A 48,615-nucleotide genomic window follows, 5' to 3' on the forward strand; every position below is an offset into this window, starting at 1 on the left:
ATATAACGGCAGCAGGAACGACAACTACAAACATATTGCATTCTACGGGAGACACAAATATTGGGGTAAATCTGAATGTTGGAGGTAATGCTCAAGTAAATGGAGTAATTAATTCAAATAACACTGTTTCAGGTACAACAATCACGTCTCGTGGTGAAACCTACACGCAGAACTGGTTCAGAACAATGGGAGATGGTGGTGTATATTTCCAGAAATGGGGTGGTGGATGGAATATGACAGATGCAAACACTATACAGGCATATGGAGGTAAAAATATTCAAACATCTGCAGCTATATATGGTGGTTATTTAAAGTCAACCGGAAATATAGATGCTAATGGCACGTTAAACACAGTATATGTATGGGCATCAGGAAACCTTAATTCCAACTACGTACACTCTAATGGCAATATTGATGCAGTTGGACAAGTTTATGGTGCTGGTGGAGTTGTATCAGGTGGTAGAACAACAGTTGGAGAATATCTTCAACTAAATGGAGTGGCCTATGCTGGAAATGGATGTTCTCCTAATGGTTTACAAGGTCGGGCAGTTGATGGTTCTATATTATCTTGTACTAATGGTGTGTGGAAAGAAGGGGGCGGAAGTGTAAATAGGATGTTTATTGTTGTTGAGGGAAAGTGTTATGTTCCAAATAAAGATACCGGAGGTTGTTCTTGTCCAAACGACCCTAATCGTCTAAAACAAATAGAAGTGTCAAGATATCGAGGAAATGAATGTAATAATGGTGGAAGTAACTGTAGAGAGCCGGATAGAAGACTATACACATGTAATTAGGTGACTGGCGGGATTCCGAACAGTTCATTTTGCCATGATGACGAATCACCTATGAATGGTAATTTAAACATGGATAATCAGGGCGTAAATAATTTCAGAAATATAACAAAACAGATTGCAACAATTTCATGGGTATTACATTTGACTGTTAGGTTAATGGAGTAATCAATTCAAATAACGCTGTTTCAGGTGCAACGATAACATCTCAGCGGGAATCATTAAGTGCTGGTGAATATTTTTATATTGGAGATATTATTACAAACTTCGAATATTAATAAGGAGGCTACAGCAAGAATTGAATTTAGAAGGAAAAGATTACATGAGGATATGGTAGGTCGACAGGTGTAATGGCTCAAAAGCAATAACATTATGATAATGATAGTTTTTATATGTTCATGGACAATTAAGTACTTAGTTTTGTAGAGGAAATTGTTCAAAAAGTGTTCGTTTTTGGGATCGTGTTCAAGAAATTCACAGTGCTCTATGGTGTAGTTTAGCTTAAGCGTCTTTTAAAAAGAGTATTGTGGAGAAAGGCTTTTGAATTTTGGCTTTCCATGAAACCACAATCTTTATTATGAGGTGAGGTGGATGTTATGGATGAGGTCAACGTTGCTCAGTATCTTAGGATGTCTACGGACCATCAGCAATATTCATTATTTAATCAGTCCCAATTTATAAGAAAATATGCATCGGAACATGGTATGAATATCATTCATACCTACGATGACTCAGGTAAAAGTGGAGTAACTACGAGCGGCAGAGAAGCATTCAAGAAACTTATTGATGATGTTATTCTAAAAAAAATTAGCATCAGAGCCGTCTTAGTTTATGATATCAGCCGTTTTGGTAGATTTCCCCATAATGATGAGTTTGGTTATTATACACATCAACTCAGATTAAATAATGTTGAAATAATATATTGTGCTAATCCAATTTCAGATTCGGATGGTGATTATGCTGATTTTCAGTTGTTTGTCAGCCGAAAAGAGGCATCTTCGTTTAGCAAGAATCTTTCGCAAAAAGTTTTTTTGGGACAAATTAATTTAGCCAGTCGTGGATATCATCAAGGTGGTCCTGCTGGTTATGGTTTACGTAGAATGCTGATAGATGAAAATCGAAAAATTAAAGGTATTCTTAAATATAAAGAGTGGAAAAGCATCCAGACTGATCGAATAATTTTAGTATTAGGGCCGGAAGATGAGGTCATAACGGTTAGATGGATATACGACCAATTCGTGAATAACTCTAAGCCAGAGAGGGTTATTGCCTCTGAGTTGAATAGAAGAGGGATTACTGCAGAGCGTGGCACTAAATGGACCAGAGGAAAGATCCACGAGATTTTAACTAACGAAAAGTATATTGGTCATAATGTCTATAACCGAACATCTTCTCGTTTAAAGCAGCGGCTTATCCACAACCCACAGCATGAATGGATAAGATGTGAAAATGCTTTTGAAGCTATTATTTCTCCTGAGTTATTTTTACAAGCGCAGGCTATTATTAGTAATAGAAGCATTCATCTTAGTAATGAAGATTTACTTGGTAAACTCTCCGAGCTTTTTAAAACAAAAGGGAAACTTTCCGGTATAATTATAGATGAAGATGATGATACACCATCCTCATCTGTTTATAGGAAACGTTTTGGTGGCCTATTACAGGCTTATAAATTAATTGACTATAAACCAAAGCATGATTATGACTATCTGCGTATTAATTCCTTGCTAAGAGAGAAATACCATAGCTTAGTTGAAAAACTCATTTTTGATATTGCAGAACAAGGCTGTTACGTTGAATATGATGAGGAGTCTAAATTATTTACTATTAATGATGAAGTTAAAATGTCTGTAGTTATCTCCCGTTGTTTTATGAATAACACGAGAAAACGCTGGAGAATCCGGTTTGAGCGAAGGTTTAGCTATGATATTTGTATCGTTGTTAGACTTGATAGTCAAAACGTTAACTCCAAAGATTACTATATATTCCCTTCAATAGAGTTATTAGATAATCAGTTTGTTTTTGAAGAGTTAAATCCTTTCCAGTTAGAGTTTTATCGATATGATGACTTGATACCTTTTTTACAAATCCTTAAACGTGATGTTTTTTAAAAGGAATTCACTGATGAATGAATACGAAGAAATAAAGTTTATAGATATCTCCGAGATCAGAATCGTTAATCCACGTTCAAGAAGCAAATCTATTCACGATGAACTTGTTGAAAGTATAAAAAACATAGGGCTAAAAAAACCTATTACGGTTAGGTTATCTGATTCAACCTGTAAGACGTATGTGTACGATTTAATTTGTGGTCAAGGGCGGATTGAGGCTTATCAAATATTAGGTGAAAACCAAATCCCAGCAATAGTAAAGTCAGTAGATCATGAAGATGGTCATATCATGAGTCTTGCAGAAAATATTGCTCGAAGAAAACCACGTTCGACTGAGCTTCTCAACAGCATTATGGAATTAAAGAATAAAGGTTTTTCGGAGTTAGAGATTGCTAATAAAATTGGACGTTCTAAGAATTGGGTAGCTTCTATTGTATCATTAAAAGAAAATGGTGAAGATAAATTACTTTCTGCTGTTGAGTCTGGTAGAATTCCGATATATATAGCGGTGGAAATATCAAGAGCTAAAGGAGTTGATATACAACACCTTCTTTTAGAAGGTTTTAATTCTGGTGATCTTAACTCAAAGCAGATCGGTGCAATTAAAAGGATCTTAGCTCAGAGAGAAACATCAGGCAAGGGAAGTGATAATAATTCTTTTGTTCAGGGAATAAAAAAGAAGCGGATTACTTCTGATGAGTTAAAAGAACTTTATCAAGAAAATGTCAAAAGGCATAAAATTATTCATACAAGATCTGAGTTTACAATATCTAGCCTAATGGTTGTTAAAGAGATAATGATTAATTTACTGAGAAATCGAGAGTTTTCCAAACTCCTATCTGTTGAGAGCCTAAATTCTGTCCCTGCATTTATTTTAGATAATGTTGACCCTGAGCGAGGCCTTGAAAATGAATAAACCTAACTTCGGTAATAAGTGTTATATTATTAATATTTCTGACCTGTTATATGGGAAAGATTTACCTATCAATGTGAAATTAAGCGTTAAATATCTTCAAATACTTTCAACTGTGAAAACTGTTGGTATCATAGAACCTATAGTAATTTATATTAATAAAATGTCAGAAAAGATCATACTCGATGGTCATTTAAGAGTTGAAGCATCAAAGGATATTGGACTATCCACTGTGCCTTGTTTGATTTCTGAGGATGAAGAATCTTACAGTTATAATAAGTATGTCAATCGATTACCAGTTATTCAGGAGTATCGTATGATCTTACAGGCAGTGGATGCTGGTGTCTCAGAAGAAAAAATTAGTCAATCTCTTAATATATCAGTAGAAACACTCAGGGCAAAGTTCAGATTACTTGATGGGATTAGTCCGGAAACTACTGCATTATTAGCAAATCAACATGTACCTCAAGCGATATTTGCTATTTTACGTAAAATGAAACCAGAAAGACAGCTGGAAGCGGTATCCACGATGATGAGTATAAACAATTTTAGTCGTAAATTTGTTTTATCATTATTACATTATACTCCTGATGACATGTTAATAAATCCTAAAGATTCGAAGCTCAAGCAACAAGACATAGCAAAAAACTTTGCCAGAATGGAGCGCGAAATGGCTGCTATGGAAATGGAGACTAAACAACTCGAAAATATATATGGTACAAATAATTTAAAGTTGGCAGTGATTATTGGCCATATTAAAAAATTACTTTCTAATTATTCTGTATTAAATTGGTTGGTAGATAACAATTCGGATTATCTAGCTCAACTAAAGAAAATTGCTGCTATTGACTCATTGCCAGTGTGCGAAGACGAAGAGTTGCGTTGAATACCATACGGACCACTATGGACAATGCATTTTATGTTGTAGTGTGTTGTTCATAGTTGTGCTATACGATTATTTTTAAACCTGAAAGTTTCAGAGAAATAAATTTGACAATAGATGTTTTTAATAAGTGTTCCTTGTGAATATTCACTTTATCAAGTGTCTGATTGCCCCATATATGGGGATATGTATATTCTCTCCAATGGAGAGTTCCCTTTAAGGGAAAATGAAAGGGCCGAAAGGCCCTTTAAAATATATTACATGTTCTCAAATTTTTTCTTCCGGTCTTCTTCTTTTTTTCTCAGTTTTTTAGCAAGCTTAGGATAATATATTTCGCGGTTATCCTCTTTAGGCCAGCAAACTGCTACGGCATAGAATAGTAATGCTAACGAAACTAAAAGACCAATAAGGTAATGCGGAGTTATTGGATCGCGATGTTTAGATTGTTCCCATAACCAGTCAATAAACATCTTACTGGAACCGTCTGATGCAGATAGATACCACTCTATGAAGAAAACAAAGAAAGTCCCGACAGAAACTATTTCAATCAACCTTCCTTCTTTGAGATTTTTCTCGCTTTTATTTTGTTCTTCCTTATATAATTTAAATGACATATCGTCTCCGTTATCTAAGGCATCATCTCGCAGCTCAGAAATAAAAACTTCAGTTGAAGAACGTGAATAGTTCCTCTCGTCTTTACTCTGTAAATAATCGCTATATTTTATTCTTGATAAGAACATGTAAAAAAACAATGTCATTACTTCTAATATTACTGATGAGAAAATACCTAAAGCTATAATCATTCCGGCCAGATCCGCTAATGATAAATCGAATTCTTTACCCAGCTTAATACCAAAGAGACCATATCCTTTTAAATAGAAAAAAAGTACATCGAAGCAAAGGGTAAAATAAATCACTTTTGCTACTTTGGTTAAATCCCATAGTCCATCTGCAAAACTTAATACAGAAAATGTCGAACTACTATTGCTATTACTGGATGACATATATTGCCTCTTTCATTCTTTACTAAACTTCTTATATTAACGACTTAAAGAAGTGATGCAAGCCATTCTTGGATTTCAGGTTAATGAGAAAATTTTAATTACTTTCATAAATTCAAAGTACACAACATGATAAAGATGTTGTGCATTTTGATTTTATATTAAAGCGAATTTTTAGTGTAATCTAGCTTTTGTTCTCTTGATCAACAATGTTTCATTTTGAGTGCCTAAAAGTTTTGATTTTATTTTATCGATGCTTTGTGAGCTAATATCGTTGGAGTTTAACATTCCAGATATTATTTTAAAAAAAGCAAATCCCAATGGGATATAAGGGTTGTCATGATAAACACCAATTGCAGATGCTATCAATCCACATAGATCTAACGAAGATAGCTTACTTTCTTTATTTTCTATTTTTCTTATTTCTTTATTTAGTTCGTAAATTTTCATATCAAGTTCTTCACTTGATAAATTTGAAAGTTTTTTTGAAAAGTTTTTTATTCTTGGTATATCACCCCTGAGTATCGCATCGTCTAATTCTAGTGCTGATATGTCATTATCTAATGATAATATTTTTGTGGCTATTTCACCGATTTTTGACTGCACAATTGCATCTTTATCTATCCTGAATCCATTGTATCCATATAAACAGCACGCCGAAGCATTATATTGTGAATGCTCATTGCCTTGATATGGATAAAAATCAGCATTTAATGCCATAGCCCATTCTAGTGGCATTGCGGAAAATAATAACTCAAGATAAAGATCACGACCTTTTTTATTGAATAGTTCGGACATGACTGGAGCTATGCCAATATTTGCTACCCCCATGGCTCCGCGTTCATGGATATTCATTTCCATTGAGTGCCAATTTTTAGATAATGCGGAAACAAATAAATTGAATATTTCACTATCTAATTTTTTCAATGTTTTTAGAATGTTTAATTTTTCTTCAAAAGAAAAGGTTGTAGCAAGAAAACCTGTTTTTTTTCGGATGTCAACGATTGATGATGATGCTAAACGTCTGGATAAAATAATACATTCAGGATGAGTATTTAGGCACTCTTCTAAAAAAGATACGTTATATCTTGTTATGTTTTGCGGTAACGCAAATTGAATTCTTCCTCTTGATATTAACTCTAATAGGTGATGCTTTGGTATCTTTAAATGGCTTAAAAAGTCATTATCTTGTCCTATGAGAGGGTATGATATTATCACTCGTTCATAAATTGATAAATAGTTTCTTATATTGTCAGGCCTCAGAACTTGTGCGTCAACAAAACAACTGCTGTATTTATTATTGAAACTCGTTGGGAGAACCTTGTCCTTTTCTAAATCATAAGATGTAAGAATTCGACTTCGGTTATCAAGCCAAAAATCCTCATCTTCCTCATGTAGATTTCTTAGCTTTGTTGGGATGTTATTAGGTAATATTTTGTTTGGTATTAAAGCTAAAGGATCTGAGTGTTTTGTTTCAGACTTGCTGATATTTAGTAAATTGTAGTCTGTTATATATTTGATCTTGTATTTAATGCCGATGCTATATAATGTTGTTTCTATTTCTGCTTTTTCATCTTCGGTTAATTGTTTGGAGAAAGACAGTTCTAAATATAATGATGGGAGTTTAAGATTATACCTAAATGGGTGTAATTTTTTGTTTATATATTGAAAAAGTAAATTTTCTAATTCGGAATTTGTATATGGTGCGCCAAAAGAAAGAGCAACTTCGTAGTTTTCTCTTCCTCTGATTTTTATTGCACTATTAGGAATGGTTTGTGTTAGTAATAATTTAGGGCTACCAATAATTCGATGCTCTTCTTGTATTTTTTCAAATTTCTCTAAATCAGATTCAGTGAGCATTCCATCTTTTTCAATCAACACATAATATTTTGAATCACAATACCATAATCCCTTTATATCCATTTCAGGATGGGCTAGTGCAAGCGATTCAAAACCATATCGTGAGTAGTTAATATCATATTCATCTATATCGCTCATGATTTTTTCCTTAAAATATAAAACTTTTAGTCAAACATGATTAGAAATTTTTAGTATCTAAATACCTTTCCGGATAGTAAAGTAATTTATGATTTTTTTTAATCCGTAGGCGTGTCTAAGAAAGGCAATACTTCTCCCAATCATCCATCAACGCCACACGCTTAGGCCATAACGTCCCACGTTGATACGCAGCCTCAGCCTTATCAGCTAACTGGTGAGCCAGCGCATGTTCAATTACCTCACGTTGATGGTCTGTGGTTTCACCAGCCCAATCACGAAATGTTGAACGGAAGCCATGTTGTGTTAAACCACTATGTCCCATTCGTTTCAAGACTGCCAGCAATGACATATCAGAAAGCATTCCACCTCTTGGGGCAGGGAATACAAGATTATTTTCTTTGAAGCGGGGTAAATCCTTTAACAGGGCAATGGCAGCCTCAGGCAGTGGAACCTTATGCTCTTTGCTGGCTTTCATTCTGTTGGCTGGGATGGTCCAAGTTTTGTTCTTCAGATCTATTTCTGACCATTCAGCGCCACGGACTTCACCAGAGCGCGAAACTGTCAGTATTGAAAACTCAAGTGCTCGCGCTGAAATGCCTGCTCGTTTACGTAGTTCGGTCATGAACGAACCGATCTTGTTGTAGGGTAATGCAGCATGATGCTTTTGGGTCTGAACCTTGCTTGGCATTGGCAGGAGGGGCTAAAGCATACCTTTCCATGAAGCAGGGTTATCGCCCTCAAAGTATTCTTTCGCTTTTGCGTAATCAATGATCGCTTCAATGCGACCACGCAGACGGCTGGCAGTTTCGTTTTTTGTTAACCAGATTGGTTCAAGTATCGCTAATAGGTCAGTCTTTGTAATCTCAGCGATGGGTTTTTGACCAATAACAGGATAAGTATACGTTTCCAGCGTGGACCGCCATTGGGCAATGTGTTTCTGGTTCTTTAGCTCTTTGGTCTTAATTGCGATAACGTCTTCAGCACAGCTAGCAAAGGATTTGTTCTTGTGGGCCAGACGTTCCTGATGCGCTTTATGGGCGTGCTTTTCTGCAAGAGGGTCAATGCCATTACGGATTTGTTTACGCAGCTCACGAGCTTTATCACGCGCTTCTGCTAATGAAACTTCAGGGTAGGGGCCTAGACCCATGTTTAAACGTCTCGGAACGGTTCTTCCTAGAGCATTTACTCTTACCCCCATAGCAACGCAAAGCACCCATGAACGCGACTGGCCTCTGTTTCGAAGATACAGGCCGTCAACGCCACCGACGGCAAAAGAACCTTCTTTTTTCAACTTAGCGACTGCGAGTCCGGTGAGTTCTTTTGCTTTTTTCGGCATAGTAAAACCTGTCATACAAACCGCCATGCATAAGGTACTGCATAAAATGTCAGATTTTTCCGTATGTAGCAAGACGTCCTCGAACAATGTATTTTGACAACATATTGTTTATTAATAGTAAAAATGGACTATTTCTGACATTCCCGGACATTAATTTGGCGGACTACGCTTCCGCCAAACATAAACCCCAAGCTATCAAATAGCTTGGGGTTTTTTCGTTTTGCTCGGTTTATATTTTGTCTTCCTTTACTCGTCTTAGTCGCGCAAGAGCAACAGTGCTGCTGACCGGTTGAATGCTGGTGAACTGAGTAATCACCCCGCCTCGCAAAAGCTACATGAGCGAACGTCTCTTCATTCGTCGTAATATCCATAGCAGCCCCAGCATAATAGCCAGATAGCCCATAACGTAATTCCCTTGCTGTTTTCGTTCAGAGAGCGCCGGATCGGCTGCCCATGCCAGAAAGGCGGTAACATCCCTGGCGTATTGCTCCTCAGTTTCAGCTTTCTGCGACGCCGGACTCCATTGGATCTCTCCGCTATTCAGCGGTTTCGGCATGTTAATCACGCCGCCCGGAAAATAGCGGTTAGCCTTCAGTTCGGGATCGTCAGGCAGATAGCCGGTGAGTAGCGCGTAGACGTAATCAGCTCCCTGGTCCGTGTAGGGCAGAAAAGCATCTAACAGGAATTGCGGAAATCCACGATCGTATGAGCGGGCGCGGACGATATAGCTCAGGTCAACAGGTTCTGCGCCATTATTAAGGTATCGAGCTTCCCGCTCGTTTAAATATGGCGATATAAAGCTGTCATTTAGCGTCCCGTCCCGCTCACCCATCTGGCCGTCATCCTGAATCTCAGGAAACTGATAGCCGTTAGCGATACTTCTTGCTTCTTCTTCCGTGAGTTCCGGGCCGCCGGGTCTGGTCAAGGTTCGAAAGGTAAGGTGCTTCATGCCGTGACAAGCGCGACACTTCTCTTCATAAACCTGCAGACCACGCCGAAGCTGCTCTTTATCATACTGGCCATTGATGCCGCTGAAACTCCATTCCTGTCGTTCAGGCGTGGCTTCTTGCGCATAGGTGGAGCCCAGTCCCAATAGAGAAAAACACAGAACACTGAATTTCAATAGTCGTTTCATTATCAGTCCTGTTTTTCCAGAAAACGACGGCAAGGTAATACGATTAAAAACCAGGCAAACCAAATCAGCGTCGAAAGCTGGGACGCGGCACGTATCCAACCTTCTTCGTTACGAAAACCGTCAAGAAGGTCGGGGCCAACCAGCGCTTTCGATCCTAACCAGCCTAAAAAGCAGGCATTGATGACCCACAGCCAGAATCCGCATTTGACCAGCTTGCTGTAATGGCGAAAACGAGCCCGGGAGGTATCAAGCCAGGGAAGAAAATAGAAAATCAGTATCGAACCGCACATCGCGGCTAGTCCTACGAATTCATTCGGGAAGCAGCGCAAGATGGAGAAGAAGGGAAGGAAATACCATTCTGGCGCAACAATTGCCGGTGTAATCGTTGGGTCTGCGGGAATAAAGTTATCGGCGCTGCTCAGATAGTGCGGAGCAAAGAATAAAAACCAGGCGAAGAGCATCAAAAAAAGGGTGATTTTGATGGCATCGAGATCGGTAATTTTGTAATCGAACAACAGGCTCCTGGACTCTTTCTCGCTGAACTTCTTTTTCATCGCTTGGGCAAACGCTGACTGTACGGTTCGTATATGAAAAACCGTTGCCACGACAATCATAAAAGGAAGAATAAAGTGGATAACAAAAAAGCGGCCAAGCATCGGTGTTCCCGGCGTATGGCTACCGACTAAATATGCGTATAACGTATCACCCACTAGCGGAATGGCCTGGGCAAAGCGAGTAATGACCGTTGCCGCCCAGTAGCTTTTTTGCCCCCAGATAAGACTATAACCAAGAAATGCGGTTATCATCAGGAGGATATACAGCGTGACGCTAATCAACCACATTGTTGTCCAGGGCTTGCGGTACACGTTGTAGTACATACCGCGAAAAATATGCAGATAACAGGCAAAGAAAAAGAGCGATGCGCCAATAGCATGCATATTGCGTATCAGTTCTCCGTGGCGAACCGCACGCATAATATGAATAATGGAGTCAAATGCCAGCCCGGCTGTCGGCACGTAAAACATCGCCAGTACGATACCTGTCAGGATCTGCACGCCGAGCATAACCAGCAGGATTGCGCCGATAGCGAACAGCCAGAGTCCGGCAATCGAACGAGGAAAAGGAATTCGCCAGCGAAGCGAATAGACGCGCTCACTCATCATGTCAGGCTTCCTTAGTGCCGATACGCACGATCTGACCATCAGAATGAAAGGCGTAATCCGGGATTGCCAGGTTGGCCGTTGCGGGGCCGCGCGTCACGCGCCCGGAGGTATCAAATTCCGAGCCGTGGCACGGACAAATCCAGCCCAGCCCTCCCGGCTGGGCGTTGGGGACACATCCGGCATGTGGACAGTACCCTTGAACCACCAGCCATTGGGGATGAACCGCAGAGACCCTCTCGCTGTCAGACTGTGGATCAATAAGCGTATGCCAGTTGGTATTTCTGGCGGCGACAATCTCTTCCTGCGTGCGGTGGTGAATAAGAATCAGCTTTCCCTGCCATATGCGCCTGATGGTTTGTCCAGCAGCAACACCCGCAAGAGAAACATCAATCGGTTCATTTTCCCCTAGCGTTTTCTCATCCGGGCTCAAGGCCGAAACCAGCGGCCACACGGCAGCCGCGACGCCCGCCGCGCCGACGAATTTCGTCAGTTTACACAGGCATTCCCGACGCTGTTCCTGGATTTCTCCATCTGCAAGTTTTTTATCTGCCACCTTGTATTTCTCCCAGAGTAATGCGGATTATTGTTTGTCGATACGCGCGTAAATTTCCTGAAAGCGCTTATCAGCAATACCTGGCGCTTTGAATGCCCGATAGCTGTCCGGTAACGTGGTATCGCCAACCTTAATCATCATCACCATGCCCTGAGCGTAATGCGGTGAACATTTGATGCCGTAAAATCCGGGATTGTCATAAGTCACCTCGATCTCTTCATCTATTTTTCCCATGAAACCGGGATAGTCAGCTGGAGACAATTCAGCAATTGAAGCCGCGTTGTGGCTCTTATGCTTACGGATAAACTTCACCGTATCACCGGGTTGGATCTCCAGATAATCCGGCTCGTAGGCCATCGGCCCCGCAGACCCACGATTCTTCATCAACACTTCGTGAGTTTGCGCGAAGGCTGAAGAGGCGAGGGCGAGTAAACACAAAACTTTCAGACTCTGTTTGAGGTATTTCATCGATTCTTCCTTAAAATTCATCAGGTCTTTGATAACGAATAAAACAGTTTTCACTACCCGCTTCATGTTCGACAACGGCGTCGATACCAAACCAGGCATGGAGATTTTCGCGGGTAAAAACGGTGCAAGGTTTACCCTGCATCGCCATTTGTCCGGAGGTCATTACGATTATGCGATCGCAGAACATTGCGGCATGATTAAGGTCGTGCAGAGCAGCAATCACCGTGAGCTTTTCACGTTTAACCAGACTCAGCAGGCCAATCTGATGTTGAATGTCGAGATGGTTGGTGGGTTCATCCATCAGCAACAATTGCGGCTGCTGCGCCAGCGCCCGTGCAATATGCAGGCGCTGTTTTTCTCCCCCGGAAAAGGTATGCCAGCAGCGGTGCTGTAATTCACTGAGATCGACCTTCTCCAGCATCGTTTGTACGATATCGTCATCTTTGGCAGACCAGGGGGTGAGCAGGCTAAGCCAGGGGGTCCGTCCCAGAGAAACGGCTTGTAAAGCGGTAAGCCGCTCGCTGGTTTCAGCCTGTTGTTCGACCAGCGCCACCTGTTGCGCAAGATGACGCCGCGAATAGTGCTGGAGCGCTTTTTGCCGCAGAGTGATGTGCCCGGAAGTCGGCTTCAGCAAACCGGCCAGCAGTGAAATCAGTGACGTTTTGCCCGAGCCGTTGGGACCGATGATACCGACAAACTCGCCGGGAGTTACGCGGAGAGAAATATCATCAACAATCGTCTTACCCTTTACCTTCCAACGCAGATTGCAGGCTTCAATAACGGCTTGCGCAGAGGCAACAAGTGGCTGTACGAGGTTTACCGTCATTTGTTCTGGTTTCCTCTTATCAGAATGATTGAAAACGCAGGCGCGCCGACCAAAGCCGTGATTACCCCAATGGGCAGTACCTGGCCGGGTAGTAACGTGCGGGAAATAACATCGGCGACAATGAGGAAGATGGCGCCGGTAAGCGCACTAACCGGCAGCAGTCGATGATGCTGGTTGCCGACCAGCAAACGAGCGGCATGAGGGATCACCAGACCGACAAAGCCGATCGCACCAACAATGGAGACCATAATCGCTGTCATACCGGTGACAGCAGCAATTAGTACTGCGCGAGTACGTTTGACTGGAATGCCCAACGATGCCGCGGATTCAGCGCCAAAGGAGAACGCATCAAGGTGGCGGACATAACAGAAGCACAGCGCAATACCGACCAGAGCGGTAGGAATAGCTAAGACAACATCGGGCCAGCGTACACCGCTCAAATTGCCTAACAACCAGAACATAATTCCGCGTGCTTGCTCGGCGTTTGCTGAGCGGGTGATGATAAGCGACGTAATCGCATTGAACAGTTGCGAACTGGCGATCCCGGCAAGAATGATTTGGGTTGTAATCCCGCCGCCTTGTTTACCGCCAGCGGCCATCGCCAATAGCGCAACGAACAGAAATGCCGTCAGCGCACCAATGAACGCCCCTAAAGACATACTGATGATGCCAGCCCCCAGTCCCGTGAGCGCAATCAGCACCGCACCGGTAGATGCTCCGGCAGAAATCCCCAGTAGATAAGGTTCGGCGAGCGCATTGCGTAGCAACGACTGCAACACTACGCCGGAAACAGCCAGGCAGGCGCCGCAGCTGGCTGAGACCAGTGCTCGGGTCAGTCGGTAGTTCCAGACGATCCCGGCATCCAGTGCATCGACAGGATAGTGGGTATCGAAAAGATGATTTGCCAACGTGCTGAGTACGTGCCGCCAGGGGATAAACGTTTCGCCGATGGAAATCCCCGCCAGCAGTACGCAACACATCAGCGCACTGACCCAAACGGCATGACCACCGACTCTCACCGCAAGCTGACCAACAGCGCGACGCATCCTGCGAGAATCACTCATGATTATCTGCGTTCCTGAGTAACGGAGATGCGCTATACCGTGCCGTGATATAGCGCAAAATGTAGATTAATGAGCAGCCTGCGGATGCGCTAAGCCATATTCAACCAGAGCGTCAGCCAGTTTTTCCACCCCATCAATAGTTCTGATCCCGGCATTCATTGTCTGTACGTCAATGGCCGGCAGATGGTTTTCTTTGACGGCAGGAATCAGTTTGGTGACAGGATCGGACTGGAGGTATTCCATCTTGATCTTCCAGTCATCTGCCGGGAAGCGTCGGCGGCTCATCTCACCGAGCACAATGACAGAAGGGTTAGCTTTAGCGATGGTTTCCCAGCCCACCGTTGGCCACTCTTCAGCAGAATCAATGACATTTTTCACACCCAGCGTTTGGGCTATCCATGCTGCTGGGCCAAACTTCCCGGCAACGTAAGGATCGAGCTGTAAATCGGCGCTTGAGAACCAGAACACGGCAGAAACATTCTTATCCATGCCGGTAATTTTATTTTTTGCTGCTGATTCACGCGCTTTAAGGCTGGCAATCAGCGCTTCGCCTTTATCCTGAACATCAAAAATTTTTGCCAGATCGGCGACTTCCTGATACACCATAGCAATATCAAACATGCCCTTACGAACACCATCACCCCCATCTTCGTTATCCTTAGCACAGTCAGCTGGCGCGGTGTAAACGGGCACCTTCAGTTCACTAAACTGTTCGTATGATGCAACTGTGCCAGCAGGGCCGATTTGCCATTCAAACTGGCTGGCGACCAGATCTGGTTTTTTAGCCACAATTCCTTCAAAGCTGGGAATATTTTGCGCAATGACGGCAACTTTTTCATTTGCTGCTTTGTAAGCATCCAGTACCGGGCCAAACCACAACGAAGTACCCACGACGCGATCGGCCAGCCCCAGTGAATAGAGAATCTCGGTACTGTTCTGACCCACGGTTGCCACGCGCGTTGGTGCCTGATTAAAGGTAATATCGCGTCCACAGTTTTTAATCGTCAGAGGATATTCGGTTTTTGCCGCGTTAGAAAAACCGGAAGTCAACAGTACAGTGGTTCCAACAATAGCCAGAAGCGTTTTTTTAGAAGAGAAAAATGTAGAATTAGCGTGCATTATCATCGTCCCGTTGATGCCAGAATCTTAAAGTCTGGTCATGGCTCATTTCATTCCATATATCGGGAGGAGACATGAAGATAGATGACATTAAATTGTGAATTTTAAGAATGAAGATATGCAACAAATGCAAATAAGCCTTACTTAGCCAAAATCTTATTCATAAATACACTACTGCTTACGTCAAATAATTCATCCCATGGACCATCCCGTCCACTTAATGGTATACATCGTTGACAGCAGGTCTCCTGACTCACGGTAATCAGAATATCAGCCTTCCCATAAAGACGAGCTTTACAGTGACCTGTGGCTTATTAACCACACAAGGATATTCTGCATCCGCCTACAGTTGCGGGGGCAGTTATGGAATTGAATTGAATAATTCTCACCATATTCCTATTCATATACAAAAATGTAATGAAATGCTGTCAAAAGCGACTCTAACGGCAATTGTTAACGAGGTCAACCGTATGAATAAATAGGGAAAACCTCACACCTCTGTTAAAATTGTTATATTTTACAGTTGGTTATGCTTAAATCCTTTATCTCGGAGGTCTACATGAAAATAACAATAAAAAGCTAAATGAGAATTGATTGATATTGATCAAACTATAAACACAGTTTTATTTTTTCAATTTAATCATATTGATCGTTATCAATAACGCAGTTAATTAGCGTTGGGTTAATTTAATAATGTGATCTCTGCATATGTACCAATTGCCATTCATCCTGCATATCCATAACGACGCTAAAATCTTTACGCAACCAAAAATGATACCCTCCAGGCAAGAAATGATGAGTATGAAGATATAAGGTTTTATATTTTTGCTGCTGGCAGAACATTTGAGCTAAAGCAAACAACCGGCTTCCGATTCCCTGTCTGCGGTAGCGCGCATCCACGTAGCAACGACAAATTTCTGCCGTTTCAGGCAAATTATAGTGCCCACGTAGCTCAGTGATACGATCATCATATTGACATACAGCAAGTGTAGCGATGAGCTCTTGTTTTTCACTCCATGCGCAAAGTAATAGATTTCTTTCTTGCAAAATATACTGCTGCTTGAGATCGAAGATATCTTCTTCAGCAGCAGGCATGACTCTCCCGGCATTGAAGAACAAATTAAGATGCTTAATAAGGAACGACTGAACAGCAGGTATATCGGCGTGAGTCATCTCACTAAACCTTAATCGGGTCATGGCAGGCATCCAAGCTTAGAGTGGAATACGATAATAACAATAAGACCACTTTCAAAACAATATTGACGCTGCTATGGCTACTCGCGCCAACGCGGTAGTCACCAGCGATTTGGGGGCTAATCTGTTCTTTTATTGTCCTGGGTCTTGCTTTTCCTAACTGTTGCCGAGGCATAGTTTTCCTCTGCATCCTAAGCCTGCAACTCTAACTCTCAGAAATGAGAGGCCGATCCTTTGAGCAGGACTTTTGTCCTCAATCCTCTGCAAACGTCTGGTTACAATCCCTGCATATCTCCAATACCCATAATTCAGGAATTGTTATGACTGCACATATTAATGCTAAAGCGGGTGATTTTGCGCCAACTGTGATTATGCCGGGCGATCCGCTGCGCGCAAAATTTATTGCCGAAAATTATCTCATGGATTACCGCGAAGTTACCAACGTGCGTAATATGCTGGGCTATACCGGTCTTTATTTTGGTCAACCTGTTTCGGTGATGGGACACGGTATGGGTATTCCGTCTATGACGCTATACGCCCATGAGCTGGTACATGATTTTAATGTGAAGAGAATTATTCGCGTCGGTAGTCTGGGGGCAACACAACCGCATGTCAAAATGCGCGACATTATTCTGGCTCTCGCTGCCGGTACTGACTCTGTCACAAATTTAAAACGTAGCGCGGGCTACACGATGGCGACGTCCGCTCACTTCCCATTACTACAACAGGCGTGGATGCTGGCACAGAAGGCCGGAATCGACATTAAGGTCGGTAATGTTTTCAGTGGCGATCTTTATTACGATCCTGACGAAAACCTCATTCCTGCACTGGAAAAGTTTGGTGTACTGGGTGTGGATATGGAGGTGGCCGGCTTATACGCCTTAGCACACCAATTTAATATTGAAGCACTGGCTATTTTAACGGTGTCCGATCATTGCCTGACAGGCGAAGAAACCACGGCAGAGGAACGACAATTAACTTTTAAAAATATGATTGAGCTGGCGCTAAATACAGCCGTTACGGCTTAGCATTGGCTTTTAATTGAACCAATCAGGGATGTCATTATATGAAGAATAAAATAGCACTTACACTGATTAGTTTTCTGGCAAATTTTATTATGGCGGGGTTTGCCAGTCAGTTTGGAATGCTGATTGAACCGATTGCGGTACGTTACAGTGCTGATGTGAATACCGTTGCCTCGATATTTTCGCTGCTTAACGGTGGGGCATTAGCGGGGACCATCGCCGCCTTTTTCCTGATAGAAAAAATTGGCGTCAAGCGAATGACGTTTATTATCTATTCGATAGTGTTCCTCTGTTCGCTGGCAATGCACTTAAGCCCCGGCTTATGGCCAGTGATGGTTGCCATGACTTTGGTGGGCTTTTGCGGTGGGATTGGCCTGTGTGTGGCAGGAACGATTGTCGTTTCGGTATGGCAGGATCGCATTCAAAGTACAATGTTGGTGGTACAAGACGCCACCTTTAACGTCGCAGGCGTGGTTTTCCCGCTGATCACCACCTACGCCCTGACGCACAATATGTCATGGAGTTACAGCTATCTAAGTGTTGGCATGGTGGCCTTACTTACGTTAGGTGTGGTGGCGCTCACTCGTTTTACTGCCTGTGAAACCGCGTCTGCGGAGGAGCGGACAGACGCGGTGAAGTCTGAGTGGAACCCAGGGATTATTAGCGGAGGTATTGGTCTGTTCTTAGGTATGCTGGCGCTGTATACCTTCCTGACCTGGGCACCATTATTTGTGAAGAACAAATTTGGCATTCCTTTTGAAGAAGCCGGTAATATTATTACGCAATACTGGGGAGCGGCGTTGGTTGGGGCGCTAGTATCAACTGTTATTGTTTCTCGAGTGAGGATACATTATTTCCTGTTGAGTATTATTTTGCTCGCTTGCGTTATTACGACCATTATTGTAACGAAAGAAAACATCTCGGGGCTTGATTATCTGGCTTATAGTTACGGATTCGTCTGTGCGGCGCTGTATAACTCCTTTATTGCCTACGGAGTTTCATTTGTGAAGCGCGCAAGTAGTCAGAATGTTTCATATATTTTAATTAGCGGTAGCGCCGGGGCTATGTTTAGTCCAGCGATCAGTGCGCTAATGGAAAAAACAATGGGCTTGCAGAAAATTATGTACGCAATACCAGTATTATATTTAATAATCTTTATCATGTTGATGGGTACATTAAAACTTAAACGTAACAAAGCACAGTAATAACACTTACCTCTCTAATTAGATAGTCAGTCGCCACACCATTTATTTGGTGAGGCGACACTCAACCTTGCTCAAAGGAATTGAAAATGATGAAGAATAAATCAATGATTAAAAAAACAGTTCTGGGCGCAATCGTTGCAATGAGCTGTACGCAAGCGCTTGCTGCTGATTATACCGATGGCAACGTCCGTAAAAATGATTTTAACTGGATGCAGATGAACTTAATGCAAAGTGTGGATGCGAAAGTGCCTTATGGTATTCGTAATGACACTTATCTGGAACTGGAGTTTGGGGCGCGTTCCGGAATTATCGATCTGTATGGTTATGTCGATTTCTTTGATATTTTTGACCGCAAGCAGGATGACCGCCATGGTGGCGATAACTTTTTCGCCAAGATATCCCCACGGTTTTCCCTGGATGCTATTTTAAATAAAGATTTATCCGTTGGGCCATTTAACGAATTCTATATCGCAACGGTAAATAACATTGGCGACCGGGAATTATTTGAACATTATGTCGGTCTGGGCACAGATGTTAAGGTTCCGTGGTTTGGTCTGGTGGGAATGAACATCTATGCGCATTATGTGCGTGAAAACTACGGTGCGGATAACGAAGGCAAGTGGGATGGCTACATGTTCTCGACCAACTGGTCGACGCCGTTCTATACCTTTGCCAACGGCAGCTACCTGAACTATCAGGGTTACTTTGACTATCAGTTCGCCGCTAACAAGATTGCTAATCAACCGTTATACAGCAATAACGCGATTGAATGGTATAACGGTATCTACTGGCATTCAGAGCATTATGCGGTGGGTTATGGCCTGAAGTATTTCCGCAATATGGCATTGATGGAAAATCACGGCGGAGCAGGGCGCACCACCGGACTCGGTCACTACTTCAACCTTACCTATAAATTCTGATTGCGCTGAACTGACACACCAACCTTCTCTACGGAGATGGTTGGTGTGTCAGTCAATGATGTCATTGCCGAGGAATTTACGCAGCCCATCCAGATCCTTAATTTCCAGTCCTTGCTTCGTGCGCGTTACCAGTCCGGCATCCGTCAGGGCTTTAACCGCCCGCCGATAGACCCGATCGGTGGTGCCGAACCGTTCTGCTTCCTGGTATTTTTTATGGAAACCATCCATCGGCTGTTTGTTCTGATGCTGGCGATACAAATCATACGCCACGTTATGAACGATAGGGTAGAGCATCCGGTGCAGGAAGATTTCCAGCATATCCTGATAATCAATCGCCATCGCACTGGCAAAAAATATCGCCAGTCTCGGGTGCTGGTTTAGCGCTTCTTCAAGACGATCACAGCTGCACACCGCCACGGTCAACGGCTCTTCGGCCACGATATCAAGCTGGCAGCGATACCCGGTAAAAAACTCCATTTCACCAAATAGTTGCTCATCACATTCCATTGCGCCCAACTGAAAACGGCGACCATTTTCCGCGCTGTAACGCAGGGAAATTCTGCCTGATTGCACCATGATAAGTCGATCGACTACCTGTCCCTGGCGATAGAGATACTCATCTTCGTGGATCATCTGCGTTTCAGAGAGCAGTTCCTGGAATATCTTCTCAATTAAGGCATCATCTTGCTGCCAGATATTGTGAAAACGACCTTTTGTGAGGGGCTTAAGCTGCATGGCTCAACGTCTTATTGTTTGAGATAATTCTTATCTCTGACTGTATGCTATCTACTGCTTAATGTCATTAAGAGCGCGGGGCGGACAATAAAAGGGCCAGCACCATGCTGGCCCTGACGCACTAAGGATGGCTGATAAAACGGGACAATCGCTGGCGCAGCAGGCGATTTTCCTGACGTAACTGAGCGTTCTCTTCCAGCAACGTCAATGCAACGGCAATCCCTGGCCAGTCAAGTTCCAGCTCCTGACGCAGGCGCATCGCGCGACGCATTACGGTCAGCGCATGATCGTCAAACGTCTCGTCTTCATGGGGTTCTATCACCCCTAAGCCGACAACCTCATGCAGTTCTTCTTCTGACACACCGGTGTACAGACAAAATTCGGTAATGGTAAAAGTGACGGTAACGTTAGCCATTATGCTTTCCCCCACTCTTTGCGCGGATCAAAGGTCTTTTGTGCATCCGCCAGTTGTTGCCACAGGGCGGCACTGGTGTCGTCAGGTTTCGGTGGCATGACGATCTTGATCACCGCATACAAATCGCCGGTATGTTTTTTACTTACCAGACCCTTGCCTTTAATGCGTAGCCGCTGACCGGCCTGGCTGCCTGCAGGAATGGTCAGCAGGATGCTCTCTTTCAGCGTCGGAACGGTTACTTTCGCACCCAGCGCAGCTTCCCACGGCGCCAGAGGAACGACAACTTCCAGATCCTGATTAACGATATCGAACAGCGGATGCGGCGCAATATGAATCACCAGCCACAAATCACCGTTCGGCCCACCGTTTTCGCCGGGCGTGCCCTGACCTTTCAGGCGGATACGCTGACCGTTACCGACGCCAGCTGGGATTTTCACGTTCAGTGTTTTAGGAATTTCTCGTTCTACCATGCCAAACGCATTGTAGACTGGCAGGTTGTAACTGATAGTGCGGCTGTGCTCAGTAAGCGTTTCTTCGAGGAAGACGGCAACTTCTATTTCGATGTCATGCCCGCGGCTGGCAGGGCGCTGGCGCGACTGGTGCGCACGCTGACCAAAAATAGAGGAGAAGATATCGTCGAAATCTTCGGCGCTGTAGCTTTGCCCCTCTCCTTGCTGGAATTGACGGCTGAACTGAGGGTCGTTGCGATGCTGCCACAGTTGGTCGTACTCGGCACGTCGCTGTTCATCACTCAGGACTTCCCAGGCTTCAGCAACCTCTTTAAACCGGGCCTCAGCGTCAGTCTCTTTGCTGACATCAGGATGGTATTTACGGGCGAGTCGACGATAGGCGGTCTTGATTGTCTTGAGATCGTCTGTCGGTTTCACGCCCATAATGGCGTAATAATCCTTTAATTCCATAGCGTTCTCTCGTGTAAATTAACACTTGAAGAAGGTGTACCCCGACAACAGGTAACACCGCTAAGTTTAGGGTAATCCTGATAACGGCGAATGCCAACCGGGAAGAAAGGATATTGGTCTAAATGATGTGATTGCGCACCACCAACAGCGCTTTTGACTGTTGTGTGGTGCGAAAAGTGAGATTAGCGAAATGTCAGGATTTGGTGATCAGATAGCGAACCGCATCCGCGTAGCTCTTCACAAAAGAGTTTAGGTCGTCAGATTTCAGTCCTTTTGGATTGATCATATATTTACCGTTGATAAAAATGGCGGGCACACCGGTTAAATCTACCGCTTTAGCCATTTCTTGTTGTTTTGCGGTCAGGGATTTCACGGCAAAACTGTTCCAGGCGGCATCATAATCACTGGCGCTGACGCCCGCGCTGATAAATACGTTACGAATATCATCCGCTGTTTTAACGGTTTGTTTTTTCTGAACGGCATCAAAAAGCAACGGTTTAACTTTATCTTGTACGTTTAACAGCATGGCGACGGACCAGGCGTGCGTCATGTCTTGCCCCAGCGGACCTAAAAAGTCGACGTGGTATTCGGTGAGTTTGACATCAGCAGGCAGTACTTTTTTCACGTTATCCGTGATTTCAAAAACTTCATCGTACTGATAACAGGAAGGACAGTAAAATGAGAAAAACTTCAGCGCAGCTGGGGCGGAAGCGACGGGTTTTTCCAGGGTGATATACTCTTTACCGTCGGTAAATGATGCTGCCTGAGCGCTAACTGTAAAAAGTAACCCAATCAGGGGTAATAAATGTTTTTTCATTTTCATATACTCTAAATAACATTTGATAAACAAATTATCTGCTAATGAATACGTTATTCATTGCGTCTGGATATAATAAGGAAATCCCCTGAAAATGCGCTGACCCTTACTTTCATTTACGCATCAGTACGTAGCGGGCATTATTTGTGTGCTGACATTGAAATATTCTCTGGCATTCTTCGTAAATAGTGAATGATAACTTCCGTGATATTTTCAGGGGTGTTTTTAGCAATGTTATAGTGTAATAAACAAAGACGAAAATATGATTAATTATCATTTCGCCTTAAAGCGTGAATGGCAAGGTATTGCGCTAAGTATTTGCAAATACCCCTGTAGATTGTCTTTTTCTTGTCGCGCGTGAATGAATAGGGTAAGTGTCAGAGATGAGCAACCCAAATGGATATCACTATGATCGACCACCTGGATCACCTGGTACTAACCACCAATCATGAAGAGGCTTGCGTTCGTTTTTATGTCGAGCTTTTAGGCATGAGGTTGGAAACTTTCGCACAAGGTCGGAAAGCCTTCGTCTTTGGCAATCAGAAAATCAATCTCCATATTCGGGGAAAAGAGTTTGAACCTAAAGCCTACGCGCCAACGCCGGGGGCGCTGGATTTGTGTTTTATCACCACGCGTACACTGGAAGAGGTGACAGAGACGTTTCAAACCCACGGAGTCGAGATTATTGAAGGGCCCGTTGCACGAACCGGTGCGACAGGACCGATTCGCTCGGTTTATGTCAGGGATCCCGATCTCAATCTGATTGAAATCGCGGTATATCCAGCAGATGGAAGGACATAACTTTACAGCGTAAAGGTTGCCAAAAACCGGCGAGTGGTTAAGATAACTCGCATCAATGAGTGAGGGTATAATGGCGAAACGTCAACGGATGGGATGGTTGTTCCTCTGTCTGGCATGTGTTGTGGTGATGGTTTGCACCGCACAACGCATGGCGGGCCTGCACGCGTTGCAGATGGATACCGCCGTTACAAGCGTTGTCGCCAGCGCACAAGTGCAGACCGATGAAACCTCACCCGTTACCCCTTGTGAACTGAGCGCGAAGTCATTACTGGCTGCGCCACCCGTACTGTTTGAAGGTGCTATTCTGGTGCTGTGCCTGCTGCTGTCGTTGCTGGCGCCAGTGCGGGTGTTTCGTCTACCTTTTTTCCCACCGCGAGCCATCTCGCCGCCCACTCTCCGGGTGCATCTCCGATTTTGCGTCTTCCGTGAATGACAGAACAGCCGTTGCTGACTGTTAGATAATTATTCACGGAGAAAAACTATGATGACTGTTTTCAGGCAGACACTGTTCTGTCTGTTATTGCTATGGCTGCCCGTATCCTGGGCGGCTGAACCCGGCTGGCTGCGTTCACCCGATAACGATCACGCCAGCGTGCGGTTACGCGCTGATACGTCCGCTGGCGGTGAAACCCGTCTGTTGTTGGATGTCAAACTGGAGGACGGCTGGAAAACCTACTGGCGTTCTCCGGGCGAGGGGGGCGTTGCGCCTGCTATCGCCTGGAAAGAGGAAATGCCTGCGGTCGACTGGTTCTGGCCAACCCCTGCTCGTTTTGAGGTCGCCAATATCACTACCCAGGGGTATCACGATAAGGTGACGTTCCCGATGGTGGTGCGCGGTAGAGCGCCCGCCACGCTCAGCGGCGTTTTGACGCTATCCACCTGTAGCAACGTTTGCCTGTTGACGGATTTTCCTTTTTCCGTGACGCCCACAGCCCAGGACCCGACTTTTGCACATGACTATGCTCAGGCGATGGGACAGATCCCACTTGCCAGCGGCCTGACCGATGCTCTGAGCGCCGGCGCACGGGCGGGAGAGTTAGTCGTCGAGGCTCACCGTGCGGGAGGCTGGACTGCACCAGGGCTGTATCTGGATGCTGTTGATGATGCGGATTTTGGCATGCCGCAAATCCATGTTGAGGGGGAGACATTACGCGCCACGGTACCTGTACATGACGGTTGGGGAGAAGGCGCGCCGGATCTGCGTGGTAAGTCAGTCACCCTGGTGCTGGCAGATAACGGTGTTGCCCAGGAAAGTCGTCTTGCGATTGGCGAAGCCCCGGTTGTTGAGAACGCCTCACTCCCACTGTGGCAAGTGGTGCTAATGGCGCTGCTGGGCGGTTTGATCCTCAATCTGATGCCCTGTGTGTTACCGGTTCTGGGCATGAAGCTGGGCTCGATTTTGCTGGTCGAGGAAAAAAGTCGTCGCCAGGTCCGTCGTCAGTTCCTCGCATCGGTAGCCGGAATACTTGTCTCATTTATGGCTCTGGCTCTATTGATGACGGTGCTGCGTTTAACCAATCAGGCGCTTGGCTGGGGGATCCAGTTTCAGAATCCATGGTTCATTGGCGTGATGGTTCTGGTGATGCTGACGTTCAGCGCCAGCCTGTTCGGGTGGTTTGAATTCCGACTCCCTTCTGCGATGACTACCACGCTGGCGACTCACGGCGGCAACGGTCTGTCGGGACATTTCTGGCAAGGTGCATTTGCGACGCTGCTTGCTACGCCGTGCAGTGCCCCGTTCCTTGGAACGGCGGTGGCGGTGGCATTGACCGCTTCGCTGCCGACATTATGGGGATTGTTTATCGCACTTGGGCTGGGAATGAGCTTACCGTGGCTGCTGGTAGCTCTGCGTCCCGGTCTGGCACTGCGTTTGCCGCGGCCAGGACGCTGGATGAATATTTTGCGGCGTTTGCTCGGCGTGATGATGCTGGGCTCCGCTATCTGGCTTGCGACGTTGCTGCTCCCGCATTTCGGATTCGTAGGGCAAAGCACTGGCAAAGAGAGCGTGAACTGGCAACCGCTAAGCGAGCAAGCTATTGAGGATGCGCTGGCGCAACATAAGCGTGTGTTCATTGACGTCACAGCAGACTGGTGCATCACCTGTAAGGTAAACAAGTTCAACGTCTTGCATAAAGATGACGTACAGGCCGCATTGCAACAGCCGGATGTGGTGGCGCTGCGTGGCGACTGGACACTCCCTTCTGAAGCCATTACCGAATTTCTAAAAAAACGCGGCCAGGTTGCTGTGCCGTATAACCAAATTTATGGCCCCGGTCTGCCGGAAGGCCAGGTGTTACCCACGTTGTTAACCCGTGATGCGGTACTGCAAACGTTGAATGATGCCAAAGGAGTTACCCCATGAAGATGATGATTGTTCTGCTGTTAACCCTGTTTTCTGCCGTCAGTATCGCGAAAGAACCTGCGCCGTTTACCCCGGAACAGGAAAAGCAAATTGAAGCATTAATTCAGGAAGCCCTGTTTAACGATCCCAACAGCCCGCGGATTGGCGCAAAGCAGGCAAAACTGACCCTGATAAACTTCACCGATTACAACTGCCCATACTGCAAGCAGTTGGATCCAATGCTGGAAAAAATTGTGCAGAAATATCCTGACGTGGCGGTAGTGATCAAACCGTTGCCGTTTAAAGGTGAAAGCTCGGAACTGGCGGCGCGGACCGTGCTGACGACATGGCATGAGCATCCGCAGCAGTTTCTGGCGCTACATGAAAAACTGATGCAGAAGAAGGGCTACCATACAGATGTCAGTATCAAACAGGCGCAGGAAAAAGCGGGGGCCAGTCCGGTGACGCTGGACGCCCGAAGTGCTGAAACGCTGAGCACTAACCTGCAACTGGCGCGACTGGTGGGTGTACAGGGAACCCCCGCAACGATCATTGGCGATGAACTTATTCCCGGTGCGGTGCCGTGGGAAACCCTTGAGGAAGTGGTAAAAGAAAAACTGGCGGCGGCCAATGCTCAGTAAACTGCGCCGCTGGTTGCGCGAAGGGCTGATCTTACTGGCACTGTTAGCGGGGGCGATGTTGCTGATGGATGCCTGGCGCGCGCCGCAGCTCCCTGCCTCTTTTGACAGCACGCCTTTACAAACGCTGGATGGTGAAACCGTCACGCTGGCAGCGCTCAGCAAAGACGAGCCAGTGTTGCTTTATTTCTGGGCGAGCTGGTGCGGCGTATGCCGCTTCACGACGCCGGAAGTCGACAGGCTGCGTTCGGAAGGGGAAAATGTGATGACCATTGCGTTACGCTCCGGAAATGAAGCTGAGGTATCTCGCTGGCTGTTGCGTAAAGGCGTGGAATTTCCGGTCATCAATGATGCGAACGGGGCTATTTCCCGCAGTTGGGCAATCAGCGTCACGCCCACGCTGGTGGTGATGTCACAAGGACGGGTGGTATCAACCACCAGCGGCTGGACCAGCTACTGGGGCATGAAACTTCGGTTGTGGTGGGCGAAAACGTTCTGATAAATGTGCCGGGGAAACCCGGCATTTTTTTACGGCGTCGCCTTCCTCTGGAAGGCATATTTCGTTGCCTGACGAAGCAAGCACAGTGATTAACGTCCAGAATCAGTCATCTTCTCTTTTCCAGGAAAGTGCAACATGACGAGTTCTTTAGCGTTTGGACCCGCTCTGGTGGTGATGATTGCCGCCACATTTGTCCTCGCCGGGATGGTGAAAGGCGTTACGGGTATGGGGTTACCCACCGTGGCAATGGGGATCCTCGGATCGCTTATTTCACCGGTTGCCGCGGCGGCTATGCTGCTATTGCCTTCGCTGATAAGCAATTTGTTCCAGTTTGGCAGTGGTGGAAATACACGCCAATTACTCAAACGACTGTGGCCAATGCTGCTGACAGTGGTAGTGGCGACTCTGCTTGCCAGCGCCTGGATTACCGGGGGCGACACCACCCGAACTCAGTTTGCACTCGGCGTGGCGCTGGTGGCCTACGCTATCTGGACGCTGGCAGGAAAGAAAATTGCGGTGGCCCCGCAGCGTGAAAAACCGTACTCCCTCGTTATTGGATTTGTGACCGGCTTATTGACCGGCGGAACCGGGGTGTTTGTGATGCCCGCCGTGCCCTGGATCCAGTCCCTGGGCTTTGAGAAAGATGAACTGGTACAGGCGCTCGGGATCTCTTTTACCTTTTCGACCCTGGCATTGGCGCTGGGTCTGTGGTGGCACAACGCGCTGCCCGTACAATCCCTAAGCTTGTCGGCTTTGGCCATTGTTCCTGCACTTATTGGCCAGTGGATAGGAACCCGTGTGCGAAGGGTTATTTCTCCGCTCGTGTTTAAACGCTGTTTTCTGTTTTGTCTGGTCGGGTTGGGTACAGAGATGATGCTGCGTGCTGTGTGACCGGTTCGGTGACTTTGCGCGACTTTCATGGCATCGTTAATTCAGAGATTCAGGGTCAATGAGGTCGTTATGGCATCCGTGATGTTACATGAAGAAGAGGGCGAGCTGGAGTCGAAAATGGCACTCACTGCGGCAGTGATGGCCGATAAATCGCGCTCGCGTATGCTGTGCGCCCTGATGGATGGCCGCGCCTGGACTGCAACTGAGCTCAGCGCGGTGGCGGATATATCCGCGTCGACCGCCAGCGCGCATCTCGCACGTCTGTGCGAACAACGTTTTGTTATAGCGTTGGCGCAGGGCAGGCATCGTTATTTTCGCCTTGCAGGTTCCGATATCGCTGAACTGCTGGAACGCCTGATGGGCGTTGCGTGGGCGACATCAATGTCCCGGAGAATCACAACGCCGCCAGGTTTGCGGCATGCCCGCACCTGCTACGACCATCTCGCCGGAGAGGTCGCGGTGAGGTTGTTTGATACATTGGTTTCCCGTCAGTGGTTAACGCCGGATGGTGAAACGCTGACTCCTCTTGGCCAGGAAAAGCTGGCCCAGATGGGGATTGTCCTGGCGGCGGGTTCATCCCGGCGGAAGTTAACCTGCGGTTGTCTGGACTGGAGCGAGCGACGTTATCATCCTGGTGGTGTGCTTGGCGCAACGTTGCTGCGCTGGTTCAGTGAACAGCGATGGATAAAAACAGTACAGGGCAGCCGCCACGTCATCTTCACACCTCTTGGCATTCGTAAACTCGAAACCGAGTTTGGTGTTAAAACGACACGCTAGATGGTCTGTTTTGCGAAAGCGTTCCCGGAAATATGTCATATTTCTGTCACACTCTGTTGTGATTGATAACAACAAGAGGTCGTAGGGATGAATAAATCGTTAATCGCCGCCGCTGTGGCAGGGGCTGTATTACTGTCCAACGCCGCGCAGGCGCAGACCGCGCCGGAAGGGTATCAGCTTCAACAAGTATTGATGATGAGTCGGCATAACTTACGTGCACCTTTAGCCAATAATGGCAGCGTTCTTGAACAGTCCACCCCCAAGGAATGGCCAGAATGGGATGTCCCCGGCGGACAACTCACTACTAAAGGCGGTGTGCTGGAAATCTATATGGGCCACTACATGCGAGAGTGGCTGGCAGAGCAGGGGATGGTGAAATCGGGCGAATGTCCGGCACCGGATACGGTGTATACCTATGCTAACAGTCTGCAGCGTACGGTTGCTACGGCGCAGTTCTTTGTCACCGGTGCTTTCCCAGGTTGCGATGTTCTGGTCCATCATCAGGAAAAAATGGGCACCATGGATCCCACCTTTAATCCGGTGATCACCGATGATTCCGCCACCTTCAGCCAGCAGGCCGTTCAGGCCATGGAGAAAGAGCGAAGTAAAATGCAGCTCAACGATAGCTATCAGTTGCTTGAGCAAATGACCGACTACAAAGACTCTCCATCCTGTAAAGAAAAACAGCAGTGTTCCCTGACCGATGCCAAAGATACGTTCAGCGCGAAATACCAGCAGGAGCCAGGCGTATCGGGGCCGCTGAAGGTGGGGAATTCGCTGGTCGATGCCTTCACGCTGCAGTATTACGAAGGCTTCCCGATGGACAAGGTTGCCTGGGGCGAGATTAAATCGGATCAGCAGTGGAAGGTTCTGTCGAAGCTGAAAAATGGCTATCAGGACAGCCTGTTCACCTCCCCGGAAGTGGCGCAGAACGTCGCCAAACCTCTGGTGAAATATATTGATAATGCGCTGGTTACGGAACGCGCGAAAGCACCGAAAATAACCGTGCTGGTGGGACATGACTCAAACATCGCTTCGCTGCTCACCGCGCTGGATTTCAAACCATACCAGCTTCACGATCAGAACGAGCGTACGCCGATTGGCGGGAAGATTGTCTTCCAGCGCTGGCATGACAGCAACGCAAATCGTGATCTGATGAAAATCGAGTATGTGTATCAGAGCTCGCAGCAGTTGCGTAATGCAGATGTTCTGACGCTGAAATCCCCGGCGCAGCGCGTAACGCTTGAGCTGAAAGGATGTCCGATAGATGCGGATGGTTTTTGCCCGATAGATAAGTTCGACAGCGTGCTGAATGAGGCGGCTAAATAAAAGAAAAACTCCCCCGTGTTCGCGGGGGAGTCTGAGCGCTAGACGTTTTTACGTTCGATAGTCTGTTCACCCCAAAAGAGCGAATCTTTGTCTGTTTTTTCAAAGGCTTTGATGAGTACCTCATCGCTACCTTCTTCCCAAATTTTTTCCGCCAGTTTCTCGTCATAATGTGCGACTTCAAAAATGGCTTCGGCTATTTCTGGCGATGTATTGCGCAGACTTGCCCATTCGCCGACGCGATGGGCTTTCGCTTCTTGAGTTGGCATTCGAATCCTCCTGTTGAAGATTAGCCGTTGAGTTTTACTGCCAGACCTGCGACATATTCACCCTGATAGCGGGCGATAGATAATTCTTCCTGACTTGGCTGGCGAGAGCCGTCGCCTCCGGCAATGGTGGTTGCACCGTAAGGGGTACCGCCGCGAACTTGAGAGACATCAAACAGCTCTTGCGCCGCGTAACCGATAGGCACAATCACCATCCCATGGTGGGCAAGCGTAGTCCAGGTTGAGGTAATGGTTTGTTCCTGACCGCCGCCGGTTCCCGTTGAGCTGAATACGCTGGCGAGTTTGCCGTACAGAGCACCAGAGGCCCACAGCCCGCCAGTCTGATCGAGGAAGGTGCGCATCTGACCGGACATATTGCCAAAGCGCGTGGGGGTACCAAAAATGATGGCGTCGTAATCAGCCAGTTCTTGCGGGGTTGCGACTGGTGCGTTTTGTGTTTTGCCGCCAGCCTTAAGGAAAATCTCAGGCTGCATGGTCTCTGGTACGCGCTTAATAATCACTTCCGCGCCATCTACCTTATTTGCGCCTTCTGCGACTGCATGGGCCATAGTTTCAATGTGTCCGTACATGGAATAATAAAGCACCAGAACTTTTGCCATTTTACACTACTCCTCGAGTTAACCGTGTCCGTAGCGACTCGCTACCTACCTTTAAAGATATGACGTACTGCCAGGAGTGCAAATTTCACAATCACTTCTTTGATTTATAACAATTTTTATAACAATCTGCTTTGTAGCAAAATGATACATATTTAACTGGGTTGAATTCGTTAGTCATAAGAAAGACTTATTGATTTCTTAGGGTGATTATTTCTTTGGCACTCCTGATCCTGTTGCAGGATATTACAGTTAGCGTCTGCCCAGTCCACGCTTCACTATGCTTAATCCCACGCAGTTATTTTCAGGGCCTCGCCCTTCACGCTGCGTGAGGTATCACTCCTCAGTACCTATGCAATATGATGTCTAATCAATGACGGAGGTCAGTAATGGCAAACCATCGGGGCGGTTCCGGCAACTTTGCGGAAGACCGCGAAAGAGCATCAGAAGCAGGTCGAAAAGGTGGCCAGCACAGCGGGGGCAACTTTAAGAATGACCCGCAACGCGCTTCAGAGGCAGGCAAAAAAGGGGGCAAAAATAGCCACGGCAACAACAAATCGTAATTGTCGGGCTATCTGTCAGATATATCGTGACGGCTGAGCGTCAGAGACAGACGTTACGTAGCCACCGCCGCCGGATCCTTCCGGCGGTTTTTTTTGTCTGCAAGGTTGAACTGTAACAAAACGCAACGCAGACTAATGACATTCAGTTAATCGGGTGTCTCATGTCATTACTCTCTCGTTATTCCTTTTCTGTTAAACCTCAGGAAGCGATCCTCATTGTGATCACCATGTTCTGGGGTGGCACGTTTCTGGCGGTGCAATATGCCGTTACCCTAAGCGGGCCTTTTTTCTTTGTCGGTGTGCGTTTTGCCACTGCCGCGCTGGCGGTCGCGATTTTGTCGTTACACACACTGCATAAGCTGACATGGCTGGAAGTCAAAGCAGGGGTTGCAATCGGTATCGCCATTGCGCTGGGTTATAGCCTGCAAACCTGGGGGCTACAGTTTATTCCCAGCAGTAAATCTGCATTTATTACCGCGATGTACGTTCCGTTGGTACCGCTTTTACAATGGCTGTGTCTGGGGCGCATGCCTGGACTGATGCCGTGCGTCGGTATTGTACTGGCCTTTATCGGATTGATTTTTCTTGCCGGACCGGGAGGTAATTTACTGGCTTTAGGCGAAGGCGAGTGGATCACGCTCGCTGGTGCGGTGGCGATTGCGGCAGAAATTATCCTGATTAGCGCGTGGGCGGGAAAAGTGGATGTACGGCGGGTAACGGTAGTGCAACTGGCAACTGCTTCGATAGTGGCGTTTATTGCGATGGGACCAGCCGGAGAGACCGTACCGCCAATGTCTACCGGATTGCTGGTGGTGGCGCTGGGGCTGGGGATTTTCAGCGCGATTATTCAGGTCACCATGAACTGGGCGCAGCGTAGCGTTTCGCCGACGCGCGCGACGGTTATTTATACCGGTGAGCCAGTGTGGGCGGGGATCTTTGGCCGTCTGGCGGGTGAACGCTTACCGCTACTTGCATTGCTTGGTGCGGCATTCATTATTGTTGGCGTGCTGGTCAGCGAGCTGAAGTTCAAAAAGAAAAAAGCGCAGCCGCAAGAGGCGCCTCCGGAATCGCTTTAATTTAACCATTCACCGCGTGATTTGGTATGCTGACGCCCTCACAAGAAGGAGAGGGCGCATGGTCCAACGCGCAGAGAAAAAAACAGGTAAGCGTTCGCAGGCCGTCAGTGCAAAACGCCAGGCCATATTAACCGCGGCATTAAATATCTTCTCCCAATATGGGATCCACGGCACGCGCCTGGAGCAGGTGGCAGAGCAGGCGGGTGTGTCAAAAACCAATTTACTTTATTACTACCCGTCAAAAGAGGTGCTTTATATCGCCGTTTTACGGCAGATCCTCGACATCTGGCTGGCTCCATTGAAAGCTTTTCGCGAAGACTTTGCGCCGCTGGTGGCCATTAAAGAATACATTCGCCTTAAGCTGGAAGTGTCGCGCGATTACCCTCAGGCATCACGGCTGTTTTGTATGGAGATGCTGGCCGGAGCGCCTTTATTGATGGCAGAATTGGAGGGGGATCTCAAAACGCTAATTGATGAGAAATCCGCGCTGATTGCCGGTTGGATCAAAAGCGGAAAACTGGCTCCGGTCGATCCGCATCATCTGATTTTTATGATTTGGGCTTCAACTCAGCACTACGCCGACTTTGCCCCACAGGTAGAGGCGGTGACAGGCGCAACGCTGCGTGATGAAGCCTTTTTTAACCAAACGGTCGAGAGCGTACAGCGGATGATTATTGAAGGGATCCGCGTGCGTTAACTGGCCGGTGGTAGCGGGCAGCTTAAATCGCCTTCTTCACACTGCAAGAGCGAGGCGAGAAACGCTTCGCGCTCGTTGGTCTTATCCGTCAGGCACTGGCTGGTAATCATCGCCTGAACGCTACCGCCTTCGGTGCCAGAACTGAGTAATGCACAGTCCGCATCGCGCAAAGTTATCCAGGATATTTGCGCTTTTTTCAGTAAATCGCGCTGGGTTGGAGCGGCGCGCTTCAGCGCATTCTGATAAGTTTCATTAAGTTTGGCGTCGGCCGCCTTATACTGCTCTGCCGCACAGGTGTTCATCTCAATCTGCGTGTTCGCGTTGGCGCAGTCATCCGCCAGCGCCTGGCCGCTCAGCAGCAGCGCTGCACATGTCAGTACGATTCGTTTCATGCTTCCCTCTGGCTTCATAAAAAAAGGCCCCGTTACCGGAGCCTTAATTAACCACAACCTTAGCCGATTGTCATCAGGCTGGCGTTCCCGCCAGCTGCGGCGGTGTTGACGCTCAGGGAGCGTTCAATGTACAGCCTCTCCAGCAGAATATTGCTCTCGCCACGGGCAAAGCCCTGGACCGACACAATCGCCCCTTCGCGGGCCGCCACTGCTTCACACAGTGCGCGAAGCTGATCGGAATCGCCGTGGAAAATAACGGCATCAAACGGCTGCGTGGCGATGTTGTCCGCTTTAGCAAATTGAATGCGCCCGGAGACCGCGGCTGGCAGGCGTTTTGCCAGGTCGCGATGGAACGTATCATCTGGCCACAGGATTAAGCTACCAACGGAAGTTACAGCGGCAACCTGGACCAGTGCGTCCTGTTCATCATCGGCGATACATAGAACGCGTTCACGCGGCAACAGCGTCCAGGTATTGCGCTCGCCGGTGGGTCCTGGCAGCAGGCGTTGCGTTCCGGCCTGCGCCAGTTCGCCAAACTGCTGGCAGAGCGTACGCAGTGCTGGACGGTCGGTTGCCCATTCGCTGAGCGCTTCCAGCGGTTGAACGAGTGCGGCTTTAAGCTGCGTATCGACCGGGTAGTCTGCATCCTGGCGGGCAAGGGTAATGCCTAACGCATTTTCCGGACGGTTTGCCAGCAGGCGGTACAGATACAGCGGCCCACCCGCTTTTGGCCCGGTTCCTGACAAGCCTTCGCCACCGAATGGTTGCACTCCGACGACGGCGCCGACCATATTGCGGTTAACATACAGGTTCCCCACATGTGCTGAGCCCGTGACCTGGGCAATGGTTTCGTCGATACGCGTGTGTACGCCCAGCGTCAGACCGTAGCCGGATGCATTAATTTGCTCAATCAGGCTGCCCAGATTATTACGGGTGTAACGCACGACGTGCAGTACCGGACCAAACACCTCTTTTTGCAATTCATCGAAGCTTTCCAGCTCAATAAGTGTCGGGGCGATAAAGGTACCGGTTTGCCATTCCCGCGCATCGTCGCTATTTTCGCGCACGGCCTGGAACACCGGACGCCCTTTGGCGCGCATGGCCTGAATATGGCGCTCAATATTGGCTTTGGCTTCTTCATCGATAACCGGTCCAATATCGGTGGTCAGGCGGCCCGGGTTACCCATGCGGCATTCCGCCATCGCGCCGCGCAGCATTTTCAGCGTATGGTCGGCTACATCGTCCTGCAGACACAGGACGCGAAGCGCGGAGCAGCGCTGCCCGGCGCTGTCAAAGGCAGAAGCTAGGACGTCGACCACCACCTGTTCCGTCAGCGCGGAGGAGTCGACGATCATGGCGTTCATCCCGCCGGTTTCGGCGATAAGCGGGATTGGACGTCCCTGAGCATCCAGGCGGGTCGCGATATTGCGTTGCAACAGCGTGGCAACTTCCGTTGAGCCAGTAAACATGACGCCGCGTACGCGCTCATCGGAAGTGAGCTGCGCCCCGACCGTTTCGCCCTGACCAGGCAACAGTTGCACCACGCCTGGCGGTACACCTGCTTCGAGTAAAATGGCAATACCCTGGGCGGCAATCAGCGGGGTTTGTTCCGCGGGTTTTGCCAGCACGCTGTTGCCCGCCGCCAGCGCGGCGGCAATCTGCCCGGAGAAAATAGCCAGCGGGAAGTTCCAGGGGCTGATACAGACTACCGGCCCTAACGGACGATGGGTTTCATTATCGAAGTCATCGCGGACCTGGCCGGCATAATAGTGCAGGAAGTCTACCGCTTCGCGCACTTCCGCAATGGCGTTGCTGAAGGTTTTACCCGCTTCGCGCACCAGAATGCCAATCAATTGCTGCATCTGGCCTTCCATCAGAACGGCGGCGCGATGCAAAATAGCGGCACGCTCTTGTGGCGGTGTGGCGAACCAGATCGGCGCGTTATTTACCGCATTCTGCAATGCCTGTTGCACTTCGCTGTGAGTCGCTTCTCGCACGTAACCGACAATGTCTTTCGGTTCGGCCGGGTTGACGACTGGCGTCATTTCACCGTCAGCAACCGGATGTTCGAGTATTGGCTTAGCGTGCCATTTTTGCAGCGCACTGTTGAGCAGGGCGGAGGAAAGTGAGGCCAGACGATGTTCGTTAGCTAAATCCAGCCCGCCTGAGTTTTCGCGGCCTTTACCGTACAGGTCACGCGGCAGGGCAATCTTCGGATGTGGCAGACCAGCCTGGCCTTCCTGCTGCGCCAGTTTTTCAACGGCTTCGACCGGGCAGGCTACCAGTTCATCCAGCGGCAGGGTAGTGTCTGCAATGCGGTTGACGAATGAAGTGTTGGCGCCGTTTTCCAGCAGACGACGTACCAGATACGCAAGCAGCGTTTCATGCGTGCCTACCGGTGCATAAATGCGGCATGGACGGTTCAGTTTGCCATCGGCAACTTTACCGGTGACCTGCTCATATAGCGGTTCGCCCATACCGTGCAGGCACTGGAACTCGTACTGACCCGGATAGTAGTTTTGACCGGCTAACTGATAAATCGCCGCCAACGTATGGGCGTTGTGGGTGGCGAACTGCGGGTAGATCAGATTCGGTACCGCAAGCAGTTTTTTCGCACAGGCCAGATAGGAAACGTCGGTGTACACCTTACGGGTATAGACCGGATAACCTTCCAGACCGTCCATTTGCGCACGTTTGATTTCGCTATCCCAGTAGGCGCCCTTAACCAGGCGGATCATCAGGCGACGGCGGCTGCGCGTCGCGAGGTCAATCAGGTAGTCGATAACATACGGGCAGCGCTTCTGGTAGGCTTGAATAACAAAGCCGATACCGTTCCAGCCCGCCAGTTCAGGTTCAAAACACAGTTTTTCCAGCAGATCGAGGGAGATCTCCAGTCGGTCTGCCTCTTCAGCATCGATATTGATACCGATGTCGTACTGGCGGGCCAGCAGAGTAAGCGACTTCAGACGCGGATAGAGTTCATCCATCACGCGGTCGTACTGTGCGCGGCTATAACGCGGATGCAACGCCGACAGCTTGATAGAAATGCCCGGCCCTTCATAAATGCCGCGACCATTTGAGGCTTTACCAATGGCGTGGATTGCCTGTTGGTACGAAACCATATAAGCCTGGGCATCAGCGGCAGTTAGAGCCGCTTCACCCAGCATGTCATAAGAGTAGCGGAAACCTTTTTCTTCCAGTTTACGCGCGTTAGCCAGCGCTTCGGCGATAGTCTCTCCGGTGACGAACTGCTCGCCCATCAAGCGCATTGCCATGTCGACGCCTTTACGCACCAGTGGTTCACCGCTCTTGCCGATAATACGGTTGAGTGAGCGTGAAAGGCTGGCTTCATTATGCGTAGAAACCAGACGACCGGTAAACAACAGCCCCCAGGTCGCTGCGTTGACGAAAAGTGACGGACTGCGTCCAATGTGCGACTGCCAGTTGCCGTTGCTGATTTTGTCGCGGATTAACGCATCGCGGGTTGCCTTATCAGGAATACGCAGCAAGGCTTCCGCCAGACACATCAGCGCGACGCCTTCTTGTGAAGAAAGGGAGAATTCCTGCAATAAACCTTGTACCATCCCGGCGCGGCCGCTGGCGGTCTTCTGGTTACGCAGTTTGTCGGCCAGGCTGTACGCCAGCTTGTGCGCTTGCTCAGCGATGGGTTGCGGCAGACGAGCCTGCTCCATCAGCATCGGCACTGCATCGGTTTCGGCGCGGCGGTACGCGGCGGTGATTGCTGCGCGGGAAACTGACTGCGGCAGGATCTGTTCGGCAAATTCCAGGAAAGGCTGATGCGCTTCATTCTGCGGCGTGGTTGACTCCTCACCCTCATTCGCGGCACCCGCCAGCAGGGCCGGTAGTTCAGGAAGCGCGTCGTCATTTTCCAGTCTTTCGAGATAATTAAAGATGGCTTGTTTGATCAGCCAATGTGGCGTGCGATCGATTCGTGATGCTGCTGTTTTAATACGCTCGCGAGTGGCGTCATCCAGCTTAACCCCCATCGTGGTGGTTCCCATGCCGTTTACTCCTGTTGTACTGAAATACGGGTCTGATAGTTACCGAGAAATATCTACTATGTTGCAACTTTGTGCAACCGTGTTAAATGTGACTTGGTTTGCAAGCTTGGAAATGAATGAGATGTTAATAAATATGAGTCTTATGATGTGGGCTGTAAAAATTACAGAATCTTTTTCTCTGCGGTAGTTAACACTTTTAAAAGGTGCAACCGAAAAAAATGTGAGAGAGTGCAACCTACAGAAAAATGCTATCTACTCTGGATCAAATTTGATGTAAATGATGTGTTAAATCGATTGTGAATAACCATCGCTTCCGGCAGGATACGGTCGCCCTGGTCAACATAGATATCTTTGCCACGTTCCGGCAGGGTAATAAAACGGCAAGCCACGGCATTGCTGATACATAATTTTGGAGAGTTTTGATGGCTATTAGCACACCGATGTTAGTGACATTCTGTGTCTATATTTTCGGCATGATATTGATAGGGTTTATTGCATGGCGTTCAACCAAAAACTTTGACGATTACATTCTGGGGGGACGCAGTCTGGGTCCGTTCGTGACCGCGTTATCTGCTGGGGCATCTGACATGAGCGGCTGGTTGCTGATGGGTCTGCCTGGCGCAATTTTCCTGTCGGGCATTTCAGAAAGCTGGATCGCCATCGGCCTTATTTTGGGCGCCTGGATCAACTGGAAGCTGGTGGCCGGACGTTTACGCGTACACACCGAATACAATAACAATGCGCTGACGTTACCGGATTACTTTACCGGTCGCTTTGAAGATAAAAGCCGAATTCTACGGATTATCTCCGCGCTGGTTATTCTGCTGTTTTTCACCATCTATTGTGCTTCAGGGATTGTGGCAGGGGCGCGTCTGTTTGAAAGCACCTTTGGCATGAGCTACGAAACAGCACTGTGGGCGGGCGCGGCCGCGACGATCATCTATACCTTTATTGGTGGTTTCCTGGCTGTTAGCTGGACCGATACCGTCCAGGCCAGCCTGATGATCTTTGCTCTGGTCCTGACACCGGTGATGGTAGTCATTGGCGTGGGTGGATTCGACGATTCGCTGGAAGTGATTAAACAAAAGAGCATTGAGAACGTGGACATGTTCAAAGGGCTGAATTTTGTTGCCATCATTTCCCTGATGGGCTGGGGTCTCGGCTACTTTGGTCAGCCGCATATTCTGGCGCGCTTTATGGCTGCAGATTCCCACCATAGCATCGTTCATGCTCGCCGCATTAGCATGGCCTGGATGATCCTGTGTCTGGCAGGTGCCGTGGCTGTGGGCTTCTTTGGTATTGCTTACTTTAACAACAACCCACAGCTTGCTGGTGCCGTTAACCAGAACGCCGAGCGTGTGTTTATTGAACTGGCGCAAATCCTGTTTAACCCGTGGATTGCCGGTATCCTGCTGTCTGCGATCCTCGCTGCGGTTATGTCGACCCTGAGCTGCCAGCTGCTGGTGTGCTCCAGCGCAATCACCGAAGACTTGTACAAAGCATTCCTGCGTAAAAATGCCAGCCAGAAAGAGCTGGTATGGATTGGCCGCATCATGGTGCTGGTCGTGGCGCTGGTGTCTATCGCGCTGGCGGCGAACCCGGAGAACCGCGTGCTGGGCCTGGTAAGCTACGCCTGGGCGGGCTTCGGCGCGGCGTTTGGCCCGGTGGTTCTGTTCTCGGTAATGTGGTCGCGTATGACCCGCAACGGCGCGCTGGCAGGGATGATCATCGGTGCGGTAACGGTAATCGTCTGGAAGCAGTTCGCCTGGCTGGGTCTGTATGAAATCATCCCGGGCTTTGTTTTCGGCAGCATCGGTATTGTGGTCTTCAGCCTGTTGGGTAAAGCTCCTTCAACTGCTATGCAGCAACGTTTTGCCGAGGCTGACGCGCATTATCACTCAGCTCCGCCATCGCGTTTACAGGCAGAATAATTTATCTCCTGTCCCTGAAGCCCGCCGTGCGCGGGCTTTTTATTGCGCCCCCGCAAACCTGCATAACCATTACCCGCCTAACTGTTTACATTAAGTCATCATTCTCAAAACATTCTGCTTGAGTTTTTCTTTGCTGTAATGATAATCACTATCACTGTAATTTACTTTTCTTTTCATCAATTGACCGAGAATAACGTTTAAGGGTTCTTCGCATGTTTGTTCCATTTCTAATTATGTTGCGCGAAGGGTTAGAGGCCGCGCTGATTGTCAGCCTGATTGCCAGCTACCTGAAACGGACTCAGCGTGGTCGATGGATTGGTGTGATGTGGATTGGTGTTCTGCTGGCGGCGGCATTATGCCTGGCGTTAGGGATTTTCATCAACGAAACCACCGGTGAATTTCCGCAAAAAGAACAGGAGCTGTTTGAAGGCATCGTGGCGGTCATTGCCGTGGTGATCCTCACCTGGATGGTGTTCTGGATGCGTAAAGTTTCCCGCAACGTCAAAGTCCAGCTTGAACAGGCTGTCGATAACGCGTTGCAACGCGGTAATCATCACGGCTGGGCGCTGGTGATGATGGTCTTTTTTGCTGTTGCGCGAGAAGGGCTGGAATCGGTGTTCTTCCTGCTGGCGGCATTCCAGCAGGATGTAGGCATCTGGCCGCCGTTAGGCGCGATGCTGGGACTGGCTACCGCAGTGGTACTGGGATACCTGATTTACCTCGGCGGCATTCGCCTCAACCTCGGGGCATTCTTTAAATGGACCAGCCTGTTCATTTTGCTGGTAGCTGCCGGTCTTGCCGCTGGGGCGATCCGCGCTTTCCACGAAGCCGGGTTGTGGAATCATTTTCAGGATGTGGCGTTTGACCTGAGCAGTGTGCTGTCGACGCATTCGCTGTTTGGCACATTGATGGAAGGCATTTTCGGCTATCAGGAAGCGCCAAGCGTCAGTGAAGTCGCTGTCTGGTTTATCTACCTGATTCCGGCGTTGATTATGTTTGCACTACCGCCGCGTTCAGGCACTACGGCATCGCGTACCGCACCTTGATAAAAACGCGATGCAGAATACTTTTTAGTTACAACATACTTATTTATAGGGATAGGTTATGACGTTTAATTTTCGCCGTAGTGCGCTGCAGTTGGGTATTGCCGCGCTGTTTGCATCCGCTTTTTCTGCACAAGCCGCCGATATTCCGCAGGTGAAAGTCACGGTTAACGACAAACAGTGTGAACCGATGACGATCACGGTTAACGCCGGGAAAACGCAGTTCATCATCCAGAACCACAGCCAGAAAGCGCTGGAGTGGGAAATTCTTAAAGGCGTTATGGTGGTTGAAGAGCGCGAAAACATTGCACCAGGTTTTAGCCAGAAAATGACCGCTAACCTGCAGCCTGGCGAATATGATATGACCTGCGGTCTGTTGACTAACCCGAAAGGCAAACTGATCGTAAAAGGCAGCGCAACGGCGGATGCCGCACAGAGCGATGCTCTGCTGAGTCTGAGCGGCGCGATTACCGAATATAAAGCTTATGTGACAGCTGAAACCGCGCAGTTGGTTGCGGGCACTAAAGCCTTCACTGATGCGATTAAAGCAGGCGATCTGGAAAAAGCGAAATCCCTGTATGCGCCAACCCGTCAGCATTATGAGCGTATTGAACCGATTGCTGAACTGTTCTCCGATCTCGACGGCAGCATCGATGCGCGTGAAGATGATTATGAGCAAAAAGCCGCCGATCCTAAATTCACCGGCTTCCACCGCCTGGAGAAAGCGCTGTTTGGCGACAATACCACCAAAGGTATGGATCAGTACGCCGACCAATTAAATAGCGATGTTCTTGACCTGCAAACGCGTATCAGCGAGCTGGCTTTCCCACCGTCTAAAGTTGTTGGCGGGGCAGCAGGACTGATTGAAGAAGTTGCTGCCAGCAAAATCAGTGGGGAAGAAGATCGCTACAGCCATACCGATCTGTGGGATTTCCAGGCCAACGTCGATGGCGCGCAGAAAATTGTCGATCTCCTGCGTCCTCAGTTGCAAAAATCCAATGCTGAGCTGCTGGCGAAGGTGGATGCGAACTTCAAAAAGGTCGATACCATTCTGAGCAAGTACCGTACCAAAGACGGTTTTGAAACCTATGACAAACTGACTGATGCCGATCGTAATGCGCTGAAAGGGCCGATCACGACGCTGGCGGAAGACTTGTCGCAATTACGCGGTGTTCTGGGTCTGGATTAAGCACTATGCAGCAAGATAATGAAAACGGCGTGAGCGAACCGTCACGCCGACGTTTACTGAAAGGGATGGGCGCCCTGGGTGGGGCGCTGGCGCTGGCGGGTGGGTGTCCGGTTGCCCACGCGCAAAAACCACAAAGCGCGCCGGGAACGCTGTCTCCGGATGCGCGTAGTGAAACGCAGCCGTTTTATGGTCAGCATCAGGCGGGGATCCTGACGCCGCAGCAGGCATCAATGATGCTGGTGGCATTCGATGTTCTCGCCAGCGATAAGGCCGATCTTGAGCGTTTATTCCGGTTGTTGACTAGCCGATTTGCGTTTCTGACCACCGGTGGACCGGCACCGGATACGCCCAATCCGCGTCTCCCTCCTATGGATTCAGGTATCCTCGGCGCTTACATTGCGCCAGACAACCTGACGATGACGTTGTCGGTTGGTTCATCGTTGTTCGATGAACGTTATGGCCTGAAACCGCAGATGCCGAAAAAGCTGCAAAAAATGACCCGCTTCCCGAATGATTCGCTGGATGCGGCGCTGTGCCATGGCGATTTGCTGCTGCAGATTTGTGCCAACACCCAGGACACTGTCATCCACGCGTTGCGCGATATCATTAAACATACGCCCGATCTCCTCAGCGTGCGCTGGAAACGTGAAGGGTTTATTTCTGACCACGCAGCGCGCAGCAAAGGCAAAGAGACCCCGGTCAACCTGCTTGGCTTTAAAGACGGCACCGCGAATCCGGACGCTACGGATGCGAAGTTGATGCAAGACGTGGTGTGGGTGACGGATGGGCAGGACGAACCTGCCTGGGCGCAAGGTGGCAGTTATCAGGCCGTCAGGCTCATTCAGTTCCGCGTTGAGTTCTGGGATCGTACGCCGCTGAAAGAGCAGCAAACGATTTTTGGTCGTGATAAACACACCGGCGCGCCGCTGGGCATGCAGCATGAGCATGATGTGCCTGACTATGCCAGTGATCCTGAAGGTGAGGTGATTGCACTCGACAGTCATATCCGCCTGGCAAACCCGCGCACGAAAGAGACCGACTCGAGCCTGATGATGCGTCGTGGCTACAGTTATTCGCTCGGTGTGACTAATTCTGGTCAACTGGATATGGGGCTGTTGTTTGTTTGCTATCAACACGATCTGGAAAAAGGATTTTTGGCGGTGCAGAAACGTCTGAATGGTGAAGCGCTCGAAGAGTATGTCAAACCGATTGGTGGGGGATATTTCTTTGCTTTGCCGGGTGTTAAAACTGCAGACAATTATCTGGGACAGTCTCTGCTCGAAGCCTGATGATTATGCCCCGCAGTACAGCGGGGTTTTTCCTGACATCTTGATGAAGGAACAAACTATTTTTTATGATCGGTATGCGACTGAAATAATTCTGTCATCTCTCTGCAAGAGACTGTCTCTGGTGATAAGATAGAATTTAAGTTAACAATAAGTAAAAATATTGTTGCATTAGCGAAAGGTTATGATGTAATTATAAGTAATAGCGGTAGTTCCCGGCGGTGATAGTCATTCACTATGGAGATCGCGAATGGAAAAGTCCTGTACTGGACACGTTTTTCACAGTAACAGCAGTACCTTACGCGGACGTTTCTCTTCCGGTAGCCACCTCGTCACCGCTAAATCTCTCTCTCATTCACTTCTTATCCTTGTTACTGACGCCCTGTACGGTGCGCGTAGCCGTGTGTGGCGTCTTATCCGAAAGCAAGCAATGGCTTACAAGGAAGCCAACCCTCAGATGTTCGTGCGCATAATCGTGCCGCCAACGGCACGTGTGATGTATACCTACAACTCAAGGTGCTATCCATGGGAAGACAAAAAGCAGTGATCAAAGCTCGTCGTGAAGCAAAACGTGTGCTGAGGCGGGATTCGCGTAGCCATAAGCAACGTGAAGATGAATCGGTCACCTCGCTTGTGCAGATGGGCGGCGTAGAAGCGATCGGTATGGCGCGTGACAGTCGCGACGCCACGCCAATCACGGCGCGGAATGAAGCTCAGGCGCACTACCTGAATGCTATCGAGAGTAAACAGCTGATCTTCGCCACCGGTGAAGCCGGGTGTGGTAAAACCTGGATCAGCGCGGCAAAAGCTGCAGAGGCTCTGATCCACAAAGACGTGGACCGGATCATTGTAACCCGTCCAGTTCTGCAAGCTGATGAAGACCTCGGCTTCTTACCTGGAGATGTTTCCGAGAAGTTCGCTCCTTATTTTCGCCCCGTGTATGACGTGCTGGTGAAACGGCTGGGAGCCTCCTTCATGCAATATTGCCTGCGACCTGAGATTGGTAAGGTGGAAATCGCGCCGTTCGCCTATATGCGTGGACGTACATTTGAAAATGCAGTGGTGATTCTTGACGAGGCTCAGAACGTCACTGCTGCGCAAATGAAGATGTTTTTAACCCGCCTCGGGGAGAATGTGACGGTGATTGTGAATGGGGATGTGACCCAGTGCGATCTACCTGCGCACGTTCGCTCAGGGCTAAGTGATGCGCTGGCCCGTTTCGAAGAAGATGATATGGTTGGGATTGTTCGTTTCAATAAAGACGATTGCGTCCGCTCGGCGCTCTGTCAGCGGACGCTCAACGCTTACAACTGATAAGTACTCCGTCTTCAAGGCCCGGGAAACCGGGCTTTGTTATTTGTGTGTTGTTAAGTAAATTTTAGAAATTGAAATAGTATGCTCTGATGAAATAGAACATCGAAAACGAGTAGAAACCAGGATATCTGAAGTCGAGGGGGAACCTTGCCTGACTTGAGATATGTCAAAAGTTTGATTTATGAACTGTGGAATAGAGAACACCTTATTTTAGACTCATGCGTTTATCCAGTGATGAATGCGTCTCGCGGATCAGCGACCCGTTGAGCTCACAGCACTCAGCGGACGTTCGTGTAATGGTTCGCCAACGCGGAACGATAGCTACGCTTTTATCGAGATGTCGCATTCATCAGCCAGTTTCTGAGCTGAGTTACGACATTATGTTACATCTGATTTTGCAGAAGAATCATGATTTCCTCATTAATATGATCCAACAGGTCATACCGTCTCCGGTATTCCGCGCGTTTTTTACTGGCAAGCTCATTAAATGACTTACGCTCTACATAAATTGGCAACTTATACCAATTACCGTATGGACGACCAGCAACTGATTCCCAAAAATCACTGTACAGGGCAACAAAGTATTTACGTTTCTTGTACCGGTATCGCCATTGCCTGAAAACATGGCTCTGTTCACTAACTGCTAAAATATTAGTGATATCACAGCAACGCATCAATGAACAAAGAACCTCAAAAACGATCCGCTTAGGGAATAGTCCATAGCAGGCTTTAGTAGCGTCACGAATAATGTCTGGGCCAATATTTTTTGGTGCCCCCTGCAGACCGCCAATAAATGCACAATGTCCTTTTTTTGACGGGATAACCGAGAAGGACAATCGGGCCACCGGGGTATTGTTAAAACTCAGAGATAACATCAGTTCTCCTTCACGATCAAAACCGCCTGAAGAACAGTGAATATCAAAATCCTCACCATTTTTTCCGATGAAATGGACCAATAGCACATCTCTGTCGGGTAATAATAACGCCTGGTGTTTCACTGGTAAACTCTGGACAAAACGGTAGTGACCAATAATGTTTTTCCTTCGATTCCATGCCAGCCCTCCTTTATGTAAATAGGGACGATGAATTTTGGCTGGTAACGTAGGTTGCATCTCCAGAATCTTATCAATTGATTTAAGGGAATGTAATTCTTGATAATACCGAATACTGGAGACAGGACTTATCATAGATCGTAAAAGATACATGAGTCGAAATTTTTTGTTCTTCCATTTGCTATGCAAAGGGCCACGTGCCAATAGAATTTGGTTAAAGAAACTTAGATATGATGTATTTTTCATAAGTATTCATTATTAATTCAGGGTGTTTAAATTTATTTACGTGCAAGGTGTAAATACTGGAATCTCTGACGCTGTTTTGTTAATGCGAAACATTTTGAAAATAAATTCATGTCTGACATGCCAGTTTTGTTGATAATCATTAGGCGCTCTCTCGTCCGCATATCCTGATGAAAACAAATTTTTTTTCATTCTACAGAGAAGAACATATATATTTGTTAAACAAAGTATACTTTACAAACATACCGATGTTCATTGAGTAAACTGGTAGGTTGACTTGTCAACCACATAACGAAGTAAATCATGTGATTCAGCGAGCCATGGGTGTTTGGAAAACGCACGACTTTGAACGTCAGGACAAATTTTGGACGATGACAGCTATCACAATTGGCTGTATTCCCGCGCAATACGCCGGTTTTCGTGGATTATTGTCAAATTGAATAACTTAAATTGGGATATACACATTCCTGACTTTCTTTCCAGATATAATGCCCAGTATATTTTTGGTAACCTTTTGTACTGAAAAGGAGTTTGCATTGTATGGTTATGAAACAGGCCCGCAAAACAATACCAAGGGGAACCTGATTCGCTGGCTGACGCACGAATAGGGTACTGCCGTTAAGAATATTTCCGGATACAGAGACTTTACCGATCGGCCGCAACATTCTCTGGTCACTCACGTTCTCAGAGAAATGCACTAGCTCGATGCCTGGTTGCAGTGCGGCAGTGTTCCGGGGGATTCACCGGTGATGAACAGTGCCAAGCTGTATAAAGGTATCGGAAAAATTTTTTTGTCCGGCTTTAACCATGAACATGCAGTCAACTGTCCTGTGTACCTAAATGACGTGGTAATCTTGAATAAACAAACTCGAGTTGTTTACTCATTCATACCTGAGCGCGTGTTCCAGGGAAACGAATAAGCGTACTGAGTTTTATATTCTGCATGTACATCACCGTAAAGTGCCTGCAGGATGATTACTTTCAGACCGTGGAGGATTACGTCGGTAATGATAGTAAAGACTCTCAAATATACATAGCAACAATCCAAACCATACCGCTGAAAAACAAAATAGCTCGGAGTAATTAATAACTTCTCCAAATATAAGTATGGCAATGAGAAATTGCAAAGATGGTTCTATATACTGAGCAAGACCTGTCACAATAAGAGATGTACGATTTAGCGCTACTGCAAATAACACTAACGGAATTACTGTAACGGGAGCGGTTAATATATAAAGGAACAGAGAGGTGTCAGATGATGTAGTTATACTCGAGCCAGTATAGATAAAGATGAAAAGAGCAACAGGTAGAGCCCAGAATGTTTCAAGCGTGATTGAGGTTATTGCATCGTAATGGATAAATTTTCGCGCCAGTCCGTACAATGCAAATGAAAACCCCATGATTAACGCTAGTGAAGGAAAACTGTTTGCGGAAATAATCTGATAGCCAAGACCACATACGCCGGATATTACTGCTATAAGTTGAAATAATGATGGTTTTTCTTTAAGAAAAATACAGCCAAGGCAAATGACAATAAGTGGGTTGATAAAATATCCCAGACTGGCGTCGAGTACCTTATGATTTGTTAATGCATAAATAAAAGCTGACCACGAAATTACCATTAGCAAGCCTGCTATCATGCAGGATATGAAGGAGGTTTTATCTTTCAGTAAATCGCGAAAAAACGTTCTCTTACGAAATAATAATCTTATTGGCAGTAATAGAGGTATAGACCAGAAAACTCTGTACATCAAAATTTCAGCGAGGGCTCCGCCAGATAGATATTGATAAAACAATGGGATCAGGCCCCATAATATAAATGCCAGAACAACAACTGCGGGTCCATTTCGCAGAAACTTTACCATTTATGTGTATCCTTGCTTGCCATACCGACATGTTCTTCTGAAGAGCATTGTCAACCCTTCACTCTGGCATGTACCTGCTCTTAAGAGAAACGTGTGCTGTTACAGTACTCAATCTCATTTACAGTCAGGGTGATATAAAAAACAAGGTGAAATTTATCATAATCGTATCTATAAAATGATGATAAAAATCAAGGGGAAGACTTCCGATTTGTATTGCGGGCTGGATCATCTTTCAGACGTCTGACGGGGAGTATTTGCCTTTCCCTGATTTCCTCGTCAATATCAAATAAGCACTCGTCGCAGAATTCTTTATCGAGTGAGAGCCACTGTTCAAAGACGCTCCTTTTCTTATTACACCGTGCGCATCTCTTCATCACATCATCCTTTATGCTATTTCCCTGCCGAGCTTCCAGGACAAAAGGTGTTCGCTCCTAAATAAGACAGGAATTAGATTTATAAACAATCAGTTAAATTCGTTTTAGAGATTGTGGCACAGGGACAATCATGCGGGATAATTCATTTTGCAGATCAATTTTTACGTAATCGATCGACGAAATCGATCGATGCTTACACCCCTGTATTACACACCATTCGTGATGCTGCCGGACTCACAACACCTGGCCAGCATTCCTTGCTTAAGCGCATCATTACCGGGTGCAATGCCGCGCTGGAATAAATTAAAGCGATGCTCCACCAGCTTGCTGATATCTCAGCACAACCGGGAGTATTGGCGGGCAAACTGCGCAGGACTAGGCAATGGGTGACGGCTTCCGCTGCTGGTTGCTTGAGAAAGAGTAAACCGCTATGAAGGTCATTACCTGCAATCTGGACCGGAGGATCTGGCGTGATTTGATGAAGAAATCCGGCATGATAAGTCTCATGCATGCCGCTACCAGCGATAAGTGGAGCAGAAACCTTGAGCGGGGCGATATCCCCGTCAGGCTGTGCAATATGCGAAAAAAAAGCCCGTACTTGCGTACGAGCTCTTCTTAAAATATGGCGGTGAGGCGGGGATTGACTCGCTTCGCTCGCCCTGCGGGCAGCCTGTTCGCTATGCTCTCAGTCTGTCCAACTGGCTGCGCCAGTAGTCGAACCCCGGTCCGGGCTTCTCATACCCGCCATGCTGTGTAACATACGAAAAAAAAGCCCGTACTTGCGTACGAGCTCTTCTTAAGATATGGCGGTGAGGCGGGGATT

At 47.6% G+C, this 48,615-nt stretch carries 46 protein-coding genes, 1 pseudogene and 1 riboswitch (1 of these 48 only partly in view); of the genes and pseudogenes, 25 read left to right on the plus strand and 22 right to left on the minus strand.

What is annotated here, in order from left to right:
* The 4 genes from pilV to OGV98_RS17905 form a co-directional block, all read left to right on the plus strand.
* A protein-coding gene (pilV, locus tag OGV98_RS17890) for a shufflon system plasmid conjugative transfer pilus tip adhesin PilV (RefSeq protein WP_286551843.1) crosses the window boundary here: on the plus strand, nt 1–794 show its 3' portion. Its footprint begins 700 nt before the window's first position; only the last 794 of its 1,494 coding nucleotides appear in the window; its start codon lies beyond the left edge, outside the window; the stop codon is at nt 792–794.
* A gap of 593 nt (nt 795–1,387) precedes the next feature.
* A complete protein-coding gene (locus OGV98_RS17895) occupies nt 1,388–2,899 on the plus strand; it encodes a recombinase family protein (RefSeq protein WP_286551845.1) in 1,512 nt (503 codons plus the stop codon).
* A 13-nt stretch (nt 2,900–2,912) separates the two neighbouring features.
* Nucleotides 2,913–3,815 carry a ParB/RepB/Spo0J family partition protein gene (locus OGV98_RS17900; protein ID WP_286551847.1) on the plus strand — a complete coding sequence of 301 codons (903 nt, stop codon included), beginning with the start codon at nt 2,913–2,915 and terminating at the stop codon, nt 3,813–3,815.
* On the plus strand, nt 3,808–4,698 hold the full coding sequence (locus OGV98_RS17905) for a plasmid partitioning protein RepB C-terminal domain-containing protein (RefSeq protein ID WP_121584451.1): 891 nt from the start codon (nt 3,808–3,810) through the stop codon (nt 4,696–4,698). Before OGV98_RS17900 ends, OGV98_RS17905 begins: the two co-directional genes overlap by 8 nt.
* Nucleotides 4,699–4,952: 254 nt before the next feature.
* Here the strand turns inward: OGV98_RS17905 and OGV98_RS17910 are convergent, their stop codons facing one another.
* The 11 genes and pseudogenes from OGV98_RS17910 to OGV98_RS17960 form a co-directional block, all read right to left on the minus strand.
* Nucleotides 4,953–5,699, minus strand: a complete 747-nt coding sequence (locus OGV98_RS17910; protein ID WP_286551851.1) for a hypothetical protein — start codon at nt 5,697–5,699, stop codon at nt 4,953–4,955.
* A 171-nt stretch (nt 5,700–5,870) separates the two neighbouring features.
* Nucleotides 5,871–7,694: a hypothetical protein gene (locus OGV98_RS17915; protein ID WP_286551854.1), complete on the minus strand. Its 1,824-nt coding sequence runs from the start codon at nt 7,692–7,694 to the stop codon at nt 5,871–5,873.
* 115 nt (nt 7,695–7,809) lie between these two features.
* Nucleotides 7,810–9,030 (minus strand): annotated as a pseudogene (locus tag OGV98_RS17920) (tyrosine-type recombinase/integrase).
* Nucleotides 9,031–9,361: 331 nt separating this feature from the next.
* Nucleotides 9,362–10,165 carry a cytochrome c1 gene (locus OGV98_RS17925; protein WP_044700752.1) on the minus strand — a complete coding sequence of 268 codons (804 nt, stop codon included), beginning with the start codon at nt 10,163–10,165 and terminating at the stop codon, nt 9,362–9,364.
* Nucleotides 10,166–10,167: 2 nt separating this feature from the next.
* Nucleotides 10,168–11,328 (minus strand): cytochrome b, encoded by a 1,161-nt coding sequence (locus OGV98_RS17930; protein WP_016149886.1) that lies wholly within the window; start codon nt 11,326–11,328, stop codon nt 10,168–10,170.
* 1 nt (nt 11,329) lies between these two features.
* Nucleotides 11,330–11,881, minus strand: coding sequence for a ubiquinol-cytochrome c reductase iron-sulfur subunit (gene petA, locus OGV98_RS17935; RefSeq protein ID WP_044700748.1), 552 nt, complete (start codon nt 11,879–11,881; stop codon nt 11,330–11,332).
* A 27-nt stretch (nt 11,882–11,908) separates the two neighbouring features.
* Nucleotides 11,909–12,349, minus strand: coding sequence for a pseudoazurin (locus OGV98_RS17940; protein WP_202580628.1), 441 nt, complete (start codon nt 12,347–12,349; stop codon nt 11,909–11,911).
* 10 nt (nt 12,350–12,359) lie between these two features.
* The gene (locus OGV98_RS17945; protein WP_061548786.1) at nt 12,360–13,175 is read right to left on the minus strand and encodes an ABC transporter ATP-binding protein; all 816 of its coding nucleotides are present in this window, start codon (nt 13,173–13,175) and stop codon (nt 12,360–12,362) included.
* Nucleotides 13,172–14,239 (minus strand): FecCD family ABC transporter permease, encoded by a 1,068-nt coding sequence (locus OGV98_RS17950; RefSeq protein ID WP_016149890.1) that lies wholly within the window; start codon nt 14,237–14,239, stop codon nt 13,172–13,174. The genes OGV98_RS17945 and OGV98_RS17950 overlap by 4 nt, the downstream gene beginning before the upstream one ends.
* Before the next feature lie 66 nt (nt 14,240–14,305).
* Nucleotides 14,306–15,358: an ABC transporter substrate-binding protein gene (locus OGV98_RS17955; RefSeq protein WP_003035934.1), complete on the minus strand. Its 1,053-nt coding sequence runs from the start codon at nt 15,356–15,358 to the stop codon at nt 14,306–14,308.
* Nucleotides 15,359–15,579: 221 nt separating this feature from the next.
* Nucleotides 15,580–15,803: riboswitch (cobalamin riboswitch) on the minus strand.
* Nucleotides 15,804–16,045: 242 nt separating this feature from the next.
* A complete protein-coding gene (locus OGV98_RS17960) occupies nt 16,046–16,555 on the minus strand; it encodes a GNAT family N-acetyltransferase (RefSeq protein WP_016149892.1) in 510 nt (169 codons plus the stop codon).
* A gap of 317 nt (nt 16,556–16,872) precedes the next feature.
* Between OGV98_RS17960 and deoD the strand changes: the two genes are divergently transcribed.
* From deoD to OGV98_RS17975, 3 genes are all read left to right on the plus strand, one after another.
* The gene (gene deoD / locus OGV98_RS17965; RefSeq protein ID WP_003035940.1) at nt 16,873–17,580 is read left to right on the plus strand and encodes a purine-nucleoside phosphorylase; all 708 of its coding nucleotides are present in this window, start codon (nt 16,873–16,875) and stop codon (nt 17,578–17,580) included.
* 38 nt (nt 17,581–17,618) lie between these two features.
* Nucleotides 17,619–18,782 (plus strand): MFS transporter TsgA, encoded by a 1,164-nt coding sequence (tsgA, locus tag OGV98_RS17970; protein ID WP_003846872.1) that lies wholly within the window; start codon nt 17,619–17,621, stop codon nt 18,780–18,782.
* 86 nt (nt 18,783–18,868) lie between these two features.
* A complete protein-coding gene (locus OGV98_RS17975; RefSeq protein WP_061548782.1) occupies nt 18,869–19,702 on the plus strand; it encodes a nucleoside-specific channel-forming Tsx family protein in 834 nt (277 codons plus the stop codon).
* 48 nt (nt 19,703–19,750) lie between these two features.
* Here the strand turns inward: OGV98_RS17975 and OGV98_RS17980 are convergent, their stop codons facing one another.
* The 4 genes from OGV98_RS17980 to dsbA form a co-directional block, all read right to left on the minus strand.
* The gene (locus OGV98_RS17980; protein WP_003846869.1) at nt 19,751–20,437 is read right to left on the minus strand and encodes a Crp/Fnr family transcriptional regulator; all 687 of its coding nucleotides are present in this window, start codon (nt 20,435–20,437) and stop codon (nt 19,751–19,753) included.
* Between the two features lie 121 nt (nt 20,438–20,558).
* Nucleotides 20,559–20,852, minus strand: a complete 294-nt coding sequence (gene cbpM, locus OGV98_RS17985) for a chaperone modulator CbpM (RefSeq protein WP_003836827.1) — start codon at nt 20,850–20,852, stop codon at nt 20,559–20,561.
* Complete coding sequence (gene cbpA, locus OGV98_RS17990; protein ID WP_003035957.1) at nt 20,852–21,772, minus strand: curved DNA-binding protein; 921 nt, start codon at nt 21,770–21,772, stop codon at nt 20,852–20,854. The genes cbpM and cbpA overlap by 1 nt, the downstream gene beginning before the upstream one ends.
* A gap of 193 nt (nt 21,773–21,965) precedes the next feature.
* Complete coding sequence (gene dsbA, locus OGV98_RS17995) at nt 21,966–22,589, minus strand: thiol:disulfide interchange protein DsbA (protein ID WP_202580627.1); 624 nt, start codon at nt 22,587–22,589, stop codon at nt 21,966–21,968.
* Nucleotides 22,590–22,985: 396 nt separating this feature from the next.
* Here dsbA and OGV98_RS18000 point away from each other — a divergent pair, with 396 nt between their 5' ends.
* The 8 genes from OGV98_RS18000 (at nt 22,986) to agp (ending at nt 29,865) form a co-directional block, all read left to right on the plus strand.
* A complete protein-coding gene (locus tag OGV98_RS18000; protein WP_003846865.1) occupies nt 22,986–23,390 on the plus strand; it encodes a VOC family protein in 405 nt (134 codons plus the stop codon).
* A 70-nt stretch (nt 23,391–23,460) separates the two neighbouring features.
* On the plus strand, nt 23,461–23,823 hold the full coding sequence (locus tag OGV98_RS18005) for a copper resistance protein (RefSeq protein WP_088902472.1): 363 nt from the start codon (nt 23,461–23,463) through the stop codon (nt 23,821–23,823).
* A gap of 48 nt (nt 23,824–23,871) precedes the next feature.
* Nucleotides 23,872–25,752, plus strand: coding sequence for a protein-disulfide reductase DsbD family protein (locus OGV98_RS18010; RefSeq protein WP_102191181.1), 1,881 nt, complete (start codon nt 23,872–23,874; stop codon nt 25,750–25,752).
* Nucleotides 25,749–26,372, plus strand: a complete 624-nt coding sequence (locus OGV98_RS18015; RefSeq protein ID WP_061548778.1) for a DsbA family protein — start codon at nt 25,749–25,751, stop codon at nt 26,370–26,372. Before OGV98_RS18010 ends, OGV98_RS18015 begins: the two co-directional genes overlap by 4 nt.
* Nucleotides 26,362–26,868: a protein disulfide oxidoreductase gene (locus OGV98_RS18020; RefSeq protein ID WP_048241231.1), complete on the plus strand. Its 507-nt coding sequence runs from the start codon at nt 26,362–26,364 to the stop codon at nt 26,866–26,868. The genes OGV98_RS18015 and OGV98_RS18020 overlap by 11 nt, the downstream gene beginning before the upstream one ends.
* 135 nt (nt 26,869–27,003) lie before the next feature.
* Entirely contained in the window at nt 27,004–27,759 is a 756-nt protein-coding gene (locus tag OGV98_RS18025; protein WP_149911937.1) for a sulfite exporter TauE/SafE family protein, read from the plus strand.
* Between the two features lie 69 nt (nt 27,760–27,828).
* Nucleotides 27,829–28,536: an ArsR/SmtB family transcription factor gene (locus tag OGV98_RS18030; protein ID WP_049002905.1), complete on the plus strand. Its 708-nt coding sequence runs from the start codon at nt 27,829–27,831 to the stop codon at nt 28,534–28,536.
* A gap of 87 nt (nt 28,537–28,623) precedes the next feature.
* Nucleotides 28,624–29,865 carry a bifunctional glucose-1-phosphatase/inositol phosphatase gene (gene agp / locus OGV98_RS18035; RefSeq protein WP_049002906.1) on the plus strand — a complete coding sequence of 414 codons (1,242 nt, stop codon included), beginning with the start codon at nt 28,624–28,626 and terminating at the stop codon, nt 29,863–29,865.
* A 38-nt stretch (nt 29,866–29,903) separates the two neighbouring features.
* Here agp and OGV98_RS18040 read toward each other — a convergent pair whose 3' ends face one another.
* Nucleotides 29,904–30,131, minus strand: coding sequence for a YccJ family protein (locus tag OGV98_RS18040; RefSeq protein WP_003036015.1), 228 nt, complete (start codon nt 30,129–30,131; stop codon nt 29,904–29,906).
* 20 nt (nt 30,132–30,151) lie between these two features.
* Nucleotides 30,152–30,748 (minus strand): NAD(P)H:quinone oxidoreductase, encoded by a 597-nt coding sequence (gene wrbA, locus OGV98_RS18045; protein ID WP_003036019.1) that lies wholly within the window; start codon nt 30,746–30,748, stop codon nt 30,152–30,154.
* A gap of 386 nt (nt 30,749–31,134) precedes the next feature.
* Here wrbA and OGV98_RS18050 point away from each other — a divergent pair, with 386 nt between their 5' ends.
* The 3 genes from OGV98_RS18050 (at nt 31,135) to rutR (ending at nt 33,081) form a co-directional block, all read left to right on the plus strand.
* On the plus strand, nt 31,135–31,308 hold the full coding sequence (locus tag OGV98_RS18050; RefSeq protein WP_003036022.1) for a con-10 family general stress protein: 174 nt from the start codon (nt 31,135–31,137) through the stop codon (nt 31,306–31,308).
* A gap of 161 nt (nt 31,309–31,469) precedes the next feature.
* On the plus strand, nt 31,470–32,384 hold the full coding sequence (locus tag OGV98_RS18055) for a DMT family transporter (RefSeq protein ID WP_003036024.1): 915 nt from the start codon (nt 31,470–31,472) through the stop codon (nt 32,382–32,384).
* Nucleotides 32,385–32,442: 58 nt separating this feature from the next.
* Nucleotides 32,443–33,081: an HTH-type transcriptional regulator RutR gene (gene rutR / locus OGV98_RS18060; RefSeq protein WP_003036026.1), complete on the plus strand. Its 639-nt coding sequence runs from the start codon at nt 32,443–32,445 to the stop codon at nt 33,079–33,081.
* Here the strand turns inward: rutR and OGV98_RS18065 are convergent.
* Complete coding sequence (locus OGV98_RS18065) at nt 33,078–33,473, minus strand: lysozyme inhibitor LprI family protein (protein WP_003836811.1); 396 nt, start codon at nt 33,471–33,473, stop codon at nt 33,078–33,080. The genes rutR and OGV98_RS18065 overlap by 4 nt on opposite strands.
* Before the next feature lie 59 nt (nt 33,474–33,532).
* The gene (gene putA, locus OGV98_RS18070) at nt 33,533–37,495 is read right to left on the minus strand and encodes a trifunctional transcriptional regulator/proline dehydrogenase/L-glutamate gamma-semialdehyde dehydrogenase (RefSeq protein ID WP_202580625.1); all 3,963 of its coding nucleotides are present in this window, start codon (nt 37,493–37,495) and stop codon (nt 33,533–33,535) included.
* 422 nt (nt 37,496–37,917) lie between these two features.
* Here putA and putP point away from each other — a divergent pair, with 422 nt between their 5' ends.
* From putP to phoH, 6 genes are all read left to right on the plus strand, one after another.
* Nucleotides 37,918–39,426 carry a sodium/proline symporter PutP gene (putP, locus tag OGV98_RS18075; RefSeq protein WP_202580624.1) on the plus strand — a complete coding sequence of 503 codons (1,509 nt, stop codon included), beginning with the start codon at nt 37,918–37,920 and terminating at the stop codon, nt 39,424–39,426.
* Nucleotides 39,427–39,638: 212 nt separating this feature from the next.
* Nucleotides 39,639–40,472 carry an iron uptake transporter permease EfeU gene (gene efeU, locus OGV98_RS18080; protein ID WP_003036041.1) on the plus strand — a complete coding sequence of 278 codons (834 nt, stop codon included), beginning with the start codon at nt 39,639–39,641 and terminating at the stop codon, nt 40,470–40,472.
* Between the two features lie 58 nt (nt 40,473–40,530).
* The gene (gene efeO, locus OGV98_RS18085) at nt 40,531–41,658 is read left to right on the plus strand and encodes an iron uptake system protein EfeO (protein ID WP_003036044.1); all 1,128 of its coding nucleotides are present in this window, start codon (nt 40,531–40,533) and stop codon (nt 41,656–41,658) included.
* A 5-nt stretch (nt 41,659–41,663) separates the two neighbouring features.
* Nucleotides 41,664–42,947: an iron uptake transporter deferrochelatase/peroxidase subunit gene (gene efeB / locus OGV98_RS18090; protein ID WP_044712478.1), complete on the plus strand. Its 1,284-nt coding sequence runs from the start codon at nt 41,664–41,666 to the stop codon at nt 42,945–42,947.
* A gap of 247 nt (nt 42,948–43,194) precedes the next feature.
* Entirely contained in the window at nt 43,195–43,491 is a 297-nt protein-coding gene (locus OGV98_RS18095; RefSeq protein ID WP_008320287.1) for a hypothetical protein, read from the plus strand.
* Nucleotides 43,470–44,258, plus strand: a complete 789-nt coding sequence (gene phoH / locus OGV98_RS18100; RefSeq protein WP_003036052.1) for a phosphate starvation-inducible protein PhoH — start codon at nt 43,470–43,472, stop codon at nt 44,256–44,258. Before OGV98_RS18095 ends, phoH begins: the two co-directional genes overlap by 22 nt.
* 383 nt (nt 44,259–44,641) lie before the next feature.
* Here phoH and OGV98_RS18105 read toward each other — a convergent pair whose 3' ends face one another.
* From OGV98_RS18105 to OGV98_RS23555, 3 genes are all read right to left on the minus strand, one after another.
* Nucleotides 44,642–45,556, minus strand: a complete 915-nt coding sequence (locus OGV98_RS18105; RefSeq protein WP_003846836.1) for a VirK/YbjX family protein — start codon at nt 45,554–45,556, stop codon at nt 44,642–44,644.
* Nucleotides 45,557–46,503: 947 nt separating this feature from the next.
* On the minus strand, nt 46,504–47,418 hold the full coding sequence (rarD, locus tag OGV98_RS18110) for an EamA family transporter RarD (RefSeq protein ID WP_061548771.1): 915 nt from the start codon (nt 47,416–47,418) through the stop codon (nt 46,504–46,506).
* 567 nt (nt 47,419–47,985) lie between these two features.
* A complete protein-coding gene (locus OGV98_RS23555; protein ID WP_312036987.1) occupies nt 47,986–48,303 on the minus strand; it encodes a hypothetical protein in 318 nt (105 codons plus the stop codon).
* Here OGV98_RS23555 and OGV98_RS23560 point away from each other — a divergent pair.
* On the plus strand, nt 48,286–48,411 hold the full coding sequence (locus tag OGV98_RS23560) for a hypothetical protein (protein WP_309295985.1): 126 nt from the start codon (nt 48,286–48,288) through the stop codon (nt 48,409–48,411). The genes OGV98_RS23555 and OGV98_RS23560 overlap by 18 nt on opposite strands.
* The last annotated feature ends 204 nt before the right edge of the window (nt 48,412–48,615 follow it).

Origin of the sequence: Citrobacter sp. Cf136 (assembly GCF_030333815.1) — a bacterium.
Classification (GTDB): domain Bacteria; phylum Pseudomonadota; class Gammaproteobacteria; order Enterobacterales; family Enterobacteriaceae; genus Citrobacter; species Citrobacter freundii.

Bases quoted from the DNA above. Each gene is read 5' to 3' on its own strand.
- OGV98_RS17895 (WP_286551845.1), top strand. From the start codon at position 1,388: ATGGATGAGGTCAACGTTGCTCAGTATCTTAGGATGTCTACGGACCAT.
- OGV98_RS17900 (WP_286551847.1), top strand. From the start codon at position 2,913: ATGAATGAATACGAAGAAATAAAGTTTATAGATATCTCCGAGATCAGA.
- OGV98_RS17905 (WP_121584451.1), top strand. From the start codon at position 3,808: ATGAATAAACCTAACTTCGGTAATAAGTGTTATATTATTAATATTTCT.
- OGV98_RS17910 (WP_286551851.1), bottom strand. From the start codon at position 5,699: ATGTCATCCAGTAATAGCAATAGTAGTTCGACATTTTCTGTATTAAGT.
- OGV98_RS17915 (WP_286551854.1), bottom strand. From the start codon at position 7,694: ATGAGCGATATAGATGAATATGATATTAACTACTCACGATATGGTTTT.
- OGV98_RS17925 (WP_044700752.1), bottom strand. From the start codon at position 10,165: ATGAAACGACTATTGAAATTCAGTGTTCTGTGTTTTTCTCTATTGGGA.
- OGV98_RS17930 (WP_016149886.1), bottom strand. From the start codon at position 11,328: ATGATGAGTGAGCGCGTCTATTCGCTTCGCTGGCGAATTCCTTTTCCT.
- OGV98_RS17940 (WP_202580628.1), bottom strand. From the start codon at position 12,349: ATGAAATACCTCAAACAGAGTCTGAAAGTTTTGTGTTTACTCGCCCTC.
- OGV98_RS17945 (WP_061548786.1), bottom strand. From the start codon at position 13,175: ATGACGGTAAACCTCGTACAGCCACTTGTTGCCTCTGCGCAAGCCGTT.
- OGV98_RS17950 (WP_016149890.1), bottom strand. From the start codon at position 14,239: ATGAGTGATTCTCGCAGGATGCGTCGCGCTGTTGGTCAGCTTGCGGTG.
- OGV98_RS17955 (WP_003035934.1), bottom strand. From the start codon at position 15,358: ATGCACGCTAATTCTACATTTTTCTCTTCTAAAAAAACGCTTCTGGCT.
- OGV98_RS17960 (WP_016149892.1), bottom strand. From the start codon at position 16,555: ATGACCCGATTAAGGTTTAGTGAGATGACTCACGCCGATATACCTGCT.
- deoD (WP_003035940.1), top strand. From the start codon at position 16,873: ATGACTGCACATATTAATGCTAAAGCGGGTGATTTTGCGCCAACTGTG.
- tsgA (WP_003846872.1), top strand. From the start codon at position 17,619: ATGAAGAATAAAATAGCACTTACACTGATTAGTTTTCTGGCAAATTTT.
- OGV98_RS17975 (WP_061548782.1), top strand. From the start codon at position 18,869: ATGATGAAGAATAAATCAATGATTAAAAAAACAGTTCTGGGCGCAATC.
- OGV98_RS17980 (WP_003846869.1), bottom strand. From the start codon at position 20,437: ATGCAGCTTAAGCCCCTCACAAAAGGTCGTTTTCACAATATCTGGCAG.
- cbpM (WP_003836827.1), bottom strand. From the start codon at position 20,852: ATGGCTAACGTTACCGTCACTTTTACCATTACCGAATTTTGTCTGTAC.
- cbpA (WP_003035957.1), bottom strand. From the start codon at position 21,772: ATGGAATTAAAGGATTATTACGCCATTATGGGCGTGAAACCGACAGAC.
- dsbA (WP_202580627.1), bottom strand. From the start codon at position 22,589: ATGAAAAAACATTTATTACCCCTGATTGGGTTACTTTTTACAGTTAGC.
- OGV98_RS18000 (WP_003846865.1), top strand. From the start codon at position 22,986: ATGGATATCACTATGATCGACCACCTGGATCACCTGGTACTAACCACC.
- OGV98_RS18005 (WP_088902472.1), top strand. From the start codon at position 23,461: ATGGCGAAACGTCAACGGATGGGATGGTTGTTCCTCTGTCTGGCATGT.
- OGV98_RS18010 (WP_102191181.1), top strand. From the start codon at position 23,872: ATGATGACTGTTTTCAGGCAGACACTGTTCTGTCTGTTATTGCTATGG.
- OGV98_RS18015 (WP_061548778.1), top strand. From the start codon at position 25,749: ATGAAGATGATGATTGTTCTGCTGTTAACCCTGTTTTCTGCCGTCAGT.
- OGV98_RS18020 (WP_048241231.1), top strand. From the start codon at position 26,362: ATGCTCAGTAAACTGCGCCGCTGGTTGCGCGAAGGGCTGATCTTACTG.
- OGV98_RS18025 (WP_149911937.1), top strand. From the start codon at position 27,004: ATGACGAGTTCTTTAGCGTTTGGACCCGCTCTGGTGGTGATGATTGCC.
- OGV98_RS18030 (WP_049002905.1), top strand. From the start codon at position 27,829: ATGGCATCCGTGATGTTACATGAAGAAGAGGGCGAGCTGGAGTCGAAA.
- agp (WP_049002906.1), top strand. From the start codon at position 28,624: ATGAATAAATCGTTAATCGCCGCCGCTGTGGCAGGGGCTGTATTACTG.
- OGV98_RS18040 (WP_003036015.1), bottom strand. From the start codon at position 30,131: ATGCCAACTCAAGAAGCGAAAGCCCATCGCGTCGGCGAATGGGCAAGT.
- wrbA (WP_003036019.1), bottom strand. From the start codon at position 30,748: ATGGCAAAAGTTCTGGTGCTTTATTATTCCATGTACGGACACATTGAA.
- OGV98_RS18050 (WP_003036022.1), top strand. From the start codon at position 31,135: ATGGCAAACCATCGGGGCGGTTCCGGCAACTTTGCGGAAGACCGCGAA.
- OGV98_RS18055 (WP_003036024.1), top strand. From the start codon at position 31,470: ATGTCATTACTCTCTCGTTATTCCTTTTCTGTTAAACCTCAGGAAGCG.
- rutR (WP_003036026.1), top strand. From the start codon at position 32,443: ATGGTCCAACGCGCAGAGAAAAAAACAGGTAAGCGTTCGCAGGCCGTC.
- OGV98_RS18065 (WP_003836811.1), bottom strand. From the start codon at position 33,473: ATGAAACGAATCGTACTGACATGTGCAGCGCTGCTGCTGAGCGGCCAG.
- putA (WP_202580625.1), bottom strand. From the start codon at position 37,495: ATGGGAACCACCACGATGGGGGTTAAGCTGGATGACGCCACTCGCGAG.
- putP (WP_202580624.1), top strand. From the start codon at position 37,918: ATGGCTATTAGCACACCGATGTTAGTGACATTCTGTGTCTATATTTTC.
- efeU (WP_003036041.1), top strand. From the start codon at position 39,639: ATGTTTGTTCCATTTCTAATTATGTTGCGCGAAGGGTTAGAGGCCGCG.
- efeO (WP_003036044.1), top strand. From the start codon at position 40,531: ATGACGTTTAATTTTCGCCGTAGTGCGCTGCAGTTGGGTATTGCCGCG.
- efeB (WP_044712478.1), top strand. From the start codon at position 41,664: ATGCAGCAAGATAATGAAAACGGCGTGAGCGAACCGTCACGCCGACGT.
- OGV98_RS18095 (WP_008320287.1), top strand. From the start codon at position 43,195: ATGGAAAAGTCCTGTACTGGACACGTTTTTCACAGTAACAGCAGTACC.
- phoH (WP_003036052.1), top strand. From the start codon at position 43,470: ATGGGAAGACAAAAAGCAGTGATCAAAGCTCGTCGTGAAGCAAAACGT.
- OGV98_RS18105 (WP_003846836.1), bottom strand. From the start codon at position 45,556: ATGAAAAATACATCATATCTAAGTTTCTTTAACCAAATTCTATTGGCA.
- rarD (WP_061548771.1), bottom strand. From the start codon at position 47,418: ATGGTAAAGTTTCTGCGAAATGGACCCGCAGTTGTTGTTCTGGCATTT.
- OGV98_RS23560 (WP_309295985.1), top strand. From the start codon at position 48,286: ATGATAAGTCTCATGCATGCCGCTACCAGCGATAAGTGGAGCAGAAAC.
- OGV98_RS23555 (WP_312036987.1), bottom strand. From the start codon at position 48,303: ATGCATGAGACTTATCATGCCGGATTTCTTCATCAAATCACGCCAGAT.